50 protein-coding genes and 2 tRNA genes (2 of these 52 cut by a window edge) are annotated in these 57,671 nt (G+C 70.8%); 8 read left to right on the top strand and 44 right to left on the bottom strand.

What is annotated here, in order from left to right:
• The 4 genes from OG413_RS19025 to OG413_RS19010 all read right to left on the bottom strand — a co-directional run.
• Window positions 1-712, bottom strand: the 5' portion of a protein-coding gene (locus tag OG413_RS19025) for a DUF916 domain-containing protein (protein WP_266807084.1). 233 nt of this gene lie to the left of the window's left edge; 712 of the gene's 945 nt are visible here — the first part of the coding sequence; it begins with the start codon at window positions 710-712; the stop codon falls past the left edge of the window.
• 109 nt (window positions 713-821) lie between these two features.
• Entirely contained in the window at window positions 822-1,871 is a 1,050-nt protein-coding gene (locus OG413_RS19020; protein WP_266807082.1) for a beta-xylosidase, read from the bottom strand.
• Window positions 1,872-2,170: 299 nt separating this feature from the next.
• Window positions 2,171-2,524 (bottom strand): cytidine deaminase, encoded by a 354-nt coding sequence (locus tag OG413_RS19015; RefSeq protein ID WP_266807080.1) that lies wholly within the window; start codon window positions 2,522-2,524, stop codon window positions 2,171-2,173.
• 48 nt (window positions 2,525-2,572) lie between these two features.
• The gene (locus tag OG413_RS19010) at window positions 2,573-3,469 is read right to left on the bottom strand and encodes a helix-turn-helix transcriptional regulator (protein ID WP_266807078.1); all 897 of its coding nucleotides are present in this window, start codon (window positions 3,467-3,469) and stop codon (window positions 2,573-2,575) included.
• A gap of 101 nt (window positions 3,470-3,570) precedes the next feature.
• Here OG413_RS19010 and OG413_RS19005 point away from each other — a divergent pair, with 101 nt between their 5' ends.
• A complete protein-coding gene (locus OG413_RS19005) occupies window positions 3,571-4,998 on the top strand; it encodes an MFS transporter (RefSeq protein ID WP_266807077.1) in 1,428 nt (475 codons plus the stop codon).
• A gap of 130 nt (window positions 4,999-5,128) precedes the next feature.
• Here the strand turns inward: OG413_RS19005 and OG413_RS19000 are convergent, their stop codons facing one another.
• The 5 genes from OG413_RS19000 to OG413_RS18980 all read right to left on the bottom strand — a co-directional run bounded on the left by OG413_RS19000 (window position 5,129) and on the right by OG413_RS18980 (window position 10,606).
• On the bottom strand, window positions 5,129-5,482 hold the full coding sequence (locus tag OG413_RS19000; RefSeq protein WP_266807075.1) for an MmcQ/YjbR family DNA-binding protein: 354 nt from the start codon (window positions 5,480-5,482) through the stop codon (window positions 5,129-5,131).
• Window positions 5,479-6,762, bottom strand: coding sequence for a hemolysin family protein (locus OG413_RS18995; protein WP_266807073.1), 1,284 nt, complete (start codon window positions 6,760-6,762; stop codon window positions 5,479-5,481). The genes OG413_RS19000 and OG413_RS18995 overlap by 4 nt, the downstream gene beginning before the upstream one ends.
• Window positions 6,759-7,256, bottom strand: coding sequence for an rRNA maturation RNase YbeY (gene ybeY, locus OG413_RS18990; RefSeq protein ID WP_266807071.1), 498 nt, complete (start codon window positions 7,254-7,256; stop codon window positions 6,759-6,761). Before ybeY ends, OG413_RS18995 begins: the two co-directional genes overlap by 4 nt.
• A 12-nt stretch (window positions 7,257-7,268) precedes the next feature.
• The gene (locus tag OG413_RS18985) at window positions 7,269-9,365 is read right to left on the bottom strand and encodes a PhoH family protein (protein ID WP_266807069.1); all 2,097 of its coding nucleotides are present in this window, start codon (window positions 9,363-9,365) and stop codon (window positions 7,269-7,271) included.
• Window positions 9,366-9,502: 137 nt separating this feature from the next.
• The gene (locus OG413_RS18980; protein ID WP_266807067.1) at window positions 9,503-10,606 is read right to left on the bottom strand and encodes a carbohydrate kinase family protein; all 1,104 of its coding nucleotides are present in this window, start codon (window positions 10,604-10,606) and stop codon (window positions 9,503-9,505) included.
• A gap of 381 nt (window positions 10,607-10,987) precedes the next feature.
• Here OG413_RS18980 and OG413_RS18975 point away from each other — a divergent pair, with 381 nt between their 5' ends.
• Window positions 10,988-12,346: an MFS transporter gene (locus tag OG413_RS18975; protein WP_266807065.1), complete on the top strand. Its 1,359-nt coding sequence runs from the start codon at window positions 10,988-10,990 to the stop codon at window positions 12,344-12,346.
• On the opposite strand, the gene OG413_RS18970 is transcribed toward OG413_RS18975, so the two are convergent.
• From OG413_RS18970 to hrcA, 9 genes are all read right to left on the bottom strand, one after another.
• Window positions 12,310-13,302 (bottom strand): adenosine deaminase, encoded by a 993-nt coding sequence (locus OG413_RS18970; protein ID WP_266807063.1) that lies wholly within the window; start codon window positions 13,300-13,302, stop codon window positions 12,310-12,312. The genes OG413_RS18975 and OG413_RS18970 overlap by 37 nt on opposite strands.
• Before the next feature lie 89 nt (window positions 13,303-13,391).
• The gene (locus tag OG413_RS18965) at window positions 13,392-14,300 is read right to left on the bottom strand and encodes a ribonuclease Z (protein ID WP_266807062.1); all 909 of its coding nucleotides are present in this window, start codon (window positions 14,298-14,300) and stop codon (window positions 13,392-13,394) included.
• Between the two features lie 15 nt (window positions 14,301-14,315).
• Window positions 14,316-14,675, bottom strand: coding sequence for a histidine triad nucleotide-binding protein (locus tag OG413_RS18960; protein ID WP_266807061.1), 360 nt, complete (start codon window positions 14,673-14,675; stop codon window positions 14,316-14,318).
• 61 nt (window positions 14,676-14,736) lie between these two features.
• A complete protein-coding gene (locus tag OG413_RS18955) occupies window positions 14,737-15,801 on the bottom strand; it encodes a tetratricopeptide repeat protein (protein WP_266807059.1) in 1,065 nt (354 codons plus the stop codon).
• Window positions 15,798-17,132 (bottom strand): 26S protease regulatory subunit, encoded by a 1,335-nt coding sequence (locus OG413_RS18950; RefSeq protein WP_266807058.1) that lies wholly within the window; start codon window positions 17,130-17,132, stop codon window positions 15,798-15,800. Before OG413_RS18950 ends, OG413_RS18955 begins: the two co-directional genes overlap by 4 nt.
• A gap of 194 nt (window positions 17,133-17,326) precedes the next feature.
• Window positions 17,327-18,073 carry a 16S rRNA (uracil(1498)-N(3))-methyltransferase gene (locus OG413_RS18945; protein ID WP_266807056.1) on the bottom strand — a complete coding sequence of 249 codons (747 nt, stop codon included), beginning with the start codon at window positions 18,071-18,073 and terminating at the stop codon, window positions 17,327-17,329.
• Window positions 18,070-19,143, bottom strand: a complete 1,074-nt coding sequence (locus tag OG413_RS18940; protein WP_266807054.1) for a nitronate monooxygenase — start codon at window positions 19,141-19,143, stop codon at window positions 18,070-18,072. Before OG413_RS18940 ends, OG413_RS18945 begins: the two co-directional genes overlap by 4 nt.
• A 131-nt stretch (window positions 19,144-19,274) precedes the next feature.
• Window positions 19,275-20,411: a molecular chaperone DnaJ gene (dnaJ, locus tag OG413_RS18935; protein ID WP_266807053.1), complete on the bottom strand. Its 1,137-nt coding sequence runs from the start codon at window positions 20,409-20,411 to the stop codon at window positions 19,275-19,277.
• Window positions 20,412-21,428 carry a heat-inducible transcriptional repressor HrcA gene (gene hrcA / locus OG413_RS18930; protein ID WP_266807052.1) on the bottom strand — a complete coding sequence of 339 codons (1,017 nt, stop codon included), beginning with the start codon at window positions 21,426-21,428 and terminating at the stop codon, window positions 20,412-20,414.
• Window positions 21,429-21,592: 164 nt separating this feature from the next.
• Between hrcA and OG413_RS18925 the strand changes: the two genes are divergently transcribed.
• The 3 genes from OG413_RS18925 to OG413_RS18915 all read left to right on the top strand — a co-directional run bounded on the left by OG413_RS18925 (window position 21,593) and on the right by OG413_RS18915 (window position 26,189).
• Window positions 21,593-22,324, top strand: coding sequence for an MBL fold metallo-hydrolase (locus OG413_RS18925; protein WP_266807051.1), 732 nt, complete (start codon window positions 21,593-21,595; stop codon window positions 22,322-22,324).
• A 39-nt stretch (window positions 22,325-22,363) separates the two neighbouring features.
• A complete protein-coding gene (locus tag OG413_RS18920; RefSeq protein WP_266807050.1) occupies window positions 22,364-23,182 on the top strand; it encodes a DUF3097 domain-containing protein in 819 nt (272 codons plus the stop codon).
• Between the two features lie 121 nt (window positions 23,183-23,303).
• Window positions 23,304-26,189, top strand: a complete 2,886-nt coding sequence (locus tag OG413_RS18915) for an ABC transporter substrate-binding protein (protein ID WP_266807049.1) — start codon at window positions 23,304-23,306, stop codon at window positions 26,187-26,189.
• A 25-nt stretch (window positions 26,190-26,214) separates the two neighbouring features.
• Here OG413_RS18915 and hemW read toward each other — a convergent pair whose 3' ends face one another.
• The 4 genes from hemW to lepA form a co-directional block, all read right to left on the bottom strand.
• Entirely contained in the window at window positions 26,215-27,447 is a 1,233-nt protein-coding gene (gene hemW, locus OG413_RS18910; RefSeq protein WP_266807048.1) for a radical SAM family heme chaperone HemW, read from the bottom strand.
• An 82-nt stretch (window positions 27,448-27,529) separates the two neighbouring features.
• Window positions 27,530-29,548, bottom strand: a complete 2,019-nt coding sequence (locus OG413_RS18905) for an ATP-binding SpoIIE family protein phosphatase (RefSeq protein ID WP_266807046.1) — start codon at window positions 29,546-29,548, stop codon at window positions 27,530-27,532.
• A 369-nt stretch (window positions 29,549-29,917) separates the two neighbouring features.
• Window positions 29,918-31,807, bottom strand: a complete 1,890-nt coding sequence (locus OG413_RS18900) for a long-chain fatty acid--CoA ligase (RefSeq protein WP_266807044.1) — start codon at window positions 31,805-31,807, stop codon at window positions 29,918-29,920.
• Between the two features lie 335 nt (window positions 31,808-32,142).
• Entirely contained in the window at window positions 32,143-34,017 is a 1,875-nt protein-coding gene (gene lepA / locus OG413_RS18895; RefSeq protein ID WP_266807042.1) for a translation elongation factor 4, read from the bottom strand.
• Between the two features lie 215 nt (window positions 34,018-34,232).
• Here lepA and rpsT point away from each other — a divergent pair, with 215 nt between their 5' ends.
• Window positions 34,233-34,499: a 30S ribosomal protein S20 gene (gene rpsT / locus OG413_RS18890; protein WP_073724481.1), complete on the top strand. Its 267-nt coding sequence runs from the start codon at window positions 34,233-34,235 to the stop codon at window positions 34,497-34,499.
• Between the two features lie 351 nt (window positions 34,500-34,850).
• On the opposite strand, the gene holA is transcribed toward rpsT, so the two are convergent.
• Window positions 34,851-35,837, bottom strand: coding sequence for a DNA polymerase III subunit delta (gene holA, locus OG413_RS18885; RefSeq protein ID WP_266807038.1), 987 nt, complete (start codon window positions 35,835-35,837; stop codon window positions 34,851-34,853).
• A gap of 103 nt (window positions 35,838-35,940) precedes the next feature.
• On the opposite strand from holA, the gene OG413_RS18880 reads away from it, so the two are divergent.
• Entirely contained in the window at window positions 35,941-36,186 is a 246-nt protein-coding gene (locus tag OG413_RS18880) for a hypothetical protein (protein ID WP_266807037.1), read from the top strand.
• A gap of 35 nt (window positions 36,187-36,221) precedes the next feature.
• On the opposite strand, the gene OG413_RS18875 is transcribed toward OG413_RS18880, so the two are convergent.
• From OG413_RS18875 to OG413_RS18795, 17 genes are all read right to left on the bottom strand, one after another.
• Window positions 36,222-37,106: a YceI family protein gene (locus OG413_RS18875; protein ID WP_266807036.1), complete on the bottom strand. Its 885-nt coding sequence runs from the start codon at window positions 37,104-37,106 to the stop codon at window positions 36,222-36,224.
• 195 nt (window positions 37,107-37,301) lie between these two features.
• A complete protein-coding gene (locus OG413_RS18870; protein WP_266807034.1) occupies window positions 37,302-38,198 on the bottom strand; it encodes an arylamine N-acetyltransferase in 897 nt (298 codons plus the stop codon).
• Window positions 38,199-38,291: 93 nt separating this feature from the next.
• Window positions 38,292-40,856 carry a ComEC/Rec2 family competence protein gene (locus tag OG413_RS18865; RefSeq protein WP_266807033.1) on the bottom strand — a complete coding sequence of 855 codons (2,565 nt, stop codon included), beginning with the start codon at window positions 40,854-40,856 and terminating at the stop codon, window positions 38,292-38,294.
• Window positions 40,853-41,773, bottom strand: a complete 921-nt coding sequence (locus OG413_RS18860) for a ComEA family DNA-binding protein (RefSeq protein ID WP_266807032.1) — start codon at window positions 41,771-41,773, stop codon at window positions 40,853-40,855. Before OG413_RS18860 ends, OG413_RS18865 begins: the two co-directional genes overlap by 4 nt.
• Window positions 41,773-41,961: a hypothetical protein gene (locus OG413_RS18855; protein ID WP_266807031.1), complete on the bottom strand. Its 189-nt coding sequence runs from the start codon at window positions 41,959-41,961 to the stop codon at window positions 41,773-41,775. The genes OG413_RS18860 and OG413_RS18855 overlap by 1 nt, the downstream gene beginning before the upstream one ends.
• A gap of 309 nt (window positions 41,962-42,270) precedes the next feature.
• Window positions 42,271-43,116: a DegV family protein gene (locus tag OG413_RS18850; protein ID WP_266807029.1), complete on the bottom strand. Its 846-nt coding sequence runs from the start codon at window positions 43,114-43,116 to the stop codon at window positions 42,271-42,273.
• A gap of 147 nt (window positions 43,117-43,263) precedes the next feature.
• Window positions 43,264-44,082: a hypothetical protein gene (locus tag OG413_RS18845; RefSeq protein ID WP_266807027.1), complete on the bottom strand. Its 819-nt coding sequence runs from the start codon at window positions 44,080-44,082 to the stop codon at window positions 43,264-43,266.
• A 146-nt stretch (window positions 44,083-44,228) separates the two neighbouring features.
• Window positions 44,229-47,102: a leucine--tRNA ligase gene (leuS, locus tag OG413_RS18840; protein WP_266807025.1), complete on the bottom strand. Its 2,874-nt coding sequence runs from the start codon at window positions 47,100-47,102 to the stop codon at window positions 44,229-44,231.
• A gap of 418 nt (window positions 47,103-47,520) precedes the next feature.
• A tRNA-Ala gene (locus OG413_RS18835) sits at window positions 47,521-47,593 on the bottom strand.
• Between the two features lie 137 nt (window positions 47,594-47,730).
• A complete protein-coding gene (locus OG413_RS18830; protein WP_015608461.1) occupies window positions 47,731-47,964 on the bottom strand; it encodes a hypothetical protein in 234 nt (77 codons plus the stop codon).
• A 377-nt stretch (window positions 47,965-48,341) separates the two neighbouring features.
• Window positions 48,342-48,414: transfer RNA gene (locus tag OG413_RS18825), tRNA-Ala, on the bottom strand.
• Window positions 48,415-48,530: 116 nt separating this feature from the next.
• Entirely contained in the window at window positions 48,531-49,184 is a 654-nt protein-coding gene (locus OG413_RS18820) for a histidine phosphatase family protein (protein ID WP_266810238.1), read from the bottom strand.
• Window positions 49,181-49,612, bottom strand: coding sequence for a ribosome silencing factor (rsfS, locus tag OG413_RS18815; protein ID WP_073723096.1), 432 nt, complete (start codon window positions 49,610-49,612; stop codon window positions 49,181-49,183). The genes OG413_RS18820 and rsfS overlap by 4 nt, the downstream gene beginning before the upstream one ends.
• Window positions 49,613-49,748: 136 nt before the next feature.
• A complete protein-coding gene (locus OG413_RS18810; protein ID WP_266807023.1) occupies window positions 49,749-51,575 on the bottom strand; it encodes an LCP family protein in 1,827 nt (608 codons plus the stop codon).
• Between the two features lie 19 nt (window positions 51,576-51,594).
• Window positions 51,595-52,212, bottom strand: coding sequence for a nicotinate-nucleotide adenylyltransferase (gene nadD, locus OG413_RS18805; protein ID WP_073723100.1), 618 nt, complete (start codon window positions 52,210-52,212; stop codon window positions 51,595-51,597).
• A gap of 38 nt (window positions 52,213-52,250) precedes the next feature.
• Entirely contained in the window at window positions 52,251-52,412 is a 162-nt protein-coding gene (locus OG413_RS18800) for a hypothetical protein (protein WP_266807021.1), read from the bottom strand.
• 82 nt (window positions 52,413-52,494) lie between these two features.
• Window positions 52,495-52,647 (bottom strand): hypothetical protein, encoded by a 153-nt coding sequence (locus tag OG413_RS18795; protein ID WP_198953220.1) that lies wholly within the window; start codon window positions 52,645-52,647, stop codon window positions 52,495-52,497.
• 111 nt (window positions 52,648-52,758) lie between these two features.
• Between OG413_RS18795 and OG413_RS18790 the strand changes: the two genes are divergently transcribed.
• The gene (locus OG413_RS18790) at window positions 52,759-53,904 is read left to right on the top strand and encodes a M48 family metallopeptidase (protein ID WP_266807018.1); all 1,146 of its coding nucleotides are present in this window, start codon (window positions 52,759-52,761) and stop codon (window positions 53,902-53,904) included.
• Here the strand turns inward: OG413_RS18790 and OG413_RS18785 are convergent.
• The 4 genes from OG413_RS18785 to OG413_RS18770 form a co-directional block, all read right to left on the bottom strand.
• Window positions 53,834-54,955, bottom strand: coding sequence for a hypothetical protein (locus OG413_RS18785; protein ID WP_266807016.1), 1,122 nt, complete (start codon window positions 54,953-54,955; stop codon window positions 53,834-53,836). The genes OG413_RS18790 and OG413_RS18785 overlap by 71 nt on opposite strands.
• A 323-nt stretch (window positions 54,956-55,278) precedes the next feature.
• Window positions 55,279-55,974 carry a hypothetical protein gene (locus OG413_RS18780; protein ID WP_266807014.1) on the bottom strand — a complete coding sequence of 232 codons (696 nt, stop codon included), beginning with the start codon at window positions 55,972-55,974 and terminating at the stop codon, window positions 55,279-55,281.
• Between the two features lie 216 nt (window positions 55,975-56,190).
• Window positions 56,191-57,474 (bottom strand): glutamate-5-semialdehyde dehydrogenase, encoded by a 1,284-nt coding sequence (locus OG413_RS18775; RefSeq protein WP_266807012.1) that lies wholly within the window; start codon window positions 57,472-57,474, stop codon window positions 56,191-56,193.
• Window positions 57,475-57,655: 181 nt separating this feature from the next.
• Window positions 57,656-57,671 carry the 3' portion of a hypothetical protein gene (locus OG413_RS18770; protein WP_073723111.1) on the bottom strand. 473 nt of this gene lie beyond the right edge of the window, so the window shows 16 of its 489 coding nt (coding positions 474-489); the start codon falls outside the window, past its right edge; the stop codon is at window positions 57,656-57,658.

Genomic DNA, 57,671 nt, shown 5'->3' with positions numbered 1-57,671 from the left:
GGATCTTCTTGAGGTCGCGGGCGAGCAGGGTGCGGCCGAAGAGGCCCTCGGCCCGGAGGGCGACCTCGGGGTTGAGCGTGACGTTGCCGCGGTTGCGCAGGGTGTACGAGATGACGGCCCGGCTCTTCCCGGTGCCGGGGACCAGGGGGCGGCTGTGCTCGACACGGATGTCGTCGACGGAGAGCGCGGGCATGGTGGGCCCGTTCACCCGCAGATAGATCCGGGCGCCGACGGCCTTGCGGACGCCGAGGGCGACGGCGCCCTGTTCCGCGTCCTCGACGCGTTCGTCGAGGGCGATGAGGGCGCCCGGGTGGTCACCGGGTTCGGCGTCCTCGGGGACGGTGATGGTGACCGGGACCGTGACCGAGCCGCGCGCCTTCACGGTGACCCGGTCGCGGCCGGTTCGCGCCCAGGCGCCGATGGAGCGCTGCTTCTCGTCCTGCGCGCGGACCGCGAACCCGCCGTCGCGCGCGGTGTTGTACGCGTCGGCCGCGTACAGCCGGAAGGTGAGCGGCCGGGCGGTCTTGTTGGTGACGGTGACCCGGTCGGTGAGCGTGGCGCCGGGGTCGGCGGAGAGGTAGAAGTACGGCCGCGCGGCGGACCGGGCGGCGGCCGGGTAGACGGACCAGCTGCCGTTGTCGGCGGCGTGGGCGGCGGGCGGCGCGATCAGCAGCAGGGCGCCGGTCAGGAGGAGTACGGAGAGCTTGCGCACGGTGCGGGACCCCCAGGGAGCTTGCGGAGCTTGTCCGGACGGAGCGGGCGGGCGGGCAGGGTGCGCGCCGGGTGCGCGCCCGGCCCGCGGGCGGATCAGGGCCGCGCCGTCAGGTGAGCGTGAGCGTCAGCACTCCGGAGTACGCGCCGGTGGCGGTGTACGCCGGTACGTCCAGCGCGAGCCGGGCGTCGACGCGGAACTCACCGCCGGTGGACGCGCCGTCGGGGGTGGAGGCCAGGGTGGCGCCCGCACTGCCGACCCCGCCCGCGGAACCGGCCGCGCACGTGCTCGGGCTGCCGGGCTTCGTCGCGCAGACCGGGGTCCAGCGCAGCGCGCCCGCGCCGATCCTCGCGTCGCCGGGTCCCTGGAAGTCGGTGACCCTGCCGGTGAGGGACCAGCCCGCCGGACCACCGCGGTAGTCCTCGACCGTCACCGTCCGCAGGGAGCCGCGGGAGGCGCCGCCCCTGCCGAAGTCGACCGCCGACATCTCGACGGCGTCCCCGTCCTGGACCATGGAGAGCGTGCCCGCCCGTACGGACGCGGTGAGCCGCTGGCTGCCGTCGGGGGTCTGGCCGCCGCCGTCCGTCGCGACGATCGTCCGTGCGACGGGGGCGGGGGGGTCCGTCACCGTGCACGGGGTGTCCAGCTCCATGAGGTAGCTGGTGTGGATGTTGTAGTCGCCGGGCGACAGGGTGATCTCGCCGGGCGCGGTGACCGTGAACGTGCCCGTCATCGAGAACGACGGGAACGCGCCCTTGCCGGGGACCGGCTCGTTCTTCCTCGGACCGGCGACCGTGACCTCGGCGGACTGGGCACCGGCCACGGCGACCTTCCCGGTCGGCGTCATGATGTCGGCGGGCAGCGCCAGATCGACGGGGTTGCTCGCGGCGGGCTCGATCACGGTGTACGTCACCGTGACGGTGTCGCCTACCTTCGGGGCCGCGTTGTCGACGGTGATCTCGGCGGTGGTGGGACCGTCGATGGGCGGGATTCCGGCGATGGGCGGCGGGACGCAGTGGGTGGGGAAGTCCACCGCGACGGAGTCCGTCGCCCTGGCCAGGGCCGGACCGCCGCCGAGCACTCCCGAACCGGCGACGACGAGTGCGGTGACGCCCATCGCGGCGGCCCGGCGGTGCCACGGGCCGGGGGATCTTCGCATGGTTGCTCGCATGAACGGGTGCCCCTCCTGCGGGATGGCGGCACAGCGGCTCCTCTGCGCCGACGGGGGGCCATTGACGGCCTCGGCCCGGAAGAAGTCAAGGGAGACGAATCGCGGTGACTGATGGCCCATCAGGCGCTGTCATGATCCCGTGCCGCCACCACGCCGGACGCCCCGCACCATGGAGGTGCGGGGCGTCGGTGAAGGCGGTGCGGCGCGTCGCGGAAGGGCGGTGCGGCGCGTCGTACGGGGCTTGGGCGGAGCCGACGGGCGTGCGTCGCGGGCGCCGGTGCCGGGTATCAGCCCGCCGTCACCCTGACCCGTACGGTGCCGTCGGGCCCGGCGAGCAGCACCGGGGTGTCCGGCCCGCCCAGGTCCCGTACCGCCGCCCGGTCCGCGTCCGAAGGGGTCTCGGCCGCGGAGACGACCGCGGCGGCCTCCAGCGAGGTGGCACCGCTGGCCACCGCCATCGCGACGGCGGTCTGCAGGGCACTCAGCTTCAGCGACTCCAGCGCCACCGTGCCCGCGACATACGTACGCCCCGTCTCGTCCCGTACGGCCGCGCCCTCCGGTACCCCGTTGCGGGCGCGGGCGCTGCGTGCCAGCGTGACGATCTTGCGGTCCTCGGGGGCGAGGTCGGTGGTCTCAGTCATGGCACGAGCATACGAAGCGATCGGACCCGTACGCGGCGACGGGGTGCCTCACCCCGGCACCGGGTACATCGAACCGCGCCGGCCCTCCGGTGAGGCCAGCCACTGGAGCTTGCTCTCCGTGCCGGTGTCCGGCAGCGGTGTGTGCAGCACGATCGCCAGGTCGGGCCGGGCAGGCACCCGGAGCTGGGTGGACTCCACGGACAGGGTGCCCACCACCGGGTGGTGCAGCTCCTTGCGGACCTGGCCTCCCGGGGCGACGTCGCGCCGCTGCCACAGTTCGGCGAACTCGGCGCTCGCCCCCTTCGCCTCGTCGATGACGGCCCGGAAGCCCTCGTCGTCCGGGCACTCCGAGCAGGCGGCCCGGAACTGCGCCACGACCTGCGGGGCGAGCGCGGACCAGCGGGTCCCGGACCGGGAGCGGTAGACCGGATCGGTGAAGAAGGCGATCAGGCAGTTCTGCACGATGCCGGGGCGCATGCCCAGCACCATCGAGGCCGCGTCGTTGTACAGCACGGTGTTCCAGTAGCGGTCCATGATGTGGGCCGGGAACGGCATCCAGGCGTCTATCAGCCGGGTCAGCCCCTCGCACATGTCCGCGTGGGCCGGGTCGACCTCGGCCGGGGGCGGGTTCAGCCCGGCCAGGGCGTAGAGGTGGCGGCGTTCGGCGCTGCTGAGCCGCAGCACCCGGGCGACCGCGTCCAGGACCTGCGGGGAGACGGTGATGTCGCGGCCCTGCTCCAGCCACTGGTACCAGGAGACGCCCACCCCGGCGAGGACGGCGACCTCCTCGCGGCGCAGCCCGGGGGTGCGGCGACGGGCGCCGCCGTCGGGCAGACCCGCCTCGGCCGGGGTGACCCGGGCCCGTCGGCTCATCAGGAACTCGCGCAGTTCGGCGAGCCGGTGCGCCTTGACGCCGTCCGTCGCGTGCTGGGCCGGTGTGGCCACGTACTCCCCCTGGTGTCCGTGCGCGCTCCTGCCTGGTGGTGCGAGCAACAGGATAAGTTCCCGCTCCCCACGGATATTCCTGTCGCCGCAGGGTGGGGGCCATGGCGATCGACACTCCCCCTTCCCCGGCCTCCCATGCTTCCCCGGCCCCCCGCACCTCGGCACCGGCCGACGCCCCGGAACGGCTCTCCGGCCGGGCCCGGCTGGTCCTCTTCGTGCTGTGCGCCGCCCAGTTCATGGTGGCGCTCGACTTCTCCGTACTGAATGTGGCGCTGCCGGTACTCGGCAAGGACCTGGGCCTGAGCACGTCCGGGCTGCAATGGGCGGTCACCGCCTTCGCCCTGCCGTCCGGCGGATTCCTGCTGCTGTTCGGCCGGATCGCCGATCTGTACGGCAGGCGCAGGCTGTTTCTCGCCGGGCTCGTCGTGTTCGGGGCTTCCTCGCTGCTGGCGACACTGGCCTGGGACCCGGCCTCGTTCCTGGCCGGGCGGGCGTTGCAGGGGCTCGGCGCGGCCGTGATCGTGCCGACCGGGATGTCGCTGCTCACCACCACGTTCCCGGAGGGCCCGCTGCGGGACCGGGCGCTGGGGATCAGCGGGACCCTGCTCTCGCTCGGCTTCACGGTGGGCATGGTGGCGGGCGGCGTACTGACCGACACGCTGGGCTGGCGTTCCACGATGGGGCTGCTGAGCATCGCCGCCGCCGTGGTGCTGGTGCTGGCTCCCAAGGTGCTCGGCGAGTCGCGTACGACGGACCGGCCGAAGCTCGACGTGCCGGGCGCGGTGAGTGTGACCGGTGGTCTGCTGGCCCTGATCTACTCCCTGTCGACGGCGGCCGAGCGCGGGTTCGGCGGCGCGGACGTCCTGATCACACTGGTGCTGGGCGTGGCCCTGCTGATCGCCTTCGTGGTCGTGGAGTCCCGCTCGGCGGCACCGCTGGTCTCGCTCCCGATGCTGAGGCGGCGGACGGTGGCCTTCGGGAATCTGGGCGGTCTGATCACCTTCTCGATGATGAGCACCGTCGTGTTCGTCCTGACCCTGTACCTCCAGGAGGTCCTGGACCTGTCCGCCCTCGGCACGGGGCTGGTCTTCGGGGTGCAGGGAGTGTTCTCGGTGGTGGCGGGGACGTACGCCCCGAAGCTCATCGGCCGCATCGGCGCCCGCCGGACGCTGGCGCTGTCGCTGCTCGGCCAGGGCGTGTTCATCGGCGCGCTGCTGGGACTCGGCGAGGACTCGGGCGTTCTGACGGCGACCGTGGCCGTCTCGCTGGCGAGCATGTGCCACCTGGGCGCGATCATCTCGTACGGCCTGGTGGTGACGTCGGGCGTCCCGGACGAGGAGCAGGGCCTGGCGACGGGGCTGGTCACCACGACCCAGCAGGTCGGCATCACCATCGGCATCCCGCTGCTGGGGGTGCTGGCGACGACGCAGGACGTGCTGTTCGACGGCGTACGGACGGTGGTGGCGGTGGCCGCGGCGATCCTGCTGGTGGCCGGTGCGGCGGTGGCGGCGGGGCTGCGCCGCGGATGAACCGGCGTTACGGGCCCGCTCCACGACCGGTCACGCCGTGGAGCGGGCCCGTAGGGCCGTTCAAGGACCGTGGGTGAGGCGCGCTACGGCCGTTCAAGGGCCGTACGGGCTGCGGGCTGCGGCTGACGGGCTATGACCGGTCCAGCCGCAGGCGTTCCGCTTTCGGCAGGCCCGCCACCACCAGGTCGTACGAGTCCTCGATCAGCTCGCGCAGCTTCCGGTCCGGCACCCCGGAGACCGTCACCGTGTTCCAGTGGCGCTTGTTCATGTGCCAGCCGGGGATGATCGCGGCGTGCTCCTCCCGGAGCCGTACCGCCTCGTCCGGGTCGCACTTCAGATTGACCGTCAGCGGCCGTGCGTCCAGCGCGCTGAGCGCGAACATCTTGCCGAGCACCTTGAAGACCGAGGTCTCCGGACCGAACGGGAACTCCTCCACGCTCGCGTTGAACTCCAGGCAGAACGCCCTCAGCCGCTCCGGTGTCATTCCGCTTGTGCCCCTTCCGGCTCCACCAGCACCGTGACGATCTTGTTCCGGCGGCCCGCCGGGGACTCCGCGGTCAGCCTGAGCTTCCTGCTGTCGGGCAGGTCGACCACCGCGGAGGCACCGGCGATCGGGACCCGGCCGAGCGCCTTCGCGAGAAGTCCGCCGACCGTCTCCACGTCCTCGTCGTCGTACTCGTCGATCCCGAACAGCTCGCCGAGGTCGCCGATGTCGAGGCGTGCGGTCACCCGGTAGCAGCCGTTCTCCAGCTCCTGGACCGGCGGGAGTTCGCGGTCGTACTCGTCGGTGATCTCGCCGACGATCTCCTCCAGGATGTCCTCGATCGTGACGATGCCCGCCGTGCCGCCGTACTCGTCGATGACGACCGCGACATGGCTGCGGTCCTGCTGCATCTCCCGCAGCAGGTCCCCGGCGTTCTTCGTGTCCGGCACGAACGCCGCGGGCCGCATCGCCGTGGAGACCAGATCGGCCTCCGACTCCCGGTTGATGTGCGTCTTGCGGACCAGGTCCTTGAGATAGACGATGCCGACTATGTCGTCCTCGTTCTCCCCGGTGACCGGGATCCGCGAGAAACCGGAGCGCAGGGCGAGCGTCAGGGCCTGACGGATCGTCTTGTAGCGCTCGATGCAGACCAGGTCGGTGCGCGGCACCATCACTTCGCGTACGAGCGTGTCACCCAGCTCGAAGACCGAGTGCACCATGCGGCGCTCGTCGTCCTCGATCAGCGACTCCGCCTCCGCGAGGTCGACCATCGCCCGCAGCTCCGCCTCGCTGGCGAACGGGCCCTTGCGGAACCCCTTGCCGGGCGTCAGCGCGTTGCCGAGGAGGATCAGCAGCTGGGGGATCGGGCCCATGATCCTGGCCAGCGGCAGCAGGACGTACGCCGCCGCCGTCGCGGTGTTCAGCGGGTGCTGGCGGCCGATGGTGCGCGGGGAGACGCCGATGGCGACATAGCTGACGAGGACCATCACCCCCATGGCGACGGCCAGGGCCTCCCAGGTCTCGGGGAACTCCTTCAGGCAGGCGTACGTGACGAGTACCCCGGCGGACATCTCGCAGGCGACCCGCACCAGCAGGGCGACATTGAGGTAGCGGGTCGGGTCGGCCGCGATCTGCGCCAGCTTCGCGCTGCCGCGCCGCCCCGCCCGTACCGCCTCCGCCGCCCGGAAGCTCGACGTGCGGGCGATGCCCGTCTCCGCGCAGGCCGCCAGCCAGCCGACGACGACCAGCAGGACGGCACCGGTGATGAGCGGGAGGCTCACGAGACGGTGGGGGCGGGCGACGCGCCGGTGAGTCCGTGCTCGCCGCGCCAGCCGTCGACGATGGCCGCCTGAAGGCCGAACATCTCGGCCTTCTCGTCCGGCTCCTCGTGGTCGTAGCCCAGCAGATGCAGCACTCCATGGACGGTGAGGAGCTGAAGCTCCTCGTCCATGGAGTGCTGGGTCTCCGCCTCTTCACCCTGCTTCTTCGCGACCTCCGGGCAGAGCACGATGTCACCGAGGAGCCCCTGCGGGGGCTCCTCCTCGTCCTTGGAGGGCGGACGCAGTTCGTCCATCGGGAAGGACATGACATCCGTCGGACCGGGGAGGTCCATCCACTGGATGTGGAGCTGCTCCATGGCGTCGGTGTCCACCACGATCACCGAGAGTTCGGACAGCGGGTGGATCCGCATCCGGGCGAGCGCGTAGCGGGCGATGTCGAGGATCGCCTGCTCGTCGACCTCGGTTCCGGACTCGTTGTTGACGTCGATCGACATGGTGCGCTGCGACTACTTCCCGTTGTGGCTGTCTCGGCTGTCGTACTTCTCGTACGCGTCGACGATACGGCCGACCAGCTTGTGCCGGACGACATCCTGGGAGGTGAGCCGGGAGAAGTGCACGTCCTGGACACCCTCCAGGATCTCCTGGACCTGCCGCAGACCACTCTTCGTGCCGCTCGGCAGGTCGACCTGGGTGACGTCACCGGTGACGACGATCTTCGAGTCGAAACCGAGCCGGGTGAGGAACATCTTCATCTGCTCGGCGCTGGTGTTCTGCGCCTCGTCGAGAATGATGAAGGCGTCATTCAGGGTGTTGTGCGTCAGCAGATAGTCCTGGGTGACGTAGAGCGAATCCTCGGCCGCCACCTGAATGCAAACGGCCTCCTCACGGCCCGTCGGCTCGATGCTGTCGATGAAGCGCATGGGACGTCCGCCGCCCCCGGCAGCGTGGTACGTGTCCGCCTTGCGGGCGAGACGGAAGGGCTCGATGCCCTCGGGAAGACGGATATCGATGACGTGGGCGTCGTAACGGTGGTGCACCTCCCGCCCCTGGGCGAAGCCGGGTGCCCGCCCTTCGGCGGCGCGGCGGCGCGTGTACGCGACGCCTCCCAGCGACCGCACGAGGGCGATCACATCGTCCCGCAGGGCGATCGACGACGTCGAGTACTGGATACGGCAGGCGCGGTCCGCCTGCGTGACCGGACCGCCGTCGGAGTCGAGGAGCCCCTGCAGCACTCCGAGGCGTACTTCGGCGGAGTTGAGGAGATAGTCGTCCGGGACGAACTTGGAGTGCGACCGGGTCCCCAGCAGGTCCAGCCGACGCAGAATGCCGGTGACCGGGTTCTCCAGGGTGACCACGTCGCCCGGCGCCTTGATCCGGTTCAGTACGTAGTCCTGCCCGCCCCGGTGCCGCAGGGTGACGCCCATGAGGGCTCCCTCCAGTGCCTCGGCCAGCTCCGGGTCGGCCGTGGCGTACGACGGCGTGGTGGAGCCGGTGAGGCATCGGTCGCCGAGCAGGAGCCCCAGCGCGTACGGGTCCATGGGAACGTCACGCTCGGGATGGCTCACCGGCGCGGTCAGCATCGGCAGCTCGTAACGGCGGGCGTGCCCCGCGCGGAGGTCGCCGATCATCTCCTGGGTCTCCAGGACCCGCCACGGCTTGTCACGGCGGCGGTCGGAGGCCGTGCGAACGGTCCACAGGTGCTCGCCGCAGCACAGCGTCCAGGAGCCGTCCTGTGCGCTGACGCGGTAGATGTCCTTCTCGCCCTGCGGGTAGACGCCCAGCACCGGGGTCGGCTCGCCGTTCGACCCGATGACGAGGTCACCGACCCGGAGATCGCCGATGGGGCACCAGCCGTCCGGCGTCAGGACGTTCGTGAAGACCGGTTGCGCCCGGCCACGCATATAAGCCAGCGGCGCCACCTCGATCGTGCCCGCCGCCATCAGCCGCGGGATCGAGTCGGGGTCGAGCATGTCGTGCAGGGCGTCGTAGAGCGGGCGCAGATACGGGTCGATCTTGTCGAAGAGCGTGCCCGGCAGGAAGCCGAGCCGCTCCCCCGCCTCGACGGCGGGCCGGGTCAGGATGATCCGGCTGACCTGCTTGGACTGGAGGGCCTGGACCGCCTTCGCCATGGCGAGGTAGGTCTTGCCCGTACCGGCGGGTCCGATGCCGAAGACGATCGTGTGCTTGTCGATCGCGTCGACGTACCGCTTCTGGTTGAGGGTCTTGGGGCGGATGGTGCGGCCGCGGCTGGAGAGGATGTTCTGTGTGAGCACCTCGGCGGGTGTCTCGCCGTGCGGGTCCCCCTGCCCGTTGCCGCTCGCCCGGAGCATGGCGATCGACCGTTCCACTGCGTCCTCCGTCATCGGCTGCCCGGTGCGGAGCACCAGCATCATCTCGTCGAACAAGCGCTGGATCAGGGCGACATCGGCTGCCTCGCCCGTGGCACTGATCTCGTTGCCCCGGACATGGATGTCGGCCGCCGGGAAAGCCGTTTCGATCACGCGCAGCAGCGAGTCGCCCGATCCCAGGAGCATCACCATGGGGTGTGCGGCCGGAATCCTGATCTGGGCACGCGCCTGCGGCTGTGTGGGTGTCTGAGTCATGGGCCGGCCCTCGGGCCTGCGCATACCTCCCGTTGCAGGGTTCTCGCTGCTCGACAACCTCTGGATTACCAAGCCTACGACTCACCACCGACAACACCGAGAGGTTTTACCGGGCACGTGTTCACCGGTTCACCGGCTCACTGACGGAAGCCGATCGTCGGCACCGCGCGGCGCAGCGGCCATGGGCGGGCGGCGGCGGGCAGCAGTTCCTGGAGGAACGCGTACCGCTCCAGCGCGGCCGGATCCTGATCGGCGCAGGTGCGCACCTGCTGCCACCAGGCGGCGATCTCCGCCCAGCCGGGCGCGGACAGCGAGCCGCCGAACTCCTGCACCGAGAGGGCCGCGGTCAGCCCGGCGAAGGCCAGCCGGTCGGACAGCGGCCAGTTGGCGAGGGTCCCGGTGACGAACCCGGCGACGAAGACATCACCGGCCCCGGTCGGATCGAGTGCCGCCACGGCGATGGCGGGCACCTCGGCCGTGGCGCCGGTCCGCCCGTCGGCCGCGTACGCGCCTTCCGCGCCCAGGGTGACCACGGCGAGGGGTACGCGGTCGGCGAGCGCGTGGGCGGCGGCTCGCGGGCAGTCGGTGCGGGTGTAGCGCATCGCCTCCTCGGCGTTGGGCAGGAACGCCTCGCAGTGCGCCAGGTCCGGCAGCCCGTCCAGGTCCCAGCGGCCGGTCTCGTCCCAGCCGACGTCGGCGAAGATCCGGGCGCCGTGCCGGGCGGCGGAGGCCACCCAGGGTTCGCTGCGGCCCGGGACGAGTGAGGCGACGGCGGCCCGTGCGCGCGGCGGGCAGTGCGGGAACGTCGGGCCGGGCACGGTGGCCATGGCGGGGGCCGGCGCCTCGTGGCCGTGGGAGACCATCGTCCGCTCGCCCTCGTAGGCCATGGAGACCGTGACCGGCGAGTGCCAGCCCGGGACGGTGTGGGACATCGACAGGTCGATGCCTTCGCCCTGTTCGAGGGCGTCCCAGCAGTACTCCCCGTAGTGGTCGTCGCCGAAGGCCGCGGCCAGTGAGGTGTGCAGGCCGAGCCGGGCGAGGGCGGTGGCCATGTTGGCGACGCCGCCGGGGCTGGAGCCCATGCCCCGCGCCCAGGACTCGGTGCCGCGCACCGGGGCGCTGTCCAGCCCGGTGAAGACGATGTCGAGGAAGACCGTGCCGGTCAGGAAGACGTCGCACGCGGGATCCTGCGGGGCGCGCAGCGCCAGCAGCGGGTCGATGCCTGGAATGTCTGTGCTCACCGTGCGCTCCCCGGCCGTGGCGGATCTGGTCCGCGCGTTCCCTGCGCGATCCGGCCAGTGTGCCCGATTCGCGTCGCCGGAGGGGGCGTTCACGCCGTGCCGCTGAGACCGACCTGACCTGCATAAACATGCGCTGTTACCCGGCTCTGGAGTGCATAAACGCATAAGTGACCTAGATCACACTTGAGCGGCTTTCGATCGACTGGGAGCACTTGATACAAATTGGCCCGCGAGCACCGTTGGGGGCTGTTACCGACGAGTGCCCCATCTCCCCTCATTTTCCGCTTTTCCCCCTTGCCCCACCCCTGTCTTCACCCCCCTGTCTTCACCCTCCCCGCCTTGCCACCCCCTGCCTTCTCAGGCATGTCTTCAGGAACGCCCATGTCCTCGCGCCCTCGCGCCGCGTGGCCCTTGGTTGCCGTGTTCACCGCCGGTTACCTCGCCGCCTATCTGCTCCCCACCATCGTCGGCCGGCTCAGCCTCTATCTGGGCCTCAGCGCGGCCCAGGCGGGCCTGGTCGGCAGTGCTCTTCTGCTGAGTTCGGCCTGTGCCGGTTTCACTCTGGCGGGCCGCGTCGAGCGCTGGGGGGCGCGGCGACCGGCACGTATCGGACTGACACTGGCGATACTGGGCTACGGCTGTGCCGCGCTGGCCGGGTCCGTTCCGCTGGTGGTCCTGGGCTCGATGATCGGTGGCCTCGGTTCCGGTACGGCGACCGCCGTCGCCGCGGCCGGGATCGCCGCCCAGCGCGACCCGCACCGGACGTCGTCGCTCGGGCTGCTCACCGTCTCCGCGACCGCGGGCGCCCTCTATCTGACGATCCCGCACCTGGGCGGCGGCCACCGGCTGCCGTTCGCGTCGATCGCGCTGGTCGCCCTGCTCGTCTGGCCCGCCACCGCACGGCTCGGCACCGCCACGGCGGCGCAGAGCCCGGCGCAGGTCTCCGGGCGGCTGCCGCACCGCCGCTCCGGTCTGGTGCTGGCGGCCGGGATGCTCATCTGGTCCATGGCGCAGAACGCGCTGTGGGGTGTGAGCAGCCGCATCGGTGTCGTGCAGGTGGGGCTCTCCGAGGTCACCATCGGCGCGGTGTTCGCCGCCGCGCTCGGCGCCGGGCTGCTCGGCGTGATGGGTGCCGGGATGCTGGGCGCGCGGCTCGGCAGGGCGGTGCCGATCGGTCTCGGCACGATGATCATCGCGGTGAGCATCGTGCTCAGTTCCTCGGCGCGGGACCTCGGTTCGTTCGCGACCGGCGAGATCCTGTGGAACACCGTCTACCCGGTGGTCCTGTCGTATCTGATCGGCCTCGCCGCCTCGCTGGACATACGCGGTCGCTGGGCGGTCCTCGCGGGTTCGGCCTCGTCCGTCGGGGTGGCCTGCGGTCCGCTCCTGGGCAGTGTGCTCTCCGAGCAGGCCGGTTACCGGGCGATGGGCCTGGTCCTGGGAGCGGTCACGCTGCTGGTGGCGGCGCCGGTCACCGCCGTCGCGCTGCACGCCGGTGGCCGTCCGCTGGTGCCCGGTTCGGTCCGCCGTCGCGGTGGTGCCCCGGCCGCGCTGCTCGCCGCGACCACCGGTGGCCTGCCCGGCGCCGTGCCCAAGCTCGGTTCGCCGGAACAGGCCGTCACGGAACTCGCGGTGCCCGCGCTGCGCCGCAGGCGCCTGGGCCGGAACGCGTTCCGGACGGCCGGTCCGGCGGACGGGTCCGGTCAGTCGAACGCGTACGCCTCGACCTCGGAGAGGTAGCGCGCCCTGCGCTCCTCGTCGTGGTCGAGGAAGGCCGCCTCGAAGGAGTTGCGGGCCAGCGTGCGCAGCTGTTCGTGGTCCAGGGCGAGCGCCTCGTGGACCGCGTGGAAGGTGTCTCCGACGTACCCGCCGAAGTAGGCGGGGTCGTCGGAGTTCACCGTGCAGAGCAGCCCGGCGGCCATCATCTCCCGCAGGGGGTGATCCTCCAGGATGTCGATGGCGCGCAGCCGTACGTTGGACAGCGGGCAGAGCGTGAGCGGGATCCGGTCCGCGACCAGCCGCCGTACCAGGCCGGGGTCCTCCATGCAGCGCAGTCCGTGGTCGACGCGCTCGACGCCCAGGACGTCCAGGGCCTCGCGGATGTACTCCGGCGGGCCCTCCTCCCCCGCGTGGGCGACCTTGCGCAGCCCGAGCGCCCCGGCCGCCTCGTACACCTCGCGGAACTTGGCGGGCGGGTGGCCGACCTCCGCCGAGTCCAGGCCGACGGCGCTGATCCGGTGCAGATACGGCTTCGCCGCCTCCAGGGTCTCCAGCGCCGATGCGGCCGACCGGTCGCGCAGGAAGCACAGGATCAGCTGGGTGGAGATGCCGTGCGTCTCCTCGCTGCGCTCCAGCGCCCTGCCGAGTCCCTCGATCACGCTGCCGATCGGGACGCCGCGCGCGGTGTGCGCCTGCGGGTCGAAGAAGATCTCCGCGTGCCGTACGCCCTGGGCGGCGGCGCGGGTGAGGTAGGCGTCGGCGAGTTCGGTGAAGTCGTCCTCGGTCCGCAGCACCGCCATCAGCGCGTAGTACAGGTCGAGGAAGGTCTGGAGGTCGTCGAAGAGGTAGGCGGTGCGCAGCTCCTCGGTGGTGGCGTACGGCAGCTTCACCCCGTTGCGTCTCGCGAGCGCGAAGGCCAGCTCGGGTTCGAGGGTGCCTTCGATGTGGAGGTGGAGTTCTGCCTTGGGGAGGTGCACGTCGTCTCGCTCACAAATGGTGGTGCTGGTGTGTTCCGGGTACTGCCGTGGTTCGGGTGCTGCCGCGGTGTTTCGGGTGCTGCCGTGATTCAGAGGTGCCTGGTGGGCAGCGGTACCCGGATCAGGTCCTGGGCGACGGTGAGGCCGCCCTCGAACCCTGCGGCGCGGGCCTGGGTCTCGAAGAGCCCCGGGTCGTTGTACCGCTGCGAGAAGTGGGTCAGCACGAGGTGCCGTACGCCCGCTTCCCTCGCCACCCGGGCCGCCTGTCCGGCGGTCAGGTGCCCGTGGTCGGTGGCCAGCCGTTCGTCCTCGTCGAGGAACGTCGACTCGATGACCAGCATGTCGCAGCCCTCGGCGAGCGCGTACACGCCGTCGCAGAGCCTGGTGTCCATGATGAACGCGAACCGCTGTCCGCGCCGGTGCTCGGAGACCTCGTCGAGCGTGATCGCGCCGAGCGCTCCCTCGCGCTGGATCCGGCCGACGTCCGGGCCCCGGATACCGTGCTCGGCGAGCTTGGCGGGCAGCATGCGCCGGGTGTCGGGTTCGGTCAGCCGGTAGCCGTACGACTCGACGGGGTGCGAGAGCCGGTGGGTGTCGAGGGTGTACGTGTCCGTGGTGGCCAGCACCCCGTCGGCGGCGATGGGCGCCTGGATCAGCTCGACGGACTCGCGGTAGGCGGTCGCGTACCGCAGCCGCTCGAAGAAGTGCTGCCCGCTCGCCGGGTAGTGCGCGGTGACGGGGTGCGGCACCTGGTCCAGGTTGATCCGCTGGATCACTCCGGCCAGGCCCAGCGAGTGGTCGCCGTGGAAGTGCGTGACGCAGATCCGGTTGATGTCGTGCGCGGCGACGCCGGCCCGGAGCATCTGGCGCTGGGTCCCCTCGCCGGGATCGAAGAGGATGCCCTCACCGTCCCAGCGCAGGAGATAGCCGTTGTGGTTGCGGTGCCGGGTGGGGACCTGGCTGGCGGTGCCGAGCACCACCAGTTCTCGTACGGACATGGGTGGGTGCGCCCGCTATCCGGGGGGCCACTGGAGGCCGCGGCCTCCCAGTACATGGGCGTGGGCGTGGAAGACGGTCTGGCCGGCGCCGGAGCCGGTGTTGAGGACCAGCCGGTAGCCGCTCCCGTCGAGCTTCTCGTCGGCGGCGACCTGACCGGCCTCGCGCAGCATGTCCGCGGCGATCTGCGGTTCGGCGGCGGCGAGCGAGGCGGCGTCCGGGTAGTGCGCCTTGGGGATGACCAGGACGTGCGTCGGGGCCTGCGGGTTGATGTCGCGGAAGGCGACGGTCGTCTCGCTCTCGCGGACGATGGTCGCCGGGATGTCTCCCGAGACGATCTTGCAGAACAGGCAGTCGGTCTGCGGCTCTCCCGCCATGGCCGGGTCTCCTCGGTCGTCGGTGATCAGTACACGGGCATGCTATCCGGGCCGGTCCGGATCACTTCTTGCGCGGCCGGTCGAACCAGATCGTCAGCAGGACCGGTATCAGGCCCGTCCAGAACAGCACCTGAGGGATGCCGCGTTCGCTCCACGGCACGAGGGCGATCACGACCGCCAGCAGCGTCCCCCACACCGCCTGCGCGAGCACCAGTCTCGCCCAGAACATCCGGCTCAGCAGGGACCGGAGGGTGAGCCGGATCCCGTTGCGCAGCCGGCGGTAGCGGAGCAGGGCGCCGAGACCCCAGGCCACGGCCATCAGCGCGATCGCGTACAGCCGGGTGCCGAGCGACAGGGGCAGCTCCCTGGGTGCCTCGCCCTCGGCCGGGAAGAGGTCAATCGACACGCCCGCGATACAGAGGCTGAGCACCGCGAGCCAGCGGGTGCCGCGCAGCATCCGGAACACGGTCAGGTCCAGCTTGGCGCGCAGCAGCGCGGAGCCCGGATCCGCGGTGAGCGCGTCGGCGTACGCCGACGCCTTCGCCGGAAGCCGGACGTCCTTCGCGGCGCTCTGCGCGTTCGCGAACTCCTCCAGCGCCCACGCGTCCTCCGGATCCAGCCGCAGGGTCTGCCGTACCGCGAAATCGCGGGCGTCGGCCCGGCCCACCACCAGCGACGCCTTCCAGAGTCCGTAGTACGCCCCGGTGTACTCGGGGCCGAGCCGGACCGCCTGCTCGGCCACCGCGAACGCCTCGGGCCAGCGCTCCTGCCAGGCCATGACCGCCTCGGACAGCGCGACGTGCGCCGACGACGACTCGGGGGCGAGCCGGACGGCTTCCTGGGCGGCGGCCAGTGCCTCGTCGCGGCGGCTCGTGCGGCGCAGCCCGTAGGTGCGCACGATCAGCGCGTCCCAGTCCTCCGGATCGGCCCGCAGCGCCTCGCCGGTGGTGGTGATGACCTCCGCGTACTCCCGCAGGCTCAGATGGCAGCGGGCGAGCTGGACCCAGGCCCGGCCGTCGTCGGGGTCCTCCGCGAGCCGGCGCGCCAGCAGCGCCTTGGCCTCGTCGTACCGGCCCAGCGAATGGAGGGCGTACGCCTGCTCGGTGAGGGGGTGCGAAGTGGTCACAGTCGGCGCTTCTTCTTCAGGTGGGCCAGCAGGTCGTCGTAGCTGCCACCGTCGTTGGCGAACATCGCGACGTTGCGGGCTGTCGCGAACCACGGTTCGGTGGAGGGCCGTACGGTCTTCGCCGCCGCCAGCAGGTCCTTCATGTTGATCAGCCGGACCGTGCCGGTGCGGGCCGAGTCGAGCAGGGCGGTCTCGGACGCGGACTCGCAGAGATGGGCGAGGTCGGCGCCGGAGAAGTCCTCGGTGGCCCTGGCCAGTTTGCCCAGGTCCACCGATTCGATGGGCCGCTCGCGCAGGTGGTAGCGGAGGATCGCCTCGCGTGCGGCGGCGTCGGGCGGCAGGACGAGCAGGGTGCGGTCGAGGCGGCCCGGCCTGCGCAGCGCGATGTCCACGTCCCAGGGGACATTGGTGGCGGCGAGCACGAACACGCCCTCGTTGGCGCCGTCGACCCCGTCGAGTTCGGTGAGGAGCTGGTTGACCGTGTTGCGCATGCCGCCGCTCGCGGTACGGCTGCGCTTGGCGCCCAGCGCGTCCAGTTCGTCCAGGAACACCACACAGGGCGCCTGGCGGCGGGCGGTCTCGAAGACCTCGTGCATGTTGCGTTCGGAATTGCCGACCCACATGTCGAGGACGTCGTCGACCGAGACGGAGAGGAACCGGGCACCGAGTTCGCCCGCGACGGCGCGGGCGATGAACGTCTTGCCGCAGCCGGGCGGGCCGTACAGCAGGAGGCCGCCGCGCAGGCTCTTGCCGTACAGCTTGCGCAGTTCGGGGTTGCGCATCGGGGCGAGGAAGGCCGCTTCGAGGCGGTCCTTGACCTCGTACATGCCGCCGACGTCGTCGAGCCGCAGGGTGGGTGCCTCCGTGTCCCAGGCCGAGGCGTCATCTCCGCCGCCGTCCCCGGCGAGCGGCGCCTCCAGGGGGCCTCCGGGCTGCCGCGCCTCGGGCGGCAACGGCAGCGGCGTCACGAAGCGCGGCGGAACGGCGTCCTTGATCTCGTTCTCCGCGGCTTTCCAGTCGAAGTCCGGGGCGGGGGCCGGTACCGGTGCTGGTTCCGGTGCCGCTGTCCCGAGATCGGACCGCGGCGCCGACCGCGGCTGCGGCTGTTCCTCCGCCTTCGGCCGCGGCATCCCCATCGCGCGCATCATCAGCCCGCGCGCCGCCTCGTCCCCCGGTGCGTGCTGGAGCGCCACGGCGGCCTGGGCGACCGCGGCCTCGGACTGCCCCTCGCCCAGCAGCAGTTCGGCCAGATGCAGCCGCAGGGGTACGTCGCCCGGCGCCGCGTCGACCGCGGTGCGCAGGCTCATGATCAGAGGCGACTCGTTGGACATGACCTCACCCTACGTAACGGGTCTGACAGTCCGTCGCCCGGTCGGAGTCGGGGCCTGCCCGGTCAGGGTCGGAACAGCCCGGTCCGGTTCGGGACACGCCCGGTCACGGGGCGGAACATGCCGGTCCGGCTCGGAACCTGCCGGTCCAGGTCGCAACAGCCCCCGAAGCACCCGGACTTCGCCCTTCCGGCCCCTCAGCCCCAGCGTCCGGTGCGCCCCAGCAGCAGGGCGGCGGCGGCCGTCCCCGCCGTGGAGGTGCGCAGCACGCTGCGGCCCAGCCGGTAGGGCCGCGCGCCCGCCTCGGCGAAGGCGGCGAGTTCCTGCGGGGAGACGCCGCCCTCCGGGCCGACGACGAGCACGATCTCGCCGCGCGCCGGGAGTTCGGCGGTGGCGAGCGGCTCGCTGTCGCAGTCCCGGTCCTCGTGCAGCACGCCCGCGAAGTCCGCCGCGGCCAGCAGGGCGGCGACCTGCTTGGTCGTCATCGCCTCCGTGATCTCGGGGAACCGCACCCGGCGCGACTGCTTTCCCGCCTCCCTGGCCGTAGCGCGCCACTTCGCCAGGGACTTGAGGCCGCGGTCGCCCTTCCACTGCGTGATGCAGCGCGCGGCCTGCCACGGGACAACGGCGTCGATGCCCGTCTCCGTCATCGTCTCCACCGCGACCTCGCCGCGGTCACCCTTGGGCAGGGCCTGGACGACGGTGATACGGGGGGTGGGTGCGGACTCCTCGTGAACGGTCGTGAGGTCCGTGATCACCAGCCGGTCCTTGCCCTCGGCGGCCCGTACGACGCCCTCCGCCCACCGGCCCAGACCGTCCGTCAGGACGACGTCCTCACCGGCGTGCAGCCGCCGCACGGAGACGGCGTGCCGCCCTTCGGGGCCGTCCAGGACGAACTCGGGCCCGCTGGGCATCCGTTCGACGACGAAGACCGGTGCCGTCACTGGGCACTCCTTCCGCTCAACGCCACCCGGGCGGCTTCCAGTTCGGTGGCGAGCAGGTCGATCAGCTCTCCGGCGGGCAGCTCGCGTGCCATCCGGTGCCCTTGTCCGGCCCACAGTGCCATGCCCTGGGCGTCCCCGGTGCGGGCGGCCGCCTTGCGCAGCCCGCTCGTCACATAGTGCACCTGCGGGTAGGCGGCGGGGGCGTACGGGCCGTGCTCGGTCACGAAGCGGTTGACCAGGCCGCGGGCCGGGCGGCCGGAGAACGCCCGGGTCAGCGCCGTGCGGACGAACAGGGGGTTGGTCAGGGCCTGCTTGTGCAGCGGATGCGCCCCGGACTCCGGGCAGGCCAGGAACGCCGTGCCGAGCTGGGCCGCGTCCGCGCCCGCCGCGAGCACCCCGGCGATCTGGGAGCCGCGCATCAGCCCGCCCGCCGCGATGACGGGCAGCTGGACCGTCTCGCGGACCTGGGCGACGAGGGAGAGCAGCCCGATGCCGGTGTTGTCCGCCTGCGGGTCGTCGCGGTGCGTGGACTGGTGGCCGCCCGCCTCGACGCCCTGGACGCAGACGGCGTCGGCGCCCGCCCGCTGGGCGCCCTGCGCCTCCTCGGCGGTGGTGACCGTCACGACGGTGTACGTGCCCGCCTTGGCGAAGGCGTCCAGTGTGTCGCGGGTGGGGCAGCCGAAGGTGAAGGAGACCGCGGGGACCGGGTCCTCCAGGAGGATCGCGACCTTGGCCTCGTAGCCGTCGTCGCCGCTGGTGTCCGGGTCGCCGAGCGGGGTCTCGTACCAGACGGCCTCACCGGCGAGCTGATGGCAGTAGACCTCGACGGCGCTCGGATCGGCGAGGGCGGGCTGCGGCATGAAGAGGTTGACGCCGAACGGCCCGCCGGTCAGCCTGCGCACCTGCTTGATCTCGTTGTACATGCCGTCCGTCGTCTTGTACCCGGCGGCGAGGAACCCGAGCCCGCCGGCGTCGGCGACGGCCCCGACGAGCTCCGGGGACGAGACACCGCCCGCCATCGGGGCCTGCACGATCGGATACCGGCAGAGATCGGTCAACTCGGAGGACATGACCGCATCGTGCCATGTCCGGCACACAGGGCCGAATCAGCCATGAGACGGCATGACCGGTATACCGCTGTACGCAGCACCGCCCGCCGGTACGAGACCGACGGGCGGTGCGGTGACAGGCCGAGACCGGTTCAGCGGCCGTTGAAAGCGTCCTTCAGCCGGGAGAACAGCCCTTGCTGACCTGGCTGAAACTGGCCGATGGGCCGTTCCTCGCCGCGCAGCTTCGCCAGCTCGCGCAGCAGTCGCTCCTGCTCCGAGTCCAGCTTGGACGGGGTCAGTACTTCGACATGCACGATCAGGTCGCCCCGGCCACCGCCGCGCAGATGCGTGATCCCGCGCCCGTGCAGCGGCACCGACTGACCGGACTGGGTGCCCGGCCTGATATCGATCTCCTCCAGGCCGTCGAGCGTCTCCAGCGGCACCTTGGTGCCGAGCGAGGCGGCCGTCATCGGGATGGTGACCGTGCAGTGCAGATCGTCGCCACGCCGCTGGAACACCGCGTGCGAGAGCTCGTGGATCTCGACGTACAGATCGCCGGCCGGTCCGCCGCCGGGGCCGACCTCGCCCTCGCCCGCGAGCTGGATGCGGGTGCCGTTGTCGACGCCCGCGGGGATCTTCACGGTGAGCGTGCGCCGCGAGCGGATGCGGCCGTCACCGGCGCACTCCGGGCAGGGCGTCGGCACGACCGTACCGAAGCCCTGGCACTGCGGGCAGGGCCGCGAGGTCATGACCTGGCCCAGGAAGGACCGGGTGACCTGGGAGACCTCGCCGCGACCGCGGCACATGTCACAGGTCTGGGCGGAGGTGCCGGGGGCCGCGCCCTCGCCACTGCACGTCGTACAGACGACCGCCGTGTCGACCTGGATGTCCTTGGTGGTGCCGAAGGCGGCCTCGGAGAGGTCGATCTCCAGCCGGATCATCGCGTCCTGGCCGCGCCGGGTGCGCGAACGGGGTCCGCGCTGCGATGCCGTACCGAAGAACGCGTCCATGATGTCGGAGAAGTTGCCGAAGCCACCTTGTCCGAATCCGCCCGCGCCACCTCCGCCGGAGGCGGACAGCGGGTCGCCGCCGAGGTCGTAGACCTGCTTCTTCTGCGGATCCGACAACACCTCGTAAGCGGCGTTGATCTCCTTGAACCGCTCCTGGGTCTTCGGATCCGGGTTGACATCCGGGTGCAGCTCGCGGGCGAGCCGCCGGAATGCCTTCTTGATCTCGTCCTGAGATGCGTCGCGGCGCACGCCTAGTACGGCGTAGTAGTCCGTGGCCACTTACGAATCCGCCAGGATCTGTCCGACGTAACGTGCCACTGCGCGTACCGCTCCCATCGTTCCGGGGTAGTCCATGCGGGTCGGTCCGACCACGCCGAGTTTGGCGACTGCCTCGTCGCCCGAACCGTAGCCGACCGCGACGACGGACGTGGAGTTGAGCCCCTCATGGGCGTTCTCGTGCCCGATACGTACGGTCATGCCCGAGTCCGTTGCCTCACCGAGCAGCTTCAGCAGCACGACCTGCTCCTCCAGTGCTTCCAGCACCGGCCGGATCATCACCGGGAAGTCGTGCCCGAAGCGGGTGAGGTTGGAGGTGCCGCCGATCATCAGCCGCTCCTCCGTCTCCTCGACCAGCGTTTCGAGAAGGACGGAGAGCACCGTGGAGACGGTGCCCCGGTCCTCGCTGTCGAAGGATTCCGGCAGCTCCTGCACCAGTTGCGGAACATCCGCGAAGCGGCGTCCCACGACCCGGCTGTTGAGCCGGGCCCGCAGATCGGCGAGAGAGGTCTCACCGAACGGCGCGGGGCAGTCGATCATACGCTGTTCGACCCGGCCGGTGTCGGTGATCAGGACCAGCATCAGCCGGGCGGGGGCCAGCGCCAGCAGCTCCACGTGCCGCACCGTCGAGCGGGTCAGCGAGGGGTACTGCACGACGGCGACCTGCCGGGTCAGCTGCGCGAGCAGCCGTACGGTGCGGCCCACGACATCGTCGAGGTCGACCGCGCCGTCGAGGAAATTCTGAATGGCGCGGCGCTCCGGCGAGGACAGCGGCTTGACGCCCGCCAGCCGGTCGACGAAGAGCCGGTAGCCCTTGTCCGTCGGGATGCGCCCCGCGCTCGTGTGCGGCTGGGCGATGAAGCCCTCGTCCTCCAGCACGGCCATGTCGTTGCGGATGGTGGCCGGGGAGACCCCGAGCTTGTGCCGCTCCGTGAGCGCCTTGGAGCCGACGGGCTCCTCGGTGCCGACATAGTCCTGGACGATGGCGCGCAGCACTTCGAGTCTGCGTTCGCTGAGCATCGCGCACACCTCCAGCTGTCGTCTCCGGTGTCTGCCTGGCACTCTGTGCGTTCGAGTGCCAGCAATCCCCCCGGCCAGTGTACGGGGGCGGGGTGCCCCCCAGGCAAGGGCGACCGGCCACGCTACCGCGAGACTGCGCAGGTCGTTGCCGATAGCGTCGCCGCATGGACGTCTCTTGGGAAGAGTTCGGCTGGGAGCGGTTGGGCAACGGTGTGGGCCGGCGGCGGCTTCCCGGGTGGGATGCGACGGTCGCGCTGGTGGCCGGAGCGGGCGGGGCGCTGCTCTACGACACCGGGTCGACGCTGCGTGAGGGCGTCGGGCTGCGGACGCAGGCGGAGGCGTTGCTCGGCCGCAGGGTGACACATGTCGCACTGAGCCACCCGCATTTCGATCACGTGCTGGGCACCGCGGCGTTCGCCGGGGTCCAGGTATACGGGGCGGCCGGCATCTCCGGTCTCCTCGACCGCGAGGCGGACGGTCTGCGCGCCTCCGCGGTACGCCACGGGGTGCCCGAGGAGCTGGCCGCGCAGGCGGTGGATGTCCTGGTGGCTCCGCACCACGAGGTGTGCGGGGAGTGGACGCTCGACCTCGGGGGCGGCCGGCGGGTACTGCTGGCCGATGTCGGTCCGGCGCACAGCGGCCACGATCTGGCGGCGCTGGTGCCGGGGTCGGACGGGGAGCCGGCGGTGGTGCTCTGCGGCGACCTGGTCGAGGAGTCCGGCGAACCGCAGGCGGGCCCGGACGCGGTCACCTCCCGCTGGCCGGCCGCGCTGGACAGGCTGCTGGCGCTGGGCGGCGAGGACGCGCTGTACGTACCGGGTCACGGGGCGGTGGTGGACGCGGCGTTCGTACGGGCGCAGCGGGACCGGCTGGCGGAGCGCTTCGGCGTGTCGTGAGAGGCCGCCCACGGTGCCGGTCGGTCTTATCGTCGTGCCATGCGCAGCTATCAGCCGGACCTGACCCCGCCGTGGAAGAAGTCCGCCCCCGCCCCCGAGGTCCCCGCCGAGCCCGATCTGGTCGTGGAGGAGGTCGCCACCGGCTTCTGCGGTGCGGTGATCCGCTGCGAGAAGACGGCCCAGGGCCCGACGGTCACCCTGGAGGACCGCTTCGGCAAGCACCGGGTGTTCCCGATGGAGCCGCGCGGCTTCCTGCTGGAGGGCCGGGTCGTCACGCTCGTACGCCCGTCGGCCGCCGGTCCCGTCCGGCCCGCCCGTACGGCCTCGGGTTCGGTGGCGGTGCCCGGCGCGCGGGCGCGGGTGGCGCGGGCCGGGCGGATCTATGTGGAGGGCCGGCACGACGCGGAGCTGGTCGAGCGGGTGTGGGGCGACGACCTGCGGATCGAGGGCGTGGTGGTCGAGTACCTGGAGGGCATCGACGACCTCCCGGCGATCGTGCGCGAGTTCTCGCCGGGGCCGGACGCCCGGCTGGGGGTGCTGGTGGACCATCTGGTGCCGGGTTCCAAGGAGTCCCGGATCGCCGGTCAGGTGTCGGACGCGAACGTGCTGGTGGTGGGCCACCCGTACATCGATGTCTGGGAGGCGGTGAAGCCCTCGTCGGTGGGGATCGCGGGCTGGCCGGTGGTGCCGCGCGGCCAGGACTGGAAGACAGGGGTGTGCCGGTCGCTGGGCTGGCCGGAGAACACCGGGGCGGCCTGGCAGCACATCCTCTCCAAGGTCCACTCCTACCGCGACCTCGAACCACAACTCCTGGGCCGGGTCGAGGAGTTGATCGACTTCGTCACGCTTCCTGCCTGAAATCCGGCCCCCGTTGAAGAGAATCCGGTACCGATCCCGCTGAACGCCTGCGCCACACACGCACCATCGGTTATTGAGGGGTGAAGGGGCTCGGCGGGCGACGGGAAGGCACGGGGGCCATATGACACGCGAGGTGTGGCAGGACAGTGCGGAGAACGAGGCGGCTTCGGCCGTCTTCCACCTCATGCAGCAGCTGATCGACCAGTACAAGGTCAACCGGCCGGTGATGCCACTGGTCGTCGCACAGGCGGCCGACGCCGACGTGGGCTCCGAGATCGACGCGCGCGTCGAGCAGATCGTGCTCCAGATCCACCGGGCCAATCAGCTCCGCCGGGTCCCGGTGAAGCTGCTCGACGGCGACGGCCGGACCCCGTACGACGCGGCGCTCGACATGGTGCGCAGGCTGAGCGAGGAGCCCTGGGAGACCCGGGAGAGTTCGCAGTACAAGCCGTTCTCCTTCCCCCGCTCACGCCTCCTCGGCGCCATCGAGCAGGCCACCACGACGGTGCTCGCGCAGCCCGGCGGGCGGTCGGCGCGCGGACGTGAGGAAAGGATTCTTGAGCAGCTGGGCAGGCTGCGCTGGCGGGCCAGCCGGTCGGGGACCAACAACTGGTGGGACTCGCTGCGGGCCTCGGTGCGGCCGGAGACCTTCATGGGTGCCGTCTTCATCGCCGTGCTCAGCGTGCTGCTCGGCGAGATCGGCTGGCTCCTGACCGCCCTGGTGGCGGCCGTCGCACTGCTCGGCCTGGCCGTCGTACGGCTGCTGAGCAGCGCCGCGCCCCCGCTGCTGTGGCTGCGCCGGGCCAGCCGGTGGTTCGCGACCACCTCCTCGCTGGCCGCTTCCAGTACGGGGTACCCCTCGGACGGCTGGTCCCGGTTCTCGCCGAGCGGTTCCTGGCGGGTGATCCGGGCCCGCGCGGCGGCGGTCGCCGAGCGGGTGGCCGACGCGCGGGCGGGCGACGAGCACGCGCGCCAGTTCCATCTGGAGCTGCGGGTCCAGGCCCTGCTGGAGGACCTGCTGCACAACTACCGGCCGCACACGCTGGACTGGCGGCGCAGCAAGCGGACGGTCCCGCCGGTGGTGTTCCTGCCCACGGCCACCCAGGACAACGGCGGCATCCTGCTGATCAACGCGATGAACAACGTACGTTCCCGGCGCAGCGAGGTGGACCCGCTGCTGCTGCTGGCGTCCCTGCCCGCCGCCGGGATCATGCGGCACACCCCGCCGCTGCCCGCGGACCGGCCGCCCGCGAGCGGGCCCAGCGTCTCCGCGGCGGCGCGGGCCCGTTACGAGCGCTGGGTCGATGATCTGAGCCTGGGCCAGTCCCCGGTCGCGGCCGCGACGCTGGCCTGGGTGCTCCGGCTGCCGCTGTCCACCGGCAAGCTGACCCATGAGCACGCGCACGCGGAACTCGTCACCTATCGGGTCCGGCGGACCTGGGCATGGTGGGTGATGTCCAGGGCGGCCGTCGCGCTCGTCCTCGTCGGGAGTCTGCTGGGGACCTTCCTGTGGAGCGAGCACTGGCGGAAGGAGTACTGCCACGGCCCGCTGACCGACCGCAACACGGACGCGATCTGGAGCGGATCCGGGAAGGACAAGGAGTGCGTCGGGGTGGCCACGTCCCCCGAGGTGCTCTTCGCCAAGGGCAACAAGCTGACACTGAACGGTGCGGGCAAGGGCATCAGCTTCGAACGTGTCGAGAAGGCGATCCGCGACGAGAACGCGGGCATCGGGCCGAACGAGAACTACGTCACCATCGTCTACGCGGGGCCGCTCACCGCGCGGAACGGCGATGACAAGCTCACCCGCAAGGGGCTGGAGGAGCTCACCGGCGTCTATCTCCACCAGCGTTCGGTGAACGAGACGTTGCACCGGCCCGTCAAGCTGCGGGTCCTCACGGCCAACGGCGGTCAGGACATGCTCCATCAGCTGACCGCCGTGGACAAGATCATAAAGGTGGCGGAGCGGGACCCGACCGTGGTCGGCGTGGTCGGCTTCGGCCGTAATACGCAGGAGAGCGCGGCGGCCACCGGCCGGCTCCGGAAGGCCGGTCTGCCGCTGGTCGACACCACCAATTCGAGCAGCGACCTGCCCCGGGACTACCCGAACTACTTCGGTCTCGCCGCGACCGACGAGGAGCAGGCGTACGCCCTCGGCCTGGTCGCCCGGCAGATCGCCGAGAAGCTCAAGGGCGGGAGGACCGCCCCGAGCGCGATCGTGCTTTCCAGGGAGCTGCGCAACGGCGACAAGGACCGGTACACGGCCGAGCAGCGCGAGGCGGGCCGGTCGATGCTCCGCAAGGCGGGGTTCGGCGTGGGCGACGACATCACGTACAAGCTCTCCGGCGGTGCCAGCCTCAACACCCCGGTGACCACGATCTGCAAGCTGGACCCGGTGCCCGACGCGCTGTACTTCGCCGGCCGGGTCGAGGACGTCCCGAACCTGATGAGCGGCCTCTCGCAGGGGCTCTGTTCCAAGAAGCCCCTGACGGTGTTCACGGGGGACGATCTGACGAAGGGCACCTTCGAGGCCAGCACGTCCATCGCCGCGAACGTGACGCTCTACCACAGCTCACTGGCCCCGCTGGACAAGGGCGGCAACCTCGGCTTCTACAGCGATGCCCGCAGCGCGCTGGCCGACCTGCACCCCGACGGGGAGCTGACGGCTCTGTCGGCGGGCACACCCGCCTATGAGGACGAGCTGTTCGCCAGCGGTCAGACCATACTTTCCTACAGCGCGACGGCCGCGCTGTACGACGCCGCCGCCCGCGGGGACACCCGGCGAAGCGCGGCGGAGACCTGGGCGACGCTGCACACGGTGGACCTCAACAGCATGCCCACGGGGACGATCACCTTCAGCAGGGACAAGGCGTCCCCCGCCGAGAACATGCACGGCATCAACATCATCAAGGTGGTCCGCCCCGGGCCGGACGCCGAGCGGACCGTCCTGTGCGGCAAACCGGCGGGCATACCGAAGCCGCTGGCCCGCGAGGACTGCAAGCCGTAGCGGGGCGGCGGGAGGGGTGGTCGTCTCAGTCCACCAGGTCCCGCACCACCGCGTCGGCCAGCAGCCGCCCCCGCAGGGTGAGGACCGCACGCCCCTCCTCGTACGGACCGGCCTGAAGCAGCCCGTCCGCGAGGGCCCGTCGCGAGGCCGCGAGGCCGTCCGGCCTGAGCAGCGACAACGGGCACCCTTCGAGCAGCCGCAGCTCCAGCAGGATCCGCTCGACCCGGCGGTCCTCGGCGGCGAGGATCTCGCGCCCGGCCCCGGGCGAGCGGCCCTCGGCGAGCGCCTGTGCGTACGCCCCCGGGTGCTTCACGTTCCACCAGCGCACCCCGCCCACGTGGCTGTGCGCGCCGGGCCCGGCGCCCCACCAGTCGGCGCCGCGCCAGTACAGCTCGTTGTGCAGGCACCGGCCCTCGGGCGTCCGGGCCCAGTTGGACACCTCGTACCAGGAGAAGCCCGCGGCGGCCATCGCCTCGTCCGCGATCAGGTACCGGTCGGCGTGCGCGTCGTCGTCGGTCATCGGGATCTCGCCGCGCCGGATGCGCCGGGCGAGCTGGGTGCCCTCCTCGACGATCAGGGCGTAGGCCGACACATGGTCGGGGCCCGCGCCGATGGCCGCGTCCAGGGAGGCCCGCCAGTCATCGTCGGACTCGCCGGGGGTGCCGTAGATCAGGTCGAGGTTGACGTGGTCGAAGCCCGCCGCCCTGGCCTCGGCGACACAGGCTTCGGGGCGCCCGGGGGTGTGCGTACGGTCCAGGATCTTCAGGACGTGCTGCCGGGCGCTCTGCATGCCGAAGGAGACCCGGTTGAAGCCGCCTTCGCGCAGGGCCGCCAGATAGGCCGGGTCGACGGACTCCGGGTTGGCCTCGGTGGTGATCTCGGCATCGGCCGCGAGCCCGAACTCGTCGCGGATCGCCCCCAGCATCCGTACGAGATCGGCGGCGGGCAGCAGCGTGGGGGTGCCACCGCCGACGAAGACGGTCCGGACCGGCCGGGGGTCGTCGCCCAGGACCTTGCGGGCCTGGCGGACCTCCTCGATCAGGTGCGCGGCGTAGTTGTCGCGGGAGGCCAGGGCGCCGCCGGAGCCGCGCAGCTCGGTGGCGGTGTAGGTGTTGAAGTCGCAGTAGCCGCAGCGGGTGGCGCAGTAGGGCACATGCAGGTAGAAGCCGAGCGGTCGGTCGGCGGCGCCTTCCAGGGCATGGCGGGGCAGCGCCCCGTCGTCGGGCACGGGCTCACCATCGGGCAGTACGGAAGGCATACCGTCCATTGTCACTCGCCGCCGGAGCGGCCCCGACCCGCTGCGGGCCGGGGCGGTCCCTCCGTACGCCATCCATCCGCCCTCAGTCGGCCCGGAGCACCATCAGGGCCACGTCGTCGTCCGGCGGCAGCTCGGCGAACTCGTGGACGGCCCGCTTGATCCGGTCGGCGATCGTCTCCGCGGACAGCCCGGCGCATCCGGAGAGCACCCGTGCGAGCCCGTCCCCGTCGTCGAACAGGAGCCGCCCCGAACGCCGCTCGGTCACCCCGTCGGTGACGCAGAGCAGGGCGTCGCCGGGTGCCAGGTCGAAGCTCTGGCTCTCGTACGCCACGTCCTCGACGACGCCGAGCAGCACCTGGGGATCGGCCGCGGGACGTACGGAGCCGTCGGGCCGCAGCAGCAGGGGCAGCGGGTGGCCCGCGCTGGCCACGGTGCAGCGCACCCCGCCGTCCGGGAGCGGGACGATCTCCCCGTACAGCAGGGAGAGGAACCGGGACTGGGAGCCGTCCTGGAGCTGCTGCCCGCCCGCCGCGGCGACCATCAGGGCGGCGGCCTCCGCGGCCTCCATGGCGTCGTCGAGGAGGAGCCGGTTGAGCCGGTCCAGGACCTCACCGACGCCGAAGCCCTCCCGGGACAGGAGCCGCAGCCAGGGGCGGGCCAGTCCGGTGACGACGGCGGCCTCGGGGCCACTGCCCTGGACGTCGCCGAGCACGAAGCACCAGCGGTCGCCGGGGCACGGGAAGATGTCGTAGAAGTCACCCCCGACCACACCGTCGTCGCTCGGCTCGTACACCAGGGCACTGGTGACTCCGGGGATCTCCGCGACCTTGCTGGGCAGCAGTCCGCGCTGGAGGATGCGGCTGATCGTGGCCTGCCGGGTGTAGGCGCGGGCCGCACCGACGGCGAGGCCGAGGCGACGGACGAAGTCCTCGATCAGCGCGGCCACCTCGTCGGGCACCCGGGCGACGCCCTCCCGCCCGACCAGGACGGCGCCGAGAGAGCGGCCGCCCGCGGTGATCCGGTAGGCGAGGGCGGCTCCGTCACGGCCGCCGGGCCGCGCGTCCGGTTCCCCCTCGGGAGCGCCGCCGTCCGGCCGCCCGTGCCGCTCGTCGGCCCCCGCGCCGCCGTCCGGTGATCCGTGCCGCTCGTCGGACTCCGCACCGCCGTCCGTGGGCCAGGGCATGGGTACGGGCCCGGAGCCGGCGCTGCCGGGCAGCCGGAGGGGTTCCTTCTCCAGCACCGTGCGCAGCGCCTCGGTCCCCGTCTCGTCGTGGTGCCAGACGCGGGCGAGCCGGGGTGCCGCCGCGGGCCCGCCGCCCTCGCTCTCCAGCCAGATCGCGCACCAGTCCGCGAGCCTGGGCACCAGCAGCTGTCCCGCTATGGCCGCCACGAGGTCCTCGTCGAGCTGGCCCGCCAGCAGGTCGGACGCCTCGGCGAGGAAGGAGAGCGCGCCCCGGTTGTCCCAGCCCGCGTCGTCGCGTTCGGCGCGCCGGACGGTGGGGGCGAGGATCTCGGCGGCCCGCAGGCCGCACCGCAGGGTGTCCTCCTCGGACGGTCCCGGCGGCGCGCTCCACTCGTCGACGGAGAGGCGGGCCCAGACGGTCTTGAGGCCGGTGCGGTAGGTGATGCCCCAGGATTCGGCGAGGGTGGCGACGAGCTGGAGGCCGCGGCCGTACTCGGCGGGGTCGGGCCGCTCCGTCGGCGGGCCGGCCGCGGCGCCGGACCGCTCGCCGCTCACCGGGCGGGCCGGGTGGTGGTCGGTGACCTCCAGCACGAGGGCGGCGGGCGTCTCGTCGGCCGCTTCCTCCAGGCGGAAGAGCAGGTCGACGGCCGTCCCGGCGTGCACGACCGCGTTGGTGACCAGCTCATTGGCGACGGTCACCGCGTCGTCGGCCAGCCGGTCGCTGAAGCCCACGGCCGCGGGCACCCCGATCCCGGCCCACTCCGCGAGCGCGGCGCGTACGAACTTGCGCGCCGCGGACGGGGCGAGCGGTATTCCGGGCAGGCTGGTACGGCTGACCAGGCGCGGGTCGTCGAACTGACCGGCACCGCCGGTGACGGGACGGTGCACGATGTCCCGCTGCAAGGGAATGGGCCCCACGTGCGGCTCCTACCGGTCTCACGAAACGCCGCCGACAACAACGACAGAGTGACAGACCGGCCGCGCGCATAAGCACCGAGTTACCGAAGTGGGCAGAAATTCGAGCGGGTTCGAACGCGATGCGGCAGGAAGCGGAACACGGGTGGGCAGGTAGAAGCGGAACGCGGCGGGTGCGGTAGATGCGTACACATCTGCCGCACCCGCCCGCGCCACGTGCGTCCCGCAGGGCGCGTACGTTGCTCGACCTGCGGCACACGCTTCACCGCGCGCTTCGGTACACGCTTCGGCGCGCTCCCCTGCCCGCTCCCTTGCCCGCTCTCCTGTCCGGCCTCCGGCGCGTCTGATGTGCCCCCGTGCCCGAACCGGCCGTTACGCCTCGCGCGAGCCCGCGTACATGTCCTCGATGAGCTGCTTGTACTCGCGCTCGACGACCGGCCGCTTCAGCTTGAGGCTGGGGGTCAGCTCGCCGTGCTCGATATCGAGGTCGCGCGGCAGCAGGCGGAACTTCTTGATGGTCTGCCAGCGCTGGAGGCCCTCGTTGAGGCGCTTCACGTAGCCCTCGATGAGTTCGACCGTCGCGGGCGCCGCCACCACCTCGGCGTACGACTTGCCCTCCAGGCCGTTCTCGGCGGCCCAGCCGAGGATGGTGGGACCGTCGAGCGCGATGAGGGCGGAGCAGAAGTTACGGTCCGCGCCGTGCACCAGGATGTTGGAGACGAACGGGCACACCGCCTTGAACTGACCCTCGACCTCCGCCGGGGCGACGTACTTGCCGCCGGACGTCTTGATCAGGTCCTTCTTGCGGTCGGTGATCCGGAGGTAACCGTCCACGGACAGCTCACCGATGTCGCCGGTGTGCAGCCAGCCGTCCGACTCCAGCACCTCGGCGGTCTTGTCGGCCTGCCGGTGGTAGCCCTGCATGATGCCGGGGCTGCGCAGCAGGACCTCGCCGTCGTCCGCGATCCGCACCTCGGTGCCGGGGAGCGGCTTGCCGACGGTGCCGGTGCGGTATGCCTCGCCCGGGTTGCAGAAGGACGCGGCGCTGCTCTCGGTCAGGCCGTAGCCCTCCAGGATGTGGACCCCGGCCCCGGCGAAGAAGTAGCCGATGTCGGGGGCGAGTGCCGCGGAGCCGGAGACACAGGCCCGCAGTCGGCCGCCGAACGCCTCGCGGATCTTGGCGAAGACGAGCGTGTCGGCGACCTTGTGCTTGGCGCCGAGCGCGAAGGGTACGGAAGCCGTGCCGGTACGCCGGAAGTTGTCCTGGGAGACCTTCGCGTACTCCCGGGCCACCCCGGCGGCCCACAGAAAGATCTTGTACTTGGCGCCGCCACCGGCCCGCGCCTTGGCGGCGACCCCGTTGTAGACCTTCTCGAAGATCCGGGGGACGGCGGCCATGTAGGTCGGCTGGACGACCGGCAGATTCTCGATGATCTTGTCGATGCGGCCGTCGACCGCGGTGACGTGACCGACCTCGATCTGCCCGGAGGTGAGGACCTTGCCGAAGACGTGCGCGAGGGGCAGCCAGAGGTACTGAACGTCGTCCGCGGTGATCAGGCCGGTCGCCACGGTGGCCTTGGCCATGTACGACCAGTTGTCGTGCGGCAGCCGGACGCCCTTGGGACGGCCGGTGGTGCCCGAGGTGTAGATCAGGGTGGCCAGTTGGTCGGCCGTGATGGCGGAGACCCGGTCCGTGACCGCGTCCGGGTGCTTCGCCAGGTGCTCGGCGCCCCGCGCCTCCAGGTCGGCGAGGGTGAGGAGCCAGCCCTCCGGGTCGCCCTCGACGGGCTCGGCGCCGGCCGGGTCGATGACGACGACATGGGCGAGGTTCGGCAGCTCGGCGCGGGCCTCACGGGCCTTCGCCAGTTGCGCGGCGTCCTCGGCGATCAGGACCCGGCTCTCGGAGTCGGCCAGTATGAAGGCGGACTCCTCGGTGTTCGTGGAGGGGTAGATCGTGGTGGTCGCGCCGCCCGCGCACATCACACCGAGGTCGATGAGGATCCACTCCACACGGGTGGCGGAGGCGAGCGCGACGCGCTCCTCCGGCTCCACCCCGAGCGCGATCAGTCCGGCGGCGATCGCGTAGACCCGCTCGGCGGCCTGCCCCCAGCTCAGCGACTTCCACTCGTCGGGGCCCTGGCCCGAGACGGCGGGCACCGGATAGCGGTAGGCCTCCCCGTCCGGGGTGGCCGCCACGCGGTCGATGAAGAGAGTCGCCACAGAGGGCGGTCGGTTATCGATCAAGGTCTGTGTGTCGCTCACGACGCGTCCTCCGGGCCTGCGGCATTGCTTCGACCGGCTTCTTGATACTGCGGCTGCTTCTGCTGATCCTGCTCGTCGTTCTCGCTCGTCGTTCTCGTGCGTTGTTCTTGCTCGTCGTTCTTGCTCGACGCTCTCGCTCGTTGCCGTTGGATCACGCTTGTTTAACTGGTGAGTAACCAGCGGGTCGTGATCAGAGTAGAGCGCGCGGGAGCGCCATGTAAGAGGCAATCGGCCGCCGCTTCATAACGAACGGCCCCCGTGCCGCAAGGTTCTGCGGCACGGGGGCCTGTCGCGCTACTCATCGGTACGGATGACCGGGGCTTCTCCGCGTCGGGCTACTTCTTGCCCTTGGCCTCGCCGGCCGACTCGTCCGTCGACAGTACGGAGATGAAGGCGTCCTGAGGAACCTCCACGTTGCCGACCATCTTCATCCGCTTCTTGCCCTCCTTCTGCTTCTCCAGCAGCTTCCGCTTACGGGAGATGTCACCGCCGTAGCACTTGGCGAGGACGTCCTTGCGGATGGCGCGGACGGTCTCACGGGCGATGACCCGGGAGCCGATGGCCGCCTGGATGGGCACCTCGAAGTTCTGCCGCGGGATGAGCTTCTGCAGCTTGGCCACGAGCCGCACGCCGTACGCGTACGCCTTGTCCTTGTGCGTGACCGCGGAGAACGCGTCGACCTTGTCGCCGTGCAGCAGGATGTCGACCTTGACGAGCTGCGCGGACTGCTCGCCGGTGGGCTCGTAGTCGAGCGAGGCGTAGCCGCGGGTCTTGGACTTCAGCTGGTCGAAGAAGTCGAAGACGATCTCGGCGAGCGGCAGCGTGTAGCGGATCTCGACCCGGTCCTCGGACAGATAGTCCATGCCGAGCAGGGTGCCGCGCCGGTTCTGGCAGAGCTCCATGATCGCGCCGATGAACTCGCTCGGAGCCAGGACCGTGGCGCGCACGACGGGCTCGTGCACCTTGTCGATCTTGCCCTCGGGGAACTCGCTCGGGTTGGTGACGATGTGCTCGGTGCCGTCCTCCATCTCGACGCGGTAGACCACGTTCGGGGCGGTGGCGATGAGGTCGAGACCGAACTCGCGCTCCAGGCGTTCACGGACCACGTCGAGGTGGAGCAGGCCGAGGAAGCCGACGCGGAAGCCGAAGCCCAGCGCCGCGGAGGTCTCCGGCTCGTACACCAGGGCGGCATCGTTGAGCTGGAGCTTGTCCAGTGCCTCGCGCAGGTCCGGGTAGTCCGAGCCGTCCAGCGGGTACAGCCCCGAGAACACCATCGGCTTGGGGTCCTTGTAACCGCCGAGCGCCTCGGTGGCACCGTTGCTGAGGGAGGTGATCGTGTCACCGACCTTGGACTGCCGGACGTCCTTCACACCGGTGATGATGTAGCCCACCTCGCCCACGCCGATGCCGTCGGCCGGGGTCATCTCCGGGGAGGAGACACCGATCTCCAGCAGCTCGTGGGTGGCGCCCGTGGACATCATCCGGATGCGCTCGCGCTTGCTGAGCTGGCCGTCGACGACACGGACATAGGTGACGACACCGCGGTAGGAGTCGTAGACCGAGTCGAAGATCATCGCTCGGGCGGGGGCGTCGGCCTTGCCGACCGGGGCGGGCACGTCCCGGACCACCCGGTCGAGCAGGGCGTCCACGCCGACACCGGTCTTCGCGGAGACCTTGAGGACGTCCTCCGGCTGGCAGCCGATGAGGTTGGCCAGCTCCTCGGAGAACTTCTCGGGCTGCGCGGCGGGCAGGTCGATCTTGTTGAGCACGGGGACGATGGTGAGGTCGTTCTCCATCGCCAGATAGAGGTTCGCGAGCGTCTGGGCCTCGATGCCCTGCGCGGCGTCGACCAGCAGGACCGTGCCCTCGCAGGCGGCGAGCGAACGGGAGACCTCGTAGGTGAAGTCCACGTGGCCCGGCGTATCGATCATGTTGAGGATGTGGGTGCTGCCCTTGCCGTCTACGGTGTTGGGCGCCCAGGGCAGACGTACCGCCTGGGACTTGATCGTGATGCCGCGCTCGCGCTCGATGTCCATCCGGTCGAGGTACTGAGCGCGCATCTGCCGCTGGTCGACCACGCCCGTCAGCTGAAGCATCCGGTCGGCAAGGGTCGACTTGCCGTGGTCGATGTGCGCGATGATGCAGAAATTGCGGATCAGCGCCGGGTCGGTACGGCTCGGCTCGGGCACGTGGATAGGAGTCGCGGGCACGCAGGGTCCTGATTCTTGAGACGCCGAACGCCGTGTCTCGGGTCGATGTCGGGTCGGTCGGATCAATACGTAGCTTCCATCGTCCCATGGCTGCGGGGCAGCGACCGGTTTAGGCCGGTCGGAGAGTGACTGGTACCGTGGGCAGCTGTGCCTCGTGGCTCTCACGAGCGGCGTGGCGCACATCGAAGATCCAACGAACCTGAAAAGGCTCTGTCGTGGCGAACATCAAGTCCCAGATCAAGCGGAACAAGACCAACGAGAAGGCGCGCCTGCGCAACAAGGCCGTCAAGTCGTCGCTCAAGACCGCGGTCCGCAAGGCCCGAGAGGCCGCCGCTGCCGGTGACGTCGAGAAGGCCACCACGGCCGTCCGCGACGCCTCCCGTCAGCTCGACAAGGCTGTCTCGAAGGGTGTCATCCACAAGAACGCCGCCGCCAACAAGAAGTCGGCGCTGGCCTCCAAGGTTGCCGCTCTCCAGGCCTGACCCTTCTGATGTGATCGCCGGTACGGACTCAGCGGGCCCTCTCTCCCGCTCCTGACCGGCACCCCGCGCCGCACACCGAACCTGCGTTCGCCACGCGGGTGCGGCGCACAAGACGCTTGAACCGACAGCCCCGGCAGCTCGTCCTCCCCAGGACGGCAACCGGGGCTTTCGCGTACCCGGCCCCCTTTACGCGCCCCCGTACGCGGATGGGATGGCTACGGGCTACGGGCTACGGGCTACGGGCTACGGGCTACGGGCTACGGGCTACGGGCTACGGGCTACGGGCTACGGGCTACGGGCTACGGGCTACGGGAAGAGTCGGGCATAGGTGCCGCTCGGCGCCACCCCCGGCTACCGCCCCAAGCGCGCAGCCCGGGCGATGGCGACGACGGCCTTCTCCAGGGCGTACTCCGGATCGTCCCCGCCGCCTTTGACCCCCGCGTCGGCCGCCGCCACCGCCCGCAGCGCCACCGCGACCCCGTCCGGCGTCCAGCCCCGCATCTGCTGCCGCACCCGGTCGATCTTCCACGGCGGCATGCCCAGCTCGCGAGCGAGGTCCGCGGGCCGGCCGCCCCGGGCCGAGGAGAGCTTGCCGATCGCCCGCACGCCCTGTGCCAGCGCGCTGGTGATCAGGACGGGCGCGACCCCGGTCGACAGCGACCAGCGCAGCGCCTCCAGCGCCTCGGCGGCCCGCCCCTCGACCGCCCGGTCGGCGACGGTGAACGAGGACGCCTCGGCGCGGCCCGTGTAATAGCGCCCGACGATCGCTTCGTCGATCGTGCCCTCGACATCGGCGACCAGCTGGGACGCCGCGCTGGCCAGCTCCCGCAGATCGCTGCCGATGGAGTCGACCAGCGCCTGGCACGCCTCCGGCGTCGCGGAACGCCCCAGCGCACGGAACTCGGACCGTACGAAGGACAGCCGCTCGGCCGCCTTGGTCGTCTTGGGGCAGGCGACCTCACGCGCCCCGGCCTTGCGCGCCGCGTCCAGCAGCCCCTTGCCCTTGGCTCCCCCGGCGTGCAGCAGAACGAGGGTGATCTCCTCGACCGGCGCGGAGACATACGCCTTGACGTCCTTGACCGTGTCGGCGGAGAGGTCGTGCGCATTGCGCACGATCACCACCTTGCGCTCGGCGAAGAGCGAGGGGCTGGTCAGCTCGGCGAGCGTGCCTGGCTGCAACTGGTCGGAGCTGAGGTCGCGGACATCCGTATCGGCGTCGGCGGCACGGGCTGCCGCCACCACCTGCTGCACGGCACGGTCCAGGAGGAGGTCCTCCTGGCCCACGGCGAGCGTGACGGGGGCGAGCGGATCGTCGGCAGAATTCTTCCTGGTGGCCATCGCGTTCCAGCATCCCACGCCCCACTGACAGCCCGGGGCGGCCCCACCCGCCCCGGGGCACCCGCCCCCCGTGGGCACCCGCCCGATGCCCGAGAATGGGCGGGTGAGCGATGTGAGACATGTACTGGTGCTGCCCGACCGCGACACCGCGGAGGAGGTGGCCGGGGAGCTGGCCGACCGTTTCGGCGTGGCCGAGGAGCCGCAGCTCGTACGGGACGCGCTGGCGGGTGAGGACGACGCCGAGGACGCCCAGTGGCTGGTGATCGTCGAGGACCCGGCCGGGCGGCTGGACCCGGCCTCGCTCGACGCGTTCGCCGCGGAGTACGAGGGGTGGCTGGAGGTGCCCTGACCAGCTCGCGCACGGTTGGCCGGGCGTGCGCCGACTCAGCCCTTGGGAACGATCTGAATGTCCAGGTCGATGAAGATGCTGGAGCCGACCGCGGCGATGCCGCGGGCCAGCATCGTCTGCCAGGTGAGGGTGAAGTCCTCCCGGTGCAGTTCGGTGGTGGCACGGCAGGCGGCGCGGACCTCACCCTCCAGGCCGTTGCCCAGACCGAGGTACTGCGTGTCCAGCGTCACCGTACGGCTGACCCCGTGCAGCGTGAGCGCACCGGTGACGCCCCAGCGGCTGCCGCCGCGGTGGACGAAGCGGTCACTGTAGAACTCCAGCGTCGGGTAGCGCCCGACGTCGAGGAAGTCACCGGAGCGCAGGTGGTCGTCGCGCATCTGCACGTTGGTGTCGATCGAGGCGGCGTCGATGATCACATGCATGGCGGAGTCCTCCATGCGGTCGGCTATCCGTACCGCACCGGCGAAGGTGTTGAACCTGCCGTGGATACGGGCCATGCCGATGTGGCGGGCGGTGAAGCCGATCTGCGAGTGGTTCGGCTCGACCTCCCACTCGCCGGGGTCGGGCAGTTGCGGGGGCTGCGACATCTGAAGCGTCACATCGCCGAGGCTCGCGTGGCCGTTCTCGGAGACGACGGCCGCTCCGTGGAACGGGGTGAAGCCGTCCGCCGTGACCGCCAGCCGGTAATCGCCCGCCGGGACGGTGGCAAGGACGCTGCCGAAGGGGTCGGTCTCACCGCCGACGACCTTGCGGCCCGCGCTGTCGGTCACCACGTACTCGGCCTGCCGCACCGGCTCGTTGACCGGGTCCAGCACCCGACAGCTGAGCACACCGGCGGAATGGGGCACCGCCAATCCGGCGAAGGCGCCCTGGTGCGCGGCGCCCGTCCGACTCCTGCTTCCCAGCCAACGGCCGAACATCTCTTACGCACTCCCAGTGGCGATCTCACACTTCGGGGCCTCTGACGGCAGGACGTCGTTGTCGGAGCAGTGGCCCACCGACGAGCATGCATTCGACCACTGATGCGACGTTCGAGGCAAACGGAGTGCTCGGAGGGGGTTGTGGCGAGGTATCACCGAAGGTCCGAATTGACTGTTCCGTTCCCTGCCGGTCACTCATGCGGGGATGTCGCGGCCCGCATGGACTTCGGGCAGCCGGGAGAGCCGCAGACCGAAGTGGTCGCGATAGGCGGCGAGCACCTCTGTGTCCGTGGCCTGCTCCGTGCTGTGCCGCTCGCCCCGGACGGTCGTGACCAGCGAACGGCCGCTCAGTGTCACCCGACCCGTGTCGGTGACCCGTGAGCAGACGAGGGACCGGGTGAAGTGGGAGTCGGGTGACGTGCGGTGGTACCAGGCCCCGGCCCGGAAGTCCGCCAGCACCCGAGGCCGCAGATCGAGGCGGAACTGGCGCGAGTTGTCCCGCAACAGATCGAGATCGCCCTGCGGCACCGCCCGGAACCTGAACACACCGCGCGGATCCTCCTGCCCGGCACGGTCGTCCAGCGCGAGCGGCCGCAGGGCGTGGTCGCCGAAGCCCACGTCCGCCAGCCACGGCCCCGTACCGTCTTCGGTCTCCACCCGCAGCGCCATGTGGTCGTACGGAATACCGAGGCGCCCACCGTCGCCGAAGACCCGGGCCTGGAGCAGCGCCACACGGAAGCCGAGGGACCTCAGCAGCACGGCGAAGGCACCGTTCAGCTCGTAACAGAAGCCGCCCCGCCCACGGTTCACCACCTTGTCCAGGAGCGCCTGCTCCTCCAGCACGATCTCCTCGCCGAGATGGATCGAGAGGTTCTCGAAGGGCACGGCCATGAGATGCCTGAGCTGCAACGCGTGCAACGCCTCGGCATCGGCCCGCGCGGGGCGTTCGGCACCGATGCGGTCGAGGTACGCCGCGACCACCTCCGGTCCGGCGGAGCCGGAGGCCGGGGAAGACCGGGAGGCCGGGGTGTCGTGGGCTGCGGAGGAGCCTGGTGCTGCGGCATCGGCGGCCTGCGGCGGTTGCGGATTCATGACCGAAGTCTGTCCCAGTGCGCGCTCCCACGCCATGAGCCACAGGTCCTAGGACCGTCGACCGGGGCTGGGTATCCGCTGCGGTGTCCGTGGTCAAGACCGCCCCACCGCCCGCAGTTGCTTCCCGGTTCCGGTCACCGCGATGGCGCCGTCCGTGTCCGTACGCAGCACCTTCGCTCCCCCGGTTCTGAGCGCGTCGACGGTGCGGGCCGACGGGTGGCCGTACGGGTTGTCCGTGCCGCAGGAGATGAGAGCCAGTCTCGGCCGTGTGCTGTGCAGGAGCGCGGCATCCTGGAAGGCGGAACCGTGGTGAGCCACCTTGAGAACATCCACCTGCGGCATTGACGGATACGTACGTAACAGCGCCTGCTGGGAAGGGGGTTCGAGGTCACCCAGGAGCAATAGCGTCAGCCCTCCCGCTGCCCGTACGTAGAGGGTGACGCTGGAGTCGTTCGGCTCCTCCGTGCCAAGGCGTGCCCCCGCTCGTCCTGCCGGTGCGCGCCCTGTTCCGTCGCCCGGCCAGAGGACACGCCAGTCGAGCGGGCCGATACGGCGTCGCTCCTCCGGCACCGCCCGCACCAGCGGAATCCCCGCGGCGGCTGCCGTCCTCCGCACGAACACGGCCTGCTCCGCCGGTTCGTCGAGGCTCGTCGTCTGGATCGCGCCCACCGCTCTGCCGCGCAACGCACCGGGCAGGCCCCGGACATGGTCGGCGTGGAAGTGAGTGAGGAGCAGTAGCGGCACCCGGGTGACTCCAAGGTCTCGGAGGCACCGGTCCATCAACCGGGGGTCGGGCCCGGTGTCGATGACCACCCCGGCCCCCTCCCCCGCAGCGAGCACCATGGCGTCGCCCTGCCCGACGTCACACAGCGCGAACGCCCAGCCAGGAGGAGGCCAACCCGTCAGGATCCGGGTCAGCGGCACCGGCCGCAGCAGCGCAAGGACCAAGAGCAACGCGGCAGCCGAGCAGACCCACGGGTGCCGGGCCAGACGGCGGGCGAACAGCACCAACAGGCCCGTGAGTCCGGCGAGCAACGCCGCCCCGGCCCATCCTCCCGGCCACTCGACCTCCGCCCCGGGCAGGCCCGCCCCGGTACGGGCCACCGACGCGATCCACCCGACCGGCCAGCCCGCGACCCTGGCCAGCACCTCGGCAGCCGGCATGGCCACCGGGGCCACCGCGAGCGCGGCGAACCCGAGAACCGTCGCGGGCGCCACCGCGAATTCGGCCAGCAGATTGCAGGGGATCGCCACAAGGCTGACCCGCGAGGCGAGGACCACGACCACGGGCGCGCACACCGCCTGGGCGGCAGCGGCCGCGCCCAGCACCTCGGCGAGCCGGGGAGGAACCCGTCGCCGTTGCAGCGCCGCGCTCCACCGCGGCGCGAGCGTGAGCAACGCACCGGTGGCCAGCACGGAGAGCAGGAATCCGTAACTACGGGCCAGCCACGGGTCGTACAGCACCAGAAGCAGAACAGCCGCCGCCAGTGCGGGAATCAGGGATCTGCGGCGGCCTGTTCCGATGGCGAGCAGAGTGATCAGCCCGCAAACAGCCGCGCGAAGGACGCTCGGCTCGGGTCGGCAGACGACGACGAACGCGAGAGTGAGCGCACCTCCGATCAGGGCGGTCACCCGCAGGGAGATCCCCAACCGGGGCGCCAGCCCCCGCCGTTCTGCCCTCAGGGCGCTGCCCGGCGGCCCGACGAGCAGAAAGAGCAGGATCGACAGATTGGCGCCCGATACGGCCAGCAGGTGTGTGAGGTCGGTGGCTTTGAAGGCGTCGTGCAGTTCGGGCGGGATCCTGGAGGTGTCGCCGACCACGAGGCCCGGCAGCAGAGCCCGTGCGTCCGCGTCGAGCCCGTCGGTCGCCTCGCGCAGCCCGGAACGCAGATCCCCCGCCGTGCGCTGGAGGAGCGACGGGGGCCCGGCGATCCGCGGTGGCCCCTCGCCCTCCACCCGCAGTACGGCGGCAATACGTTCCCCTTCGTGCGTCGGAGGCGCGAGGCGGCCGGTCAGATGGAGACGGGTGGACGGCATCAGCCGCTCCCAGGGCGCCGCGGCGCCGCCGGGCGAGACCATGACGCGCACCGGCGTACGGATCCGGGTGACGGCACCGCCAGGCGCGATCACCCGGGTGACCTCGGCGTCGAGCAGCAGGGTGGCGGGCATGCTGTGGTCACCGCGGACCTGCGGCCGGGCCTGCCGTGGATCCGAGGTGACGGTCACCTCCGCGTCGATCCGCGCGTACGACTGCGCCAGAGCGGGTACGGGCCCTCGCCGGACATCGGCGCCGTGCAGCCCGGCAGTCGCCGCCCCGGCCGCCGCACAGAGCAGGACCGCTCCTGCGGCGGTGGCCCCGATACGCCTCCTGCTGTCCGCCGAGGCCGACAGGCGCGACGAGGCCAGGAGCCCCAGAGCCAGACCGGCACAGACCACGGCCCCCCAGACCGCCCACCACCCCGGTAATCCGAGACCGAGCGCCGCGGCCCCCCAGGCCGCGAGAGCGGGCGGGACGAGCCGCAGGTCTGCCGCCCCCTCCTGCCGCGGATCCGGCACGCCGAGACGCCGCCCCGAGGCCCTGTGAATGTCGACGCTGTCGGCGCTGCCGCCTGCGCTGCCCCGAGGATTGGCCTCGGGGCTCGTCCCGGGGCTGATCATGGCCGGACCAGGGGCTGAAGGTCCGCGAACCGGCGGTCGCCGATCCCGTTGACCTCACGGAGTTCATCGACGGAGCGATAACCACCGTGTTCCGCGCGGTAGTCGACGATGTGCTGCGCCAGGACGGGTCCGACCCCGGGAAGGGTTTCGAGCTGATCCACGGTCGCCGTGTTCAGGCTCACCGGCGTAGACGGCGGCCCCGCTGCGGGACCACCGCCGCCCGTTGTCCCGGAGCCGGACGGGACTGCGACCGGCCCCACCACGACCTGTTCGCCGTCCATGAGGACCCGCGCCCTGTTGATGCCGGTGATATCCGTGCCCTCACGCACGCCTCCGGCCGCCCGCAACGCATCGGCGACCCGCGAACCGGCCGGCAGCCGCCGGATACCCGGCATACGCACCTTGCCGCTCACATCGACGACGATCTGGCCTGCGGGGTCAGCTGCGGGTGGCTGCCCGGCGGACGGGCCCGGCGGCGCCGCCGGGCTTCCCGGACGCGGCGCGGGTTCCCGAGCGGCCGCCGGGGCCGCCTCTCCCGCTCTCACCGGCTCAGGAGCACGTACCGACTGCGGGCGGACGGACCAGAAGTGCACCGCGGCAAGGACAGCGGCTCCAACGAGAACAACGGCGAGCGCGGCAAGCGTCTTCGGTTCCAGACCGCACCGGAGCTGCAACCAGAGCGGCAGCCTCTCGCGGAGGGCGAGTACCAGCCGCCGACGCCGCCGTGACAGGCCCGTGCCCTGTGCGCCGACGGACGTCGTGAGAGCCGATGCCGTAATCGGGACCGGAGCGGAGGCCGAAGCCGGTACCGAACCCGAACCCGAAGGCAGAGTTGACGCCGAAGCCGAAGGTAACGACGGGAGCGGGCCCGGCTCCGTCGCAGCCGAGCCGGGCAACTCGTCGGGGGCGCTCGTCATCAGCGCATCCGCCCGCCGACGCGAAGCCGCCGCAACAGTTGCGGTTTGTCCACGTGAGGGACGCCGCCGTCCATGGCGAGCTCCGGGGCCGGTGCCCGCCCCACCACTGGGGCCGCGGCCGGGCCCATGTCGCGCGCGGCCGCCCGGCGCTGGACCAGGATCAGGACCGGGACCAGCAGCGCGACCACGGTCGAGGTCAGAACCGGTACCGAGGGCAGACCCGGTACCGAGGTCGGGAGCGCGTGCCGGAACAGGGGTCGAAGCCGGTGCGTGAACGGGTGTCCGAAGTGATCGAAGGGCCATGCCTCACGACATTAGGCACATCCGCCCGAACCCGCCGAGCGGCTTCGATTCCCGTGGATAACCGCCCAGTTGTGGATAACCTCGCCACCCTCCCGGGTGTACCGCAAGGGCGCGCCCACCGCAGCGCACTCACCAAGGCGGCCTCACCACAGCGGCCTCACCACAGCCACTTCGGCCACTTCGCCACAGCCACCTCAGCGCGGCGAGATCACCACGCCCAGCAGTCCCGGCCCGGTGTGCGCCCCGATCACCGCGCCCACCTCGCTGACGTGGAGGTCGCCCAGTCCCGGAATCCGCTCGCGCAGCCGCTCGGCCAGCCGCTCGGCACGGTCGGGCGCGGCAAGGTGGTGTACGGCGATGTCCACCGGACCCACACCCGCTCGCTCGGCGACGATCTCTTCCAAGCGCGCGATGGCTTTGGACGCCGTCCGCACCTTCTCCAGCAAATCGATCCTGCCGCCGTCCAGCTGAAGGATCGGCTTCACCGCGAGCGCGGAACCCAGCAGCGCCTGTGCCGCGCCGATACGGCCGCCTCGGCGCAGATAGTCCAGCGTGTCGACATAGAAATACGCGGACGTTCCTGCCGCCCGCTTCTCGGCGGCCGCCACCGCATCGTCCAGGCTGCCGCCCGTCTCCGCCGTCTCCGCCGCCGCCAGCGCGCAGAACCCCAGCGCCATGGCGACCATTCCGGTGTCCACCACCCGCACGGGCACCGGCGCGTCCTTGGCCGCGAGCAGCGCGGCGTCGTACGTGCCCGAGAGCTCGGCCGACAGATGCAGGGACACGATGGCGGTCGCCCCCGCCTCGGCCGCCGCCCGGTACGCCGCGGCGAAGACCTCGGGGCTGGGCCGGGACGTGGTCACGGAGTGGCGTTTCTGCAACGCGAGAGCCAGCGAGCGGGCCGAGATCTCCGTGCCCTCTTCCAGTGCCTGATCGCCCAGGACGACGGTCAACGGCACTGAGGTGATGCCGTGCCGTTCCATCGCCTGGCGCGGCAGGTGGGCCGTTGAATCGGTGACGATCGCGACATGGCGGGACATGAGCCGGAGGTTACCTTCCGGGGCTGGGGGACGGGAGCCCGCCCCCGGCCCGCTGATCATTCGCGGTCGCTTCGCCACGCATCCTGCCACCCTCGTTCACACGGGACGGCGCGCACCCCGCCGCCCGTACGGGGCGCTGCCCAGGCGTCAGTTCGTCGTCTCCGGCCTGGCCGACTTCTGCCACGGATAGCTGGTCCGAAGCCGCGGGTCCGAAGCCGTGATCGCCTGCGGCACCTCTTCGTCGGCGGGGCCCGTCCAGCTCGCTTCGGCCGTGCTGCTGCTCCCGGCATCCGTGGACGGCTCCGGCCACTCCACTCCCGGGTCGCGCCCCCGCGCCGTATCCGACCTCGATCCGGTGCCCGCCGCTCCCGCCGTAGATACCGCACCCGCTCCGGGCGCCTGCGGCTGTGACCGCGGGTCCTCCACCGTCCAGTGCCGCAGCGCCCCCGCCTCGATGTCGATCTGCGCGTTCAGCGCGTCCAGATCGTCCTCGCTGAACCGCTGTGCCCGGTCCCGCGCCGCCCAGCGCAGCGAGTCCGCCGAATGCGTGATCCGCTCCGTACGCTCCTTGAGCTTCGGCAGCAGCGCGGCGACCGTCGCCCGGTCCGGCTCGCGCTCCAGCCGCTTCAGCTCGTCGTCGAGCTCGCGTCCATGGACGCTCAGCCGCTCGAACAGGCCCAGCGACTCCGAGAGCGAGGCGTCCTCCGCCACGCCCGCGTGCAACGCGTCCTGGGTGGTCCGCATGGACGTACGCAGGCCGAGCCGCAGTTGCGCGAGCTCGCCCGCGACACCCATCTGTCCGTAGCTCTTCGCCCGGAGTGTGGTGTCCTCCACGGTGCGGCGCGCCTGCGTGATCGTGCGGTCCACGCCCCGTTTGGCCGCGCGGACCGCCTTGACGCCGGCGTACACACCCAGCGCGACGAACGCGACGAAGAGAAGCGCCAGGATCGTGATCGCGGCTTCCATGGACGCCCCTCGGTTGGTCGATGCGGCTGCCGGTACCGGTGCCCCTTCCACCGTAAACGGAACGGGCAGGCCAAGGGTTCCATCGGAACCCCCAACCTGCCCGTAGGGGAATGCCCTGACGAAAACCTAACCGCGCACGGCAGGCATCACGCGGGGACGATATTGACCAGCTTGGGCGCCCGCACGATCACCTTGCGGATCCCGGCCCCGCCCAGCGCGGCCACGACACCGGCGTCGGCCAGCGCCAGCGCCTCCAGCTCCTCGTCCGTGATGGACGGGGGGATCTCCAGTCGGGCCTTGACCTTGCCCTTGATCTGCACGACACAGGTCACGGTCTCGTCCACGACGTACGCCGGGTCCGCGACCGGGAAGTCCTGGTGCACCACGGACTCGGTGTGGCCCAGGCGCCGCCACAGCTCCTCCGCGACGTGCGGTGCCAGCGGTGCCACCAGCAGGACCAGCCGCTCGGCCACGGACCTCGACAGCGGGCCGCCGGCCTTGGTCAGGTGGTTGTTCAGCTCGGTGACCTTGGCGATGGCCGTGTTGAAGCGCATCCCGGCCATGTCCTGGCCGACCCCGTCGATGGCCTTGTGCAGGGCCCGCAGCGTGTCCTCGCCGGGCTCCGTGTCCACGACGGTGACCTCACCGGTCTCCTCGTCGACGATGTTGCGCCACAGCCGCTGCAACAGCCGGTACTGGCCGACCACGGCGCGCGTGTCCCACGGCCGCGACACGTCCAGGGGTCCCATCGCCATCTCGTACAGGCGCAGCGTGTCGGCGCCGTACTCGCCGCAGATCTCGTCCGGCGTGACGGCGTTCTTCAGGGACTTGCCCATCTTGCCCAGGACGCGGCTGACCTTCTCGCCCTCGTAGTAGAAGGCTCCGTCGCGCTCCTCGACCTCGGCAGCCGGCACCGCGATGCCACGGCTGTCGCGGTAGACGAACGCCTGGATCATGCCCTGGTTGTACAGCTTGTGGAACGGTTCGGTGGACGAGATGTGGCCCAGGTCGTGCAGCACCTTGGACCAGAAGCGGGCGTACAGCAGGTGCAGTACGGCGTGCTCGGCGCCGCCGATGTACAGGTCGACACCACCCTTGGGCTGTCCCTCGCGCGGTCCCATCCAGTACTGCTCGATGGCCGGGTCGACCAGCTGCCGGTCGTTGTTCGGGTCCAGGTAACGCAGCTCGTACCAGCAGGAACCCGCCCAGTTGGGCATGGTGTTGGTCTCACGCCGGTACTTCTTCGGGCCGTTTCCGTCGCCCAGGTCCAGCGTGACGTTGACCCAGTCGGCGTTCCGGGACAGCGGAGGCTCGGGCTTGGTGTCCGCGTCCTCCGGGTCGAAGGTGCGAGGCGAGTAGTCGTCGACCTCCGGCAGCTCCAGGGGCAGCATCGACTCGGGCAGCGGGTGGGCGATGCCTTCCTCGTCGTACACGATCGGGAAGGGCTCGCCCCAGTAGCGCTGACGGCTGAACAGCCAGTCGCGCAGCCGGAAGTTGACGGTTCCCTCGCCTACGCCGTGCGCCTTCAGCCACTCGGTGATCTTCGCCTTGGCGTCGACGACACCCAGGCCGTCCAGCGAGATCTCATCGTTCGCGGAGTTGACCAGCTTCGCGTCGTACGAGCCGAAGGCGTCCTCCCAGGTGGAGGCATCCGTGCCACGGTCGTCCGACGGCTCGACGACACAGCGCATCGGCAGCTCGAAGGCGCGCGCGAACGCGAAGTCGCGCGCGTCGTGCGCCGGCACGGCCATGATCGCGCCGGTGCCATAGCCCATCAGGACATAGTCGGCGATGAATACGGGCACCTTCTCGCCGCTGACCGGGTTGGTCGCGTACGCGCCGGTGAAGACGCCGGTCTTGTCCTTGGCCTCGGCCTGCCGCTCGACTTCGGACTTGGCCGCGGCCTGCTTGCGGTACGCGGTGACGGCCTCGGCCGGGGTCGCGTGGCCGCCGGTCCACACCGGATGGGTGCCCTCGGGCCAGGCGGCCGGGATGATCCGCTCGATCAGGTCGTGCTCGGGGGCCAGCACCATGTAGGTCGCGCCGAACAGGGTGTCCTGGCGCGTGGTGAAGACGGTGATGCTTCCCGCGCCGTCGACCGGGAAGTCCACGCGCGCGCCCTCGGACCGCCCGATCCAGTTGCGCTGCTGCATCTTGATGGCCTCGGGCCAGTCCAGCGGATCCAGGTCGTCCAGCAGTCGGTCGGCGTAGGCGGTGATACGCATGTTCCACTGGCGCAGCTTGGCCTTGAACACGGGGAAGTTGCCGCGCTCGGAACGGCCGTCGGCGGTGACCTCTTCGTTGGCCAGTACGGTGCCCAGGCCCGGCGACCAGTTGACGGGCGCGTCCGAGGCGTACGCCAGGCGGTACTCGCCCAGGACCTCGGCGCGCTCGGCGGCGCTCAGCGCGCTCCAGTCACGGCCGTCGGGGGTCGCACGCGACCCGCTCTCGAACTGCGCGACCAGGTCGGCGATCGGCCGCGCCTTGTCGGCGTCGGTGTCGTACCAGGAGTTGAAGATCTGCAGGAAGATCCACTGGGTCCACTTGTAGTACTCGGCGTCGATCGTCGCGAACGAGCGGCGCTTGTCATGACCCAGACCCAGCCGGCGCAGCTGGAACTTCATGTTCGCCATGTTGGCCTCGGTGGAGACCCGCGGGTGCGTGCCGGTCTGCACGGCGTACTGCTCCGCGGGCAGCCCGAAGGCGTCGAAGCCCAGGGTGTGCAGGACGTTGTGGCCGGTCATCCGCTGGTGGCGGGCGAAGACGTCGGTGGCGATATAACCCAGCGGGTGACCGACATGCAGGCCCGCACCCGAGGGGTACGGGAACATGTCCATGATGAACTTCTTCGGCTTAGCGGCCAGCTCGGGGTCGCCCGCCAGATCACCGGTGGGGTTCGGCGCCTCGTAGGTCCCCTCGGCGTCCCAGAAGTCCTGCCAGCGTGCCTCGATGTCGGCGGCCATCGCCGCCGTGTAGCGGTGCGGCGCAGCTGTCTCGGCTGCGGAATTCGTCTCGCTCATGATCCTCAAAGCTCCATCGATCGTCATCTGCCGGCGCCCATGTCTACGGACACGCGTCTACCGAAACGAAAAATCCCCTCGCACAGGAGGGGACGCCGCGCCGATTCCGACCAGGCATTCTCACCGGTCGGGACTGATCAGCGCGGCTCGCTAAGCAGAAGTCGTACGGCACGCATGGCGTCAGGGTACCGCACGGACCCGGAACCGGGCCGGGAGTAACCGGCCTGTGGACAACCGGCCTCCGACGGATCGTCCGGAAAGCGGGGGCGCTCCGCGAACACGGACGCAAGAGGACGCAAGCAAACATGGTGGTCACGGTGGACACGAGCGAACACGGTGATACGCGGCGGGCGCGGTCGCACACGGTCGGACAACGAGAAAGCGGGCCATCCGATTCGGATGACCCGCTTCTCCACTGTGGAGCTAAGGAGAATTGAACTCCTGACCTCCTGCATGCCATGCAGGCGCTCTACCAACTGAGCTATAGCCCCTCGCTGCGCGCCGCCCGGTCTCCCTTGGCGACATCGAGAACATTACACGGTCCCCCCGGCCCTCCACCAAATCGTTTCCCATCTGAACCGGTATGCCCGAATATCGGCTACGTCACCACGTCCACGTCGTCACGACGTCACGCCGTCGCGAAGGAGTAGAAGCGCTTGAGGGTGCAGTGCTCCTCCAGGAGCCGCCCGTAGATCGGCTCCCCCTCCAGCTCGCGGTAGGTCTCGATGGGGTCGCCTTTTATGATCAGCGCCCGCGCGCACTCCTCGCACCAGTATTGGTACTCCGGATTGATCGGGTCCATATCCCTGACGATGGGCGTACCGCTGCCGCACCAGTCACACTTCCGCCTGTGCGCACCCATCAGTCAGCTCCAGCTGTGGCCGCAGGCCGTACACGCGTATGAGACCCCGCCGTTGCCACCCGGCGCTTGAGCCACGGGGGACGAACCGCAGGACGGGCAGCCGAGACGGGATCGATCTTCGGGAGTTACGGAACCGGGGGGCGAGACGGGAACAAGGGGCAGGTCGGGGACCTGCTCGCGACTCGCAGGCATCGCGCTCCCTCCCGATCGGTCCATCGCCCCCTCCGGCGCTCCGATTCTGCCATGACCCCGCAAGGGGGTCAGCCCGCGAACCGGCAGAGGCCACGCAGGACGCACAGAACGCGGCAGAACGCGGCAGGACAGCGCGGAGGGGATACGCAAAGATCCCGCCCCTGAAAGGGACGGGATCTTGATTGTGGAGCTAAGGAGAATTGAACTCCTGACCTCCTGCATGCCATGCAGGCGCTCTACCAACTGAGCTATAGCCCCGCTGCCCGCTGTGTTTCCCTGCGTTTCCGCGCTGCGAACAAGAAGAACTTTAGCCTGTGACCAGCCAGAAAGTGAAATCCGGCCGAGGCCGCCCGGAGACGGCCCGCGGGCACTGCCTAATCGTCGTCGCCGAGCACAGGTTCGGGGAGCGTCCCCGCATTGTGCTCCAGCAGGCGCCAGCCGCGCGCACCCTCGCCCAGCACGGACCAGCAGCAGTTGGTGAGCCCGCCCAGCCCTTCCCAGTGGTGCGCTTCCAGGCCCAGCAGGCGGCCGATGGTCGTCCTGATCGTGCCTCCGTGGCTGACCACGACGAGCGTGCCCGCGTCGGGCAGTTTCGCGGCGTGCTCCAGGACGACCGGGGCGGCCCGGTCGGCCACCTCGGTCTCCAGCTCGCCGCCGCCCCGGCGCACGGGCTCACCGCGCTTCCAGGCCGCGTACTGGTCGCCGTACTGCCCGATGATCTCTTCGTGCGTAAGGCCCTGCCAGGCGCCCGCGTACGTCTCGCGCAGCGCGGAGTCGTGGGCGACTCCGAGGCCCGTGACAGCAGCGAGCTCGGCAGCCGTGGCCGCCGCCCGACGCAGGTCGGAGGCGACGATCGCGTCCGGCTTCAACGAGGCGAGCAGCCGGGCGGCCCGGCGGGCCTGCCCGACGCCGGCATCGGTGAGCTCGATGTCCGTGGAGCCCTGGAAACGGCGCTCCAGATTCCACGCCGTCTGGCCGTGCCGCCAGAGGACGATCCTGCGGCCCCTGCCGCTGCTGCTGCCGTTCAGCTCAGGTCACCTTCCGTGCCACCGTTGAGCTGGGCGTGCTCCTCGGCCTTGCCGCGGGTCTTGATCGCGTCGTCGGGGAGCGCGATCTCGGGGCAGTCCTTCCACAGGCGCTCAAGCGCGTAGAAGACGCGCTCCTCGCTGTGCTGAACGTGGATCACGATGTCGACATAGTCGAGGAGGATCCAGCGGGCGTCGCGGTCGCCCTCACGGCGCACCGGCTTGGCGCCGAGCTCCTTCTGGAGCCGCTCCTCGATCTCGTCGACGATCGACTTGACCTGGCGGTCGTTGGGGGCCGAGGCCAGCAGGAAGGCGTCGGTGATCGACAGCACATCACTGACGTCGTAGGCGATGATGTCGTGCGCGAGCCGGTCGGCGGCCGCCTGAGCGGCGGCGTTGATGAGCTCGATGGAGCGGTCCGTGGCGGTCACATGCAGGCTTTCGTCGGCGGTCAGATCAACCTCTAGGGTCTCACGGACCGCCGACAGCCCTTACTGCGATGCTCCACGGCCTTACTGCGGTGCTCCACGGCGCTCTCCGGCGGCCGGCGCAGGGCGCCACCGCGCACTATTTGATCTTGTAGTTCTGACCGAGCACGACCGATACATCGGCGTTCGCGGCGGGCTTGCCCTGCTTCACGTCCTCCGCCGGCAGTCCCAGCGTCTTGGCGACCTCGGTCGCCTTCGCCTTGTCCTCGGCGGTCCGGTACAGCACCTCCGACGATGCCTGGGTGCCCACCTTCCCACTGTCGACGTAGGCGTAACCGCCATTGACCAGTTGGACCCGGGCCGTCTCGCCGGCCTCCGCGTTCCCGGTGGCGTTCCTGACACCGACGCGGACGGCCGCGTCCTGGTCCGGGGCCTTCACCGTGCCGCCCAGGATGTCCTTGACGACGCTCTCCGTGGCCTTGTCGGTGAGGGTGCCGTCGTCCTGGACCGGCAGCAGCGCCGTCTTGTAGTCGCCGACCTTGGCGTGCCCGGCCAGCTTGGCCAGCGAGACCCCCAGGTCCTGCTCGGGCAGTGACGGGTCGAGGATCTGGGCCAGCGTCTCCACGGTGACGGTGGCGGCCTTCGGGTCCTCCGAGAGCTTCCGCAGGACACCCCGCATGACCTGCCCGAAGCGCAGCAACTGCTTCGCCTCGGGCTCGCCCTCACCGCGATACGTGGCGTAGGCCACGGCCATCGGACCGCTCAGCGTCTGGGACTCGCCCTTGTTCACGAGGGGCGCGGCGCCCTTCTTGGCATCGGGCACATCGGTATCGGTGTCGACCTCGATGTTGCCGACCAGCTCGACAAGGTTCTCCAGGTACGGAGTGTCCAGTCGCCACGTACCGCTGATCTTGGTGCCCAGAAGGGTGTCGATCGACTCACGGGTGCCGGTGCTGCCGTCGTCATCGACGGACTTGCCGAGCGTCGTGGTGGTGCCGTCGTCGGAAGCGATGGCGAGTGAGTTGGGGAGCAGGATGGTGGTGCCCTGCTTGGTGGTGGTGTTGTCGACGAGCAGCGCCGTGGAGGTGCCGCCCTTCTTGGTGTTGTGCAGATGGACCACGATGACGTCCCGCTGCTGCGGACCGGCGACGGTGCTGTTCTTCTCGTCCGGGCCGGAGAGGCCGGGGATCTTGTCGGCGGACCAGAGGTAGCCGACCCCGCCGACCACGACGAGCGCGACGACGACTATGAGCGCGACCATCCGGTTGCGGCCCTTGCGCCGTGCTTCCTCGCGCCGTTCGCTGCGGCTTTCGGTGAACTTCAGCCAGTCGATGACGTCTTCGGAGTCCTCGTCGGGCTCCTCGATGAACGAGAACTGCTCGGTGCCGTAGTCGGCGGCGGGACGCCGCTGCCCCGGAACGAGGGGTTCCTGATCCGCGGGCGACTCGGGTTCCCTGACGGGCTCCGCGGCGGGTCGGCCGGGCTCCTCGACAGGCTGGGCCGGAGCGGGGGCGGAGCCCTGGTGCGGGATGTCCCACTGCTGGGCTGTGTCGACCGCGGCGGGCTGCTGCCCGGTGTCGTAACCGTAGTTGGCGTAGTTCCCGTAGCCGTACCCCTGATCGGAGCCCTGGCCCTGCTGGGGCTGTTCCGCGTACGGGTCGTACTGCTGCGGGTACTGAGCTTGCTCAGGTTGCTGCGGGTACTGCGGGTGCTGGGTCTGCTGCTGGGCGTACGCGTCGTACCCGTACCCCTGGTCCGGAGACTGGCCCTGGCCCTGCTGAACCTGCTGGCCCTGCTGCCCTTGCTGAATCTGCTGGCCTTGCGGAACCTGCTGGCTCTGCTGAGGCGCGTAGGGGTCGTACTGCTGCTGCCCCTGCTGTTGGTACACCGGTTGCCCGTACTCGTCGTAGCCGATGATCTGCGGCTGCTGGTAGTACGGGTCGTACGGGTTCTGTCGGTCGTTCACCGGTGCCCCTCTCCGTGGCTCATTCGCCGCGGTACAGCTGGCGCTTGTCGATGTAGCGGACCACACCGTCCGGCACCAAGTACCAGACCGGATCCCCCTGCGCGACCCTCCCGCGGCAGTCCGTGGACGAGATCGCCAGCGCCGGAACCTCCACGAGTGAGACCCCGCCCTCCGGCAGCCCGTCGTCCGTGAGCACGTGACCCGGCCGGGTCACACCGATGAAGTGGGAGAGCGAGAACAGCTCCTCCGCGTCCCGCCAGGTGAGGATCTGGGACAACGCGTCGGCGCCGGTGATGAAGAAGAGGTCCGCGTCGCCATGAACCTCGCGCAGGTCCCGCAGCGTATCGATCGTGTACGTCGGTCCGCCACGGTCGATGTCGCTGCGGCTGACCGAGAACTGCGGGTTGGACGCCGTGGCGATGACCGTCATCAGATAGCGGTCCTCGGCCGGGGAGACCTGCTTGTGGCTTTTCTGCCACGGCTGCCCGGTCGGAACGAAAATGACCTCATCGAGGTGGAACTGGGCGGCCACTTCACTGGCCGCCACCAGGTGTCCATGATGAATCGGGTCAAAAGTCCCGCCCATCACGCCGAGTCGGCGCTTGCCGGGGCCAGTAGGCACTTTCTGCTCTCCCATGCGTGCAGAGCCTACTGGCACGGTTGTACGCCTCCGCCTCAGCGGTCGCGGTTGAAACGGGTGGTGACCCAGAGCAGGAACATCAGCGCGAGGAAAGCGCCACCACCGGTCAGGTAAGGGCTGAGGCTTTCGTGGTTGCCGCCCCCGCCGCCCTCGGAGGCGAGAGTGACCAGCTGGTGGGCGGTGCTCGTGAGGCTCATCTTCAGCAGGACCTATCTCGGGAGTCGGAAGGAAGACGTCGGGCACATCGTATGCGGGCGCCCCGGGCACGCTCACGCCGACTCAGTCGTTGTTGTCATCGTTGCGGTATCCGCGCAGCAGGAACCAGGCGAGCAGAGCGGCTCCGACGATCGACACGAGCAGCACGATCCGGAGGGTATTGCCCGGCCCCTGCTCCTCGGATGCGGCGGCGAGCAGTGCGACGGTGTGCGGCATTTCGGGCGCTCCTCAAAGTTATCCACAGCCCCCCGCACACCGTAGCGCCAGCACATACGCTGGAAATTGTCAGGGGGACGAGCGACGTCTCGTACGAACAGGGGGCCATCCATGACCGACAACAGTCACGAGAACGTGCCGAGCAGGCAGCGCAAGCGATTCCCGGGTATTTCTTCCCGGGCGTACGAACACCCGGCGGACCGTTCGGCCCTGGTTGCCCTGCGCAAGCTGACCGGCTTCGACACCGTGTTCAAGGCGCTCAGCGGGCTGCTCCCGGAGCGCAGTCTGCGACTTCTCTTCCTGTCCGACTCCGTCCGGGTGAGCGACGCGCAGTTCACACACCTCAACGACATGCTGCGGGACGCCTGTTACATCCTGGACCTGGAGAAGGTCCCGCCGATGTATGTCAACCAGGACCCGCAGCCCAACGCCATGTGTATCGGCCTCGACGAGCCGATCATCGTGGTGACGACAGGCCTGGTGGAGCTGCTCGACGAGGAGGAGATGCGGGCGGTGGTGGGCCACGAGGTGGGCCACGCCCTCTCCGGGCACGCGGTGTACCGCACGATATTGCTCTTCCTCACCAATCTGGCCCTGAAGGTGGCCTGGATCCCGCTCGGCAATGTCGCGATCATGGCGATCGTGACGGCGCTGCGCGAGTGGTTCCGCAAGTCCGAGCTGTCCGCCGACCGGGCCGGACTGCTGGTCGGCCAGGACCTCAATGCGTCGATGCGCGGTCTGATGAAGATCGCCGGTGGTAATCACCTCCACGAGATGAATGTCGACGCCTTCCTCGCACAGGCCGACGAGTACGAGAAGGGCGGCGATCTGCGCGACTCCGTGCTCAAGATCCTCAATGTGCTGCCCCGGACTCATCCCTTCACCACGGTGCGGGCCGCCGAGCTGAAGAAGTGGTCGGAGACCCGCGACTACCAGCGGATCATGGACGGCCACTACCCGCGGCGCGACGAGGACAAGAACACCTCGGTGACCGACTCGTTCCGGGAGTCCGCCTCGCATTACGCCGACACGGTGCGTACCAGCAAGGACCCGCTGATGAAGCTCGTCGGTGACATCGCCGGCGGCGCTGGAGACCTGGGCGGCAAGCTGCGCGACAAGTTCACCGGCGGGGGCAGTGGCGGCGGGGCCGCCAAGGCCGGCGACCGGGCCGCCGACGACGGCTCCGCTACGGGCCGGTCCGAGGGGCCTGACCGGCCCCAGGACCCTGAGGAGGGTTCGGGGACGAAGGGGAGCTGACGGCCAGCGTTCCGCACATCGCCGCGGTGGGCCGGCCCATGGCGTACGGGTCGGTCCCGGCCGGGCCCCGGTTGTCCGCCCGTTCCCCGGCGAGCAGGGGGCGCAGTGCGCCGGCCACCTCTGCCGAGCAGGACTGCGGCCCGGCCTGCACGTAGGCCGTGCGCAGCTCCGCCCGGTGCAGCCTCAGGTCCTCGCGGTCGAACCGGAAGTGCAGCTCGCGCCGCACGGTGAACAGGGAGGCGTCGCCCGGCTCGCCGGGTCTCGTGGCCGCGGGGCGCAGCGTGTACGTGAAGGTGTGGTCCGACACCACTTCCAGGGTGCCGGACTCCGTCTCGGCGTAGGAGAGCGTGCCTTGGACCCGGATCTGCGGATCCGCCAGCTCCGCGGCGGCCGGGTCGAAGCGCACCAGCCATCCTGTCGCCTCGTGCCGTCCGTCGTCGGCGGGGGCCCTCATGCTGCGTTCGAACTGGGCCGTCTGATCAGGGTCGAGCAGATGCTCGACGGGGCGCAGGGCATGGCCGCCCAGGACATCGGGATTCAGTGAGGACTCCACCAGGTAGTCCTTGGCGATGGCCAGGCCCGCCGTCACCTGACTGTCCGAGAAGTTCTTCGTACGGCGGACCGAAGGGAAGTTGATGCCGTCGGCGCCGGTCGGGTATTCCGCGGCCGGGCTCGTCGCGTACAGGTTCGTGGGGGTCCCGCCCGGCACGGCGCCCCGGGGGGCGAGGGGGACCACGGTGGACCGCAGGGCTTCGGCGCGTCTGACGGCGGGCTGGGGGTACGGGTGGCGGAATCCGATGTAGACGGCCATGGCGAAGGCCAGGGCGATGAGCACCACCAGCGCTATGGCGGCTCTGGAGCCGCTGCGCGAAGCGCGTCCCGGGAGGGAGCGGACCGCGCGGGCGTGCTCGCCCATCCGCTCCTGGGCGGAGAATTCCTGTAGCCGGGCAGCCCGGATGAACGACTCGTCGAAGACGAGGGAGCGGTACTCGTCCTCGCCGCCCGGGGGGTTCTCGGGCGGGCCTTCGGGTGGTTCTCCACGGCCTGTCATCCACTTCTCCCGATCTCCACACCACCGGCCGACGGTCGGTGCGTAACGGTCTGCTTCGGCCTGGAGGCTGATGGCAGTGAGAAGCCCCCTCGAAGAGGGGTCACATCTTCAGGGTAGGTCGAATGCCCCGGACGTAAACGCGGAGGCGGGTGAGAACTGTGCGGGAGGCCGGGAAGCCGGTCGGCGTGGTGCGCGTGGGGACGGTGCGAGAACGGTGCGAGGAGGCGCACGGAGACGGTGCGGTTGACGGTTCGAGGGTGCGTGGGACGACCGGAAACGGTGCCGTAGGCGACCGGATGAGGGCAGTGGGCCAAGCGGGTGGATCAGGGGGTGCGTGGGATCGCGGAGACCGCCGGGCGGGAGCGGGAGTAGTCGGCCGGGGCGGACGGGGCTGCACCGGGCCTGTCGAAGCCACGCGTATCAGCACCGCGCTGATCGGCACCGTGCTGATCGGTACCGGGCGTATCGGCACCGTGCTGATCGGTACCGGGCTGATCAGCGCCGGGCTTGCCGACCCCGCTCGTCACCTGCGGCGGCGCCTGCTCGCCCCGGCCTGCCGAGCCACCCCGGTAGACGGCGGTGAAGGCCAGCGCGACCATGCCGACGCCCATCACGAGGGCGAGCAGCCAGGCCACCGGGCGGTGCCAGCGTGCGGCACCGCGGTAGGGACGCAGGGAGCCGCCGTGGCGCCCGTAGGGGCCTCTGCCGGCCTCGTCGTCGTAGTCGGGGTCCAGCGGGTCCCCATACGCCCTCTCGTGGCCGTACGCGCCGTCCCGGCCGTAGTCGCCGTAGAGGTCCTCGTCCATGGGGCCGCCGCGGCGGCCCCGGGCGGCGTCGGCCTCGGCACGGGCCTGGGCGGCGGCGAGCAGTCGCTCCACGGCGGTGGGTTCATGGACCGGTGCGGCCCGTACGAAGTCCTCGTCGAACACCACGGCGGCGAAGTCCTCGTCCGCGCCCCCGCGGTCGTCGTCGGGCTCCCAGCCGTCCGGGAACGGCCTGCCCCCCACGTCGTCCGGCACAGCTTCAGCGTAGCCCTGAAGGGGCGGTTTGGGCAGGGACCCCCGCAAACTCACCCGACCCGCCCACCCCACCCGCCACACGACCCTCCGCGGACCCATCCGGCCCGCCGCATGGCGCCGTGCGGCGGGCGGACATGCCGCACGCCGACCTGCCGCACGCCGACCTGCCGCACGGCGGGCGACATGCCGCACGTCGGCAGGCGCCCGGACGGGTGCCTACCTGATGTGGCCGTCGCCGGTGACGATGTACTTCGTCGATGTCAGCTCCGGCAGCCCCATCGGGCCGCGTGCGTGCAGCTTCTGCGTGGAGATGCCGATCTCGGCACCGAATCCGAACTGTCCGCCGTCCGTGAAGCGGGTGGACGCGTTCACCGCGACCGTCGTCGAATCCACCAGTTGGGTGAAACGGCGGGCCGCGGCCTGCGAGGTGGTCACGATCGCCTCGGTGTGGCCGGAGGACCAGAGGCGGATGTGCGCCACGGCCGCGTCCAGCGAATCCACGACCGCCACCGCGATGTCGTACGAGAGGTACTCGGTCTCCCAGTCCTCCGCCGTCGCCGCCACCACCGTGGCCTTGGACCCCTGCGCGTGGGCGAGCACCCGCTCGTCGGCGTGCACGGTCACGCCCGCCTCGGCCAGCGCGTCCAGGGCGAGCGGCAGGAATTCGGCGGCGATGTCCTTGTGGACCAGCAGGGTCTCGGCCGAGTTGCAGACACTCGGGCGCTGCGCCTTGGAGTTGATCAGGATGTCGACGGCCATGGCCAGGTCCGTCCGCGCGTCGACGTAGACGTGGCAGTTGCCGGTGCCGGTCTCGATGACGGGGACCGTGGACTCCTCGACGACCGTGCGGATCAGGGAGGCGCCGCCGCGCGGGATGAGGACGTCGACCAGGCCGCGGGCCCGCATCAGTTCCCGTACCGAGTCGCGGCTCTCCCCCGGCACCAGTTGCACCGCGTCGGCCGGCAGACCCGAGCCGCCGACCGCGTCGCGCAGCACCCGTACGAGGGCGGTGTTGGAGGCGTACGCGGACGACGAGCCGCGCAGCAGCACGGCGTTGCCGGACTTCAGGCACAGGGCCGCCGCGTCCACCGTCACGTTGGGCCGGGCCTCGTAGATGATCCCGACCACGCCGAGCGGCACCCGGACCTGGCGCAGGTCGATGCCGTTGGGCAGGGTCGAGCCGCGTACGACCTCGCCCACGGGGTCGGGCAGTGCCGCCACGTCCCGTACGTCGGCGGCGATGGCGCGGATCCGTTCGGGGGTGAGGGTGAGCCGGTCGATGATGCCCTCGCTCGTCCCGGCCTCGCGGGCGCGGTCGACATCCTCGGCGTTGGCCGCGACGATCTCGCTCGTGCGCACTTCGAGTGCGTCCGCGATCGCCAGCAGCGCGTCGTCCTTGGCGGAGCGCGGAAGTGGCGCGATGTCGGCGGCGGCAGCGCGTGCCCGGTAGGCGGCCTGCGCGACCGGGGACATGTTGTCGTACGGCGAAAGCGTGGTCATGCCCGCAGAGTAGTGCGCACACTGCGGGCATCCGTCACGTATCCCGTGATGCGAGACGACCGCCCCGAGGGGTGGTCGTCCCAGTACGGCTGCACACCGATCAGTACGGCTGCACCCCGATCGGTACGGCTGCACCCCGATCAGTACAAGGGCACACCGATCAGTAGCGGGTGCGTCCCGATCAGTACGGGTGCACC

This window comes from Streptomyces sp. NBC_01433, assembly GCF_026340105.1.
Taxonomy (GTDB): domain Bacteria; phylum Actinomycetota; class Actinomycetes; order Streptomycetales; family Streptomycetaceae; genus Streptomyces.
This window is presented reverse-complemented; position numbering and strand designations above follow the sequence as displayed.

Coding starts and splice junctions, on each gene's coding strand:
- OG413_RS19020 (WP_266807082.1), bottom strand. CDS start 1,871: ATGCGAAGATCCCCCGGCCCGTGGCACCGCCGGGCCGCCGCGATGGGC.
- OG413_RS19015 (WP_266807080.1), bottom strand. CDS start 2,524: ATGACTGAGACCACCGACCTCGCCCCCGAGGACCGCAAGATCGTCACG.
- OG413_RS19005 (WP_266807077.1), top strand. CDS start 3,571: ATGGCGATCGACACTCCCCCTTCCCCGGCCTCCCATGCTTCCCCGGCC.
- OG413_RS19000 (WP_266807075.1), bottom strand. CDS start 5,482: ATGACACCGGAGCGGCTGAGGGCGTTCTGCCTGGAGTTCAACGCGAGC.
- ybeY (WP_266807071.1), bottom strand. CDS start 7,256: ATGTCGATCGACGTCAACAACGAGTCCGGAACCGAGGTCGACGAGCAG.
- OG413_RS18985 (WP_266807069.1), bottom strand. CDS start 9,365: ATGACTCAGACACCCACACAGCCGCAGGCGCGTGCCCAGATCAGGATT.
- OG413_RS18975 (WP_266807065.1), top strand. CDS start 10,988: ATGTCCTCGCGCCCTCGCGCCGCGTGGCCCTTGGTTGCCGTGTTCACC.
- OG413_RS18965 (WP_266807062.1), bottom strand. CDS start 14,300: ATGTCCGTACGAGAACTGGTGGTGCTCGGCACCGCCAGCCAGGTCCCC.
- OG413_RS18960 (WP_266807061.1), bottom strand. CDS start 14,675: ATGGCGGGAGAGCCGCAGACCGACTGCCTGTTCTGCAAGATCGTCTCG.
- OG413_RS18950 (WP_266807058.1), bottom strand. CDS start 17,132: ATGTCCAACGAGTCGCCTCTGATCATGAGCCTGCGCACCGCGGTCGAC.
- OG413_RS18940 (WP_266807054.1), bottom strand. CDS start 19,143: ATGTCCTCCGAGTTGACCGATCTCTGCCGGTATCCGATCGTGCAGGCC.
- hrcA (WP_266807052.1), bottom strand. CDS start 21,428: ATGCTCAGCGAACGCAGACTCGAAGTGCTGCGCGCCATCGTCCAGGAC.
- OG413_RS18925 (WP_266807051.1), top strand. CDS start 21,593: ATGGACGTCTCTTGGGAAGAGTTCGGCTGGGAGCGGTTGGGCAACGGT.
- OG413_RS18920 (WP_266807050.1), top strand. CDS start 22,364: ATGCGCAGCTATCAGCCGGACCTGACCCCGCCGTGGAAGAAGTCCGCC.
- OG413_RS18915 (WP_266807049.1), top strand. CDS start 23,304: ATGACACGCGAGGTGTGGCAGGACAGTGCGGAGAACGAGGCGGCTTCG.
- hemW (WP_266807048.1), bottom strand. CDS start 27,447: ATGCCTTCCGTACTGCCCGATGGTGAGCCCGTGCCCGACGACGGGGCG.
- holA (WP_266807038.1), bottom strand. CDS start 35,837: ATGGCCACCAGGAAGAATTCTGCCGACGATCCGCTCGCCCCCGTCACG.
- OG413_RS18875 (WP_266807036.1), bottom strand. CDS start 37,106: ATGTTCGGCCGTTGGCTGGGAAGCAGGAGTCGGACGGGCGCCGCGCAC.
- OG413_RS18870 (WP_266807034.1), bottom strand. CDS start 38,198: ATGAATCCGCAACCGCCGCAGGCCGCCGATGCCGCAGCACCAGGCTCC.
- OG413_RS18865 (WP_266807033.1), bottom strand. CDS start 40,856: ATGATCAGCCCCGGGACGAGCCCCGAGGCCAATCCTCGGGGCAGCGCA.
- OG413_RS18860 (WP_266807032.1), bottom strand. CDS start 41,773: ATGACGAGCGCCCCCGACGAGTTGCCCGGCTCGGCTGCGACGGAGCCG.
- OG413_RS18850 (WP_266807029.1), bottom strand. CDS start 43,116: ATGTCCCGCCATGTCGCGATCGTCACCGATTCAACGGCCCACCTGCCG.
- OG413_RS18845 (WP_266807027.1), bottom strand. CDS start 44,082: ATGGAAGCCGCGATCACGATCCTGGCGCTTCTCTTCGTCGCGTTCGTC.
- leuS (WP_266807025.1), bottom strand. CDS start 47,102: ATGAGCGAGACGAATTCCGCAGCCGAGACAGCTGCGCCGCACCGCTAC.
- OG413_RS18830 (WP_015608461.1), bottom strand. CDS start 47,964: ATGGGTGCGCACAGGCGGAAGTGTGACTGGTGCGGCAGCGGTACGCCC.
- nadD (WP_073723100.1), bottom strand. CDS start 52,212: ATGGGAGAGCAGAAAGTGCCTACTGGCCCCGGCAAGCGCCGACTCGGC.
- OG413_RS18800 (WP_266807021.1), bottom strand. CDS start 52,412: ATGAGCCTCACGAGCACCGCCCACCAGCTGGTCACTCTCGCCTCCGAG.
- OG413_RS18795 (WP_198953220.1), bottom strand. CDS start 52,647: ATGCCGCACACCGTCGCACTGCTCGCCGCCGCATCCGAGGAGCAGGGG.
- OG413_RS18790 (WP_266807018.1), top strand. CDS start 52,759: ATGACCGACAACAGTCACGAGAACGTGCCGAGCAGGCAGCGCAAGCGA.
- OG413_RS18785 (WP_266807016.1), bottom strand. CDS start 54,955: ATGACAGGCCGTGGAGAACCACCCGAAGGCCCGCCCGAGAACCCCCCG.
- OG413_RS18775 (WP_266807012.1), bottom strand. CDS start 57,474: ATGACCACGCTTTCGCCGTACGACAACATGTCCCCGGTCGCGCAGGCC.